We start from the raw sequence: 56,661 nt of genomic DNA, 5'->3' as shown, positions 1-56,661 counted from the left end.
ATCAACAACGAGTCCTGGGCCTTGTGGGCTTCGGCCAGCGCCCGCCGGATGGCCGCCTTGCCCGCGGGGGTATCGCTGAAACAAGCGAGGATTGCCATGGAATTCTCCTAGGTGGTAGTCGGATCAGAGCCACGAGGCCAGCAGGCCCTGGGGAAGATCGATGGGTAGCAGGGACGGGAGGGCCAGCATCAATGCGAAGAACACTGCGGTGTAGATGATGGTGGTCTTGAGCTTGGCGCGAGCCACGATCAGCAAGAAGGCCGGAAGGAAGATCGAGATCGCCGCGAGGTAGCCCAGCAGGGCGGTCAGGACGAGGAAGCCGCCCATCCAAGCGAAGGTCCGCAGCGCGAAGGCAGCCTCGCTGGTCCACTTCGGGCCCCACCCGGTGCCGCCGCTCGTGCCTGCGGCACCCGTCAACCCCTTGATCGGTCCACCGGAAGGAGCCGCTGGAGCCATGGACCGGCCGGTGGCCGTTGCTTGCTGGCCAGGGGAACCCGATCCGCCGTGGGTTACGGCGGCCTGTGCGGGGATCACCGCCTCGCCGGCCAGGTATGCGGTGGCATCAACGGATATCCGGTTTGAAGCAGCCACGGCCAGCTTCCGGGTGCGGATCTCGATGGCCAGCAAGGCCAGGGACATGATGACCCCGACCCAGCCGACCAGCTGCGGAACCAGCTTGGCATCGGGGGAGTAGCTGGAGGAGAGCACCAGGGAACCGGCGAAGACCACCAGCAGAACGGCGGCCGCGCCCAGCGACCAGACCGAGTTCTTCAGCGGTGCCTCGGCATCCGGGGCGCTGTCGGACTTCGGGTCGTCATCCGCGCCCAGCTTGCGGCGGGCACGCACCCACTTGAACACATTCCACAGGATCGGCAGCACCAGGATGGCGATGAACACCATGGTTCCCGGGCGCAGCATCCACTCGAAGCCTTCGTAGAGGCTGTCGGTCAGGAAGTAGTAGCGTTCCATCGGGATGGCCAGCACGAAGCCGATCAAGAAGGGCGCCCGCGGGAAACCGGTGGACTTCAAGACCCAGCCGCACACGCCCAGCAGCAGCATGACCCACAGGTCGCCGAGCTGTCCGCCATCCTGGAAGGAACCGAGCAGCATGATCACCACGAGGCCGGCAGCCAGGATGGAGAAGGGAACCTTGGTCAGCGAGGAGAGCGGGCGCACGGTCAGGAAGCAGAACAGCGCACCGAGCACCGAAGCGATGGCGAAGGCCCAGATGATCATGTACAGCAGGTCAAGGTGCTCATTGATGATGCTCGGGCCGGGCTGGATGCCGTAGGTCAGCAGCATGCCCAGCAGCATGGCCGAAGGCACGCCACCTGGAATGCCGAACAGGAAGGTGGGGATCAGGTCGCCGGCTTCCACCGAGTTGTTGGCGCTTTCCGGGCCGACGATCCCGCGCGGGTCGCCCTTGCCGAACTTGCGCTTGTCCTTGGCGGTGGCCACGGCCTGGCCGTAGGCCAGCCAGGTGCCTGCGGTGGCGCCCACACCGGGCAGCACGCCGGCCCAGATGCCGATTAGCCCGCCGCGCAAGACCTGCGACCAGTGGCCAAGCCATTCGCGGATGCCCGAGCCCCAGCCGCCGGTGACTTCCACCGACTGCTTGTCGCCGCGGCGCTGGCTGGCGCGCGAGGCGATTTCGGCCAGGCCGAAAATGCCCAGGGCCACGGCCACCAGGGACAACCCGTCACCGAGGAAGAGCGAACCGAAGGTGAAGCGCTCCTCGGCGGTGGTCGGCGCGGTGCCGATCATGCCCACCAGCAGGCCGGCCAATCCAGCGGTCAGCCCCTTGATCACATTGCCGCGCGAGAGCACCGCGGCCAGTGCGACGCCGAGCACCGTGAGCATGAACAGCTCCGGGCTGGCGAAGGAGAGCACCAGCGGGCGGGCCAGCGGGATGGCCAGGGTCAGGCCGATGGCGCCGATGATGCCGCCGGCCATCGAGGAGAGGAACGCCAGGGACAGGGCCCGTTTGGCCTGGCCCTTGCGGGCCATCGCGTAGCCGTCGAGCATGGTGACCGACGCGGAGGCCGAGCCCGGCGCGCCGAGCAGCACCGCCGAGACGGTGTCCGAAGTGTGGACCACGGCCAGTGCGCCGATCAACAGGGCCAGCGCGGAGGCCGGCTCCATGCCGAAGGTGACGGGCAGCAGGATCGCGACGGCTGCGGTGCCGCCCAGTCCCGGGATCAGGCCCATGACAAGGCCCGAGATCACTCCGATCAGCAGCATGAGCAGCATGCCCGGATCGGTCAGCGAGGCCAATGCGGCCAGTGCGGAATCAAGCATTGTTCTGCCTCCCTAGTCTAGTTCGATGCCGTAGGAGTCCTTGAGCAATGCGGTGACATAGCCCTTGGTCTCATCGGTCACGGTGTAGGCGTCCTTGACGCGCTGGGACAGGTTCTCGTCGGCCACGATGGGATATCCGCCGAGCACCTTCTCCGCCTTGTTGTTGAAGTCCGTGTCGCCCGAGAGCTCATGGGCGGAGTTGCGCAGCAGGTCCACGGCTTCTTCCGGGGCATCCTTCGGCGCCCACAAGCCCTTCTGGTAGGTGTAGGTCAACCCCAGCAGCGTCTTGTAGGCCTCGAATTTCGGCCCGCTCGGCGCCTTGCCGTACAGCTGCTCGTAGACTTCCACCACGGTGGGGGTGTCCTTGAAGTTCGGATCCCGCACGACCTTGCCGTGCTCATCGAGCTGGCCGAAGGACATCAGCACCGTGGCCGAGCCTTCCTTGGCGATGGGCTCGACCGCCGAATGGTAGGAGGAGGTGGTCGAGTAGTCGATGTCCACCTCGCCGCGCTGCAGGGCCAGGTTCACCGGCCCGCGTCCCTCGAAGCCGAAGGTTGCCGAGATGTCGGCTTCCAGCAGGTCGAAGGCGACCAGCGTGGTCAGATCCAGGCCGGTGGCCGTGATGCCGCCGAAGACCAGCGGCTTCTTGCGGCCGATCAGGTCCTTGGGGCTCTTGACCCCGGCGGCGGTGCGGGCATAGATCACCCCGCCGGTGCCGTTGACCAGCACCGGTTCAAGATCCTCGAAGGAGTACTTCACCACATGGCGGTCCAGCACCCAGGGGACCACGGTGGTTGCGGTGCTCACCAGCAGCTCGGTGCCGTCATCGGCCGCCGAGGAGGCGAAGCGGTTGCTTCCGGTGATGCCTTCGCCCCCGGCCTCGTTGACCGGTGCGAATCCCGGCTGCCCGGGGATATCCTGGACCAGCTCCTGGCCGACAAAGCGGGCCCAGGTGTCGGTGCCGCCTCCTTCGGCGAGCGGGATCACCATCTGAAGTGTTTCCCCGGCGTAATCGCCGTCGGCCGTGGTGGCCGGAGGATTCAACAGCCCGCCGCCCACGAGGGTGGCGCCGAGCCCGAACACCGCGAAAGCCGCCACGGAGGCGAAAACGGTGCGCCGGCGATGCGGTTCCGGGTCCGGCTCCAGCTGCTGCTCATCCAGCCCCGCGACCTGGGCCACGGTAACGGTGGGAGCGCCGGAGCGATCGCCGATTGGATCAAAGCCGAGGGTCGCGTCGGCCAGTTCGCGGGCGGTGCGGGTGGTGCCCACGGCCAGCTGCCCGTCGATCTGGCGCTGCCAGGTGGTGAGCAGCCCCGCCGGGGTCTGCAGGCGCAGCTCGCCGTCCGGGGCGCTGGCCAGCTTTTGGGCGATCAGCGTTCCGGGGTGGTGCGCGGCAATGCTCAGCCCGATGCTGCCGGTGATGGCCAGCGCCGGATGCGGTGCTCCCATAGAGAGCATCATGACCTTGATATCCGCATCTCCGCCTGGATCGGCGGCGGCGACAATGGCCAGCTTGGGGATGGCGCGCTGCGCTTCGGCTTCGGTTGCCGCCAGGCCCATGGCCACGGCGCCGGCACGGCGGATGCGCTCCAGCCGCGGCATTTCGGTGATCGACTCGGTGATCCAGTCGCCAAAGCCGATCGCGCCAAGTCCCGCGGCATCTGCATCGATGATGACCAGCGGGGCGCCGGCGTCGATCAGCGTGGCGGAAATTTCGCTTCGGGCATCCGCGTCTTCGTCGTGAACGCCCAGTGTTGTCAGCTGCTGGCCGTCGGGGAACAGCGCGCCGGTGGTGGCGCCGGCGGGATCGAGGAATCCGATGTCCACCACCTGGCCCGGGAACGGAACACCGGGGATCAGCACCGGGGCTCGGGAGCTGTCCAGATCCATGCGCTCGATCAGGATCTGTCCGGTGTTGGTATTGCGGATGCGCACGGTGAGAATGCCGTGATCGGGGTCCACCCAGCCGCGCTTGAGCGCGTAGGGCGCGATGACCGCGGAGCAGTTTCCGCAGTTGCTTCCCCAGTCGACGACCGCCTGGTCGATGCCGACCTGGGCAAAGGTGTACTCGACATCAATGCCGGGTTCGTCGCTGGGAGACAGGATCACTGCCTTGCTGGTCGTTGAGCTGCCGCCGCCGACTCCATCAATTTGGCGTGGGTCGGGGGAACCGAAAAGCCGTAGCAGGACTTCATCGGTGGTGAATCCCGGGACGTCGAGTTCGCTTCGCTCGAAGACCCAGCATTTGCTGGTACCCCCGCGCATCCAAGTCGCCTTAACTGTGTGTTTCATTGGGCTGAACCAATCTATCGAGAACCGCGAGCCGCCGATAGATGTGATCGTCGACACGTAACCTGCTATCGATGATCCGTGAAGAGTTACTTTATTAGTAGTTACAAGAAATGCATTATATTGAAGTAATGCTTAAATCATTGAAATTACGGGCAGGATTCTTGGTCCAGGCGACGCGGATAAGCGAAAAGATCCCCCGGGCCGCTCAACGTATTCAAGAGAATCCATGAAGTGTAAGCTTTCTGAAGTGTAGTTAAGTTCCACTGAAGGATGTCGCCGTGCTTGATATCAAAAGATTGCAAATCTTGCTCGCTGTGGTCGAGGGCGGATCGGTGACCGCCGCGGCCGACGAGCTTTTCTACACCCCATCGGGTGTTTCGCAGCAGCTGCGCAAGCTGGAAGAAGAAGTGGGCCAGCCGCTGCTGCAGCGTCGCGCCCGGGGCATGGTGCCCACCGATGCCGGGCATGTGCTCGCCGGCCATGCCCGCTCGATCTTGCGGCAGATGGACGCGGCCATTGCCGATCTGGACCAGCTGGCGGGCCTGAAAAGCGGCAGCCTGAGCCTGGGCACGTTTCCAACCCTCGGCAGCTCCTTCCTGCCGCTGGTGATCAGCAAATTCCGAAAGCTCTATCCCTCGATCAAGCTGGATGTGCGCAGTACCCGCTTGCAGGAGCTGATGGGACTGCTCTCGCGCGGAGAGATTTCGCTCGGCCTGCTCTGGGAATATGAATGGATGCCGTTGGACCGGGCCGACTTCGAGCTCACCACGCTCTTCACCGAGCCAACGGTGCTGGTGGTCGGCGCCGATCATCCGCTCGCGCAGTTCGAAGAGGTGGATATGGCTGCCACCGCGAGCGAGCAGTGGATCGTCAGGGCCAATATGCATCCTGTGGCAGAGCTCTTGGAGCGCTCCTGCAACGCCGCTGGATTCTCGCCGAAGATTTCCTTCCAGGCCAACGACTACCAGGAGGCCCAGGCCATGGTGTCGGTGGGCTTGGGCATCGCGCTGGCTCCGCAGTCGGCGGTCATGAATCCGCACCCGGGGGTCAAGATCCTTTCACTGGGCCCGGGCGCCGCTGCCAGAAGCGTCGTTCTGGCCCAGCGCCGGGATCGAGTCCGCGCCCCGGCAGAAAATGCGTTCCAGACGCTGCTGGTCGACATGGGCAAGACCTGGATTGACTAGCGCGAGCAGCTAGGCCCGGGGACCGGGTCTCCTCGTTGCATGGAGCGCGCCGAAAATTACCTGGTGCGACGGGCTGGCAGAAAAACCTTGACCCGCCCCTAGTGGTGTTCTAGGCTTCAATATAAACTGATATACCAAGTGGATACTAAGCGGAATGAACCGGCGAATTTTTCGCGCGTCCCACATGCTGGCAACCTGAAGCGCTGCGAAAACTGCCGAATTCCCTTGGTCTTGGACTGTCTTGCCGCGAATTCTGAGCGAGGAAAATTCCCATGATCACTACCGAAACTGTCAGCAGTTATCTTGAGCGCCTCGCTTCAAGAGCCCCAGCGCCCGGGGGAGGTGCCGCGGCCGCGCTGCACGCTGCGCAAGCTGCAGCGCTGGTGTCCATGGTTGCCGAATTCACCTCCGGCCCACGGTACGCCGAGGTCCAGGAACAGGCCCAGGTTATCGCCAAGGATGCCAAGCAGCTGATGCGCGACGCGCTGTTTGCGGCCCAGGAAGATGAGCGGCTTTTCGGTTTGCTCAGTGCCGCCTACGCCTTGCCCAAGGACACCGAGGAGCAGAAAGCCGAACGCCGCAAAGCCATCGGCCACGCCACCATCGAAGCCGCGGCCCCACTGGTTTCAACCGTTGACCTGGCGTCCGCGGCCGTCACGCTGGCCCAGGAACTGCTGCCGATTGGCAACCGCTCGGTCCGCAGCGACGTGGCTGCCGCGGCGGAGGCTGCCCGCGCTGCGCTAGGCACCGCGTTGGCCACCTTGGAAATGAACATCGCCGCCATCAAGGATGAAACCGAGCGCGAACGGCTGAGCCAAGCCACCCTCCGGGCAAGCGAAATGATCAACCACGCAGAAGAGCTCAGCGCCGCAGTTCGTTCGGCGGTGTCGGCATGACGGCTCGGCGCTTGAGCGGAAAACCGGTGGCCGACGAGATCCGCGCCAAAACCGCCCACGTGGTTGAAAATCTGAACCGCGACGGCTTCACGGCCAAGGTAGCGGTCCTGCTGGCCACGAAGAACGAGGCCACCGCGTGGTATGTGCGCTCCATCGAGAGGGCCGCGGCCCAGCAGGGCGTTGAATGCCAGGTGCTCCAGATGCCTGAAGCCAGCCAGGAGCAGCTAGCGGCGGCCATCACGGCCCTGAATGAGGACGAGTCCGTGCATGGGATCATTCTCCAGACCCCGTTGCCCGAAGGCGTGGATCCAGCGGTACTGGTGCAGCTGATCGATCCTGCCAAGGACATTGATGGAGCCAATCCACTGAGCCTCGGCCGGCTCAGCGTGGGCCAGCCAGCCTTTGCCCCGGCCACCGCGCGTTCGGTCATCGAGATCCTGGAGCATTACCGGGTTCCGCTCGCGGGCCAGCATGTGGCAGTGGTGGGACGTTCTGCCGTGGTGGGCAAGCCCCTGGCCCAGCTGCTGCTGCAGCGCGATGCCACGGTGAGCATCTGCCATTCCCGGACCGCGCAATTGGCCGATTTCACCAAGGCCGCAGCCGTCACCGTCATGGCCGTTGGCCGTGCCAACCTGCTCACCGCAGAAGAAGTTGCCGACTCCTCGGTGGTCATCGATGTGGGCACGAACGTGGACGAAGAAGGGCAGCTGGTCGGAGACGTGCACGCGGCTTCGGTCCAGCCCAAGGTGCGCGCGCTCAGCCCGGTACCCGGGGGAGTGGGCACGGTGACCACAGCGCTCCTCATCTGGCATGCCGTGCAGGCCGCTGCAAAAGTTTGCGAGTCGATCATGTGGAGAGGAGAGTCCATGAGCACACGCCGGTAGCAGTACGCCAGCGTTCGGGTTCGGTTCTGGCGGGCAAACCAGCCCGCCGGGCCGCGAAGTGTGCTGGAACGGCCGGTGCCAGGCGCAGCGATGAAAAGACTGGGCTTTTCCGATGACGTGGTGATATGGGATCTGTTGATCGGTTACTGCCCAAAGGGCCGCCGCATCATTGATTTGGAGATCAATGATGCGGCGGTTTCCGCTGTCATGACGCTGGCGATGGCCTGGAACCAGGCAGGCGGCGGATGAATCAGCTATCGGTACCCGGGGAGTCCGGACGATGCCGGGACTTCATGTGGTTATAGGATTCGAGGGCCGCTTGCCGTGATTCCTTCAGATCCACCACTGGCTCGGCCGCCAACGGAGCATAGCGGGCTACGTAGGTTCCCGACGGATCGAACTTCTTGGCTTGCAGTTGCGGATTGAAGACCCTGAAATAGGGTGCGGCGTCGGCTCCGCTGCCCGCGACCCATTGCCAGTTGGCCGTATTGCAGGCCAGATCCGCGTCGACCAGGGTATCCCAGAACCACTGTTCGCCAACTTTCCAATGCAGCCCGAGGTTCTTGACCAGCAAGCTCGCGGTCACCATGCGCACGCGATTGTGCATCCATCCCGTCTGCCATAGCTGGGCCATTCCGGCATCCACCAGGCCGAATCCCGTGCGTCCGCGTTGCCAGCATCGCGTGTAATGGGCCGCGCGAGGTGAATCATCGGGCCAGGCCCAATCGAAATCGTCAAATTCGGAACGCAAGTTCTCTATGGGCAGCTGCGGGTGGTGGTAGTACAGGTGCCAGCAGAAATCCCGCCACGCGACCTGGCGGCGCAAGGCCAAGGCGCCTTCAGCCGCAGGCGCAGTGCTGCTGGCGAGGGCGCTGAGCTCTTTCCACACTTGATGCGGACTCAGGTGGCCCCAGCGCAGTGCAGGGGAAAGCGCCGAGGTTCCATCGAGATCCGGGCGGTCATGGCGCTCGCCGTAGTGCTGCGCGATATCGCCGAGCACTTCGGCCAGGCGTTCTTGGGCGGCGGGTTCTCCCGGAGTCCAGGCATCCGCCAGCCCGGTGGACCAATCGGGCGAACTGGGCAGCAGTTCCCAGCTGGCCAGCGTATCGCTGCCGGGCAGTTCAACGTGTGGAGGGGATTGCGGCTGGGGCGCGGGATGGGGCTGGCGGATCTCGGTGCTGCGCAGCGCGTTGTGGAACGGGGTGAACACCTTGTAGCCGGTACCTGACTGGGTGAGCAGTTCCCAGGGCTCATGCAGCAGCGCGCCCGCGTGGCTTTGCGCGTGCAGTCCCGCCGCGCGCACGTGGTCCTTGATCAAGGTGTCCACCGCGCGTTCAGCCTGGCCATAGCGCCGGTTCCAGTGCACTGCGGCACAGGCACCGTGGCCCGTGATCTCCTCGATGATGTGCACGCTGTTTCCGCGGCGCAAGACCAGCGGGATGCCGAGCTCCTGAAGCGATGCGCGCAGGCTGACGAGTGCATGATGCAGCCACCAGCGTGCCGCGGCCCCCAGGGGCCTGATCCCGGGCGATTGCTCATCGAGGATATACAGCGCAACGACAGGTCCGGCTTCGCTGGCGGCCAGCAGGGCCGGATGGTCCACGGTCCGCAGATCATCGCGGAAAAGCACCAGCTGGTAGGGCTGTGTCGTATCAATGCTGCTCTTGTCCGTCATGACGCCAGCCTAAATGATGGACATCAAGGCAGAAGGATGGCAGTCAGGTCTTGCTCAGGAACTTGCGCGGGAGCGCTTGCTTAAACAGCTTGAGGACATCGACACCGATGTCCTCAAGCTGTTGCGTTCCATTGCGCTGTCCCGCGGGGACGGCGCCTAGTTCACCGGGGTGACCGGGTCCTCGCCACGCAGTACCGCCAGCGTGTTCTCGCTCGCCAGCACCGCCATCGCGGTGCGCGTTTCCACGGTCGAGGAACCCAGGTGCGGCACCAGGGCCACGTTCTCCAGCTCTAGCAGTTCCGGGTGGACCGCTGGTTCCTTCTCGAAGACATCCAGGCCGGCCCCGGCGATAACGCCTTCGCGCAGCGCTTGCGCCAGTGCGGCCTCGTCCACGATCGGGCCGCGGGCGGTGTTGACCAGATAGGCTTCCGGCTTCATTGCCGCAAGCTGCTCCGCCCCGATCAGATGATGGGTGTTCGGGCCATAGGGGCAGTGCAGCGAGACGACATCGGAGATCGCCAGCAGCTCGTCGAGCTCGACCCGCCGCGCACCGAGCTCGGCGGCGATCGCCGGATCGATTTCGCTGCGCGACTGGTAGACGACCTCCATGCCGAAGGCCTTGGCCCGGCGGGCTGTGGCCTGCCCGATGCCGCCCATGCCCACCACGCCCAGGGTCTTGCCCTGCAGGCTTGAGCCGAGCAGGAAGAACATGCCCCATTTCCACGGGGTTCCGGAGCGGATCAGGCGTTCGCCCTCGCCCAGGCGCCGGGTGGCCATGAGGATCAGGCCGAGGGCGATATCCGCGGTGGCCTCGGTCAGCACTCCCGGGGTGTTGGTGGCGCGCACGCCCCGGGCGGTGCAGTCGGCCACGACGATGTTGTCGTAGCCTACGGCGACATTGGAGACCACCTTCAGCTGCGGGCCAGCGGCTTCCAGCAGTTCCGCGTCAACGCGTTCGGTCAGCAAGGTGACCAGCGCGTCGGCCCCCGGCACCTTGGCCAGCAGTTCTTCGCGGGAGATCGACTGCTCGCCGTCCCACGCGTCAACCTCGTGCTCGGCGCGCAGCTTTTCCAGCGCGGCTTCCGGGATCCGCCCGGTGACGACTACCTTCGCCATTACGCCGCGATCCATTCGCGCAGCCGGCCCAGGCCCTCGCGGATGTCCTCGGTTTCAATGCCCGAGTAGGCCAGGCGGATGTACTGGCGCTCCTCGCCGGGCAGGCGGCGGCCGAAGTGCTCGCGGGTGCAGAAGGAAACGCCGGTGTTCTCCAGGGCCGCGGTGGCGAAGTCGCCGACGTCGGTGAATCCCTTGCGCTCCATGGCTTCGGTGACATCCGGGAACAAGTAGAAGGTGGACTGCGGAACGGCGACGCTGAATCCCGGGATCGAGTTCACGATCTCGCAGGCGACGTCGCGGCGTTCCTTGAGGGTGTCCAGCATTTCCTGGACCGGCTCCTGCGGCCCTGTCAGCGCGGCGATGCCCGCCCACTGCACATAGTGGGTGGTGCAGGATTCGTCATTGGTGTTCAGCTTGCTCATGACCTGGGCGATCTCAAGCGGCGCCACGGCGCAGCCCAGGCGGGAGCCGGTCATCGCGAACTTCTTGCTGAAGGTGTAGAGGATGACGGTGCGCTCGGCCATTCCCGGAAGCGCGGCGATGGAGTTCGAAGCCCCTTCGTAGCGGGTTTCGAAGTAGGCCTCGTCGGAGAGCACCCAGAGGTCGTGCTCGATGGCCAGCTGGGCCACGGCTTCGCGCTCGGCGGCCGTTGATTCGGCGGAAATCGGGTTCTGCAGGTCGTTGTAGATGATCGCCGTGGTGTTCTCGGTGATCGAGGCGCGCACCTGCTCCAGATCGATGGCGAACCCCGACTCGGTGGGCACGTAGTTATATGGAACCGCGGTGCCGCCGAGGTACTCGATCTGGGACTCGTAGATCGGGAAACCAGGGTTCGGGTACAGCACTTCCTGTCCCGGATCCATCACTGCCTGCAGGAACTTGGTGATTACCGGCTTGCCGCCGGTCATGACCACCACGTTGTCGGCGGTGAATTCCATGCCGCGCCGGGAGCCGATGTCATGGGCCAGGGCTTCGCGCAGCTGCGGGATGCCGGGGCCCGGGCAGTAGCCGGTGTAGCCCTCGGAAATGGCCTGGCTCATGGCGTCGACAATGTGCGGAGCGGTGGGGATGTTGATGTCGCCCAGGTGGAATGGGTAGACGCGGTTGCCCTGGGCCTTCCAGGCCGCGGCGGCCTGCGCCACGCTGAATGCCGTTTCGGTGCCTAGCCGCTCGAGGCGTTGTGCCAGTTGTTGCATAGTGTAGGTCTTTCGTTGGTTGGGAGTGGGCGCAGGGCTGCTGCGCGGATTCCATGGATGGCGGCGCGGACGGCGGATGTTTTCGCCGTCCGGGCCCCCACCTTCACAAGATGGTGTTACTCGGAAACCTTGGCCAGGTCCGGGTACAGCGGATGGGCTTCGGCCAGCTTCAGAACCCGGTCCTTCAGCTCCGGCAACACCGAGGTATCGCCCTCAGCACCAGCGATCAACGCCTGCGCGATGATCTCTGCAACCTCGGCAAAGGCTGCTTCCGAGAAGCCGCGGGTTGCCAGCGCCGGGGTACCGATGCGCAACCCCGAGGTCACCATCGGCGGACGAGGATCAAACGGCACCGCATTGCGATTCACGGTGATCTCCACCTGCGCCAGCAAATCCTCGGCCTGCTGGCCATCCAACTCGGAATTGCGCAGATCAACCAGAACCAGGTGCACATCAGTGCCGCCGGTCAGCACGCTGATGCCCTTGGCCGCCACATCTTCCTGGGCCAGGCGCTCAGCAAGGATCTTGGCGCCAGCCAAGGTGCGCTGCTGGCGCTCCTTGAACTCCTCGGACGCGGCGATCTTGAAGGCCACCGCCTTGCCGGCGATCACGTGCTCCAGCGGGCCGCCCTGCTGGCCAGGGAACACTGCAGAGTTCAGCTTCTTCGCGATCTCGGCATCATTCGACAAGATGATGCCGCCACGAGGACCAGCCAAAGTCTTGTGGGTGGTCGAGGTGACCACGTGCGCGTAAGGCACAGGAGACGGATGCAACCCAGCGGCGACCAGGCCGGCGAAGTGCGCCATGTCCACAAACAGGTACGCGCCGACCTTGTCAGCGATCTCGCGGAAGCGCTTGAAGTCCAGCTGGCGCGGGTACGCCGACCAGCCGGCCACGATCATCTTCGGCTGGTGCTCGATGGCAAGGCGCTCGACCTCGTCCATGTCCACCACGTTGGTCTCTTCATTCACGCCGTAAGGCACGATGTTGAACAAGCGGCCGGAGAAGTTCAGCTTCATGCCGTGGGTCAGGTGCCCGCCGTGGGCCAGGTTCAACCCCAGCACGGTGTCGCCCGGGCGGACCAGCGCGTGGTACACCGAGGCGTTGGCCTGGGCGCCGGAGTGCGGCTGGACGTTGGCGAAGTTCGCGCCGAACAGTTCCTTGATGCGCTCGATGGCCAGGGTCTCGATAACGTCGACTTCTTCGCAGCCGCCGTAGTAGCGGCGGCCCGGGTAGCCTTCGGCGTACTTGTTGGTCAGCACCGAGCCCTGGGCCTGCATGACGGCCTGGGCGGTGTGGTTTTCCGAGGCGATCATTTCCAGGCCGCGCTGCTGGCGGGCCAGTTCAGCGTCGATGCGCTGCGCTACCTCCGGGTCAAGGGTGGCGAGGTCTTCGGTCAATGAGCTGATGGTCAGATCCTGGGTACTGATCAACGATTTCTCCCTAATGTACGAATTACAGACAACTGATATATCAAGAGTTTATGACAAGGCTATGAGTCGAATCCTGATGAGTCAATAGGCAGGAATAACATTCCTGCCAAGTACACAGCTGGAAGCGGGCAGCGGCGGAAGGGCCGGAGAGGGATGCGCACATGTGGGTCGGAAGGTTCATGGCGAAATGCGCTTGCCGAGGCTGAAATGGAAATCATGACCCGCTGGTAGTCAGGGGCGGTTGTTCAAGACCCCGGCAATGCTCGCGCAGGCCCAGGTAGACATGGCGCGCTGCTGCCTGTCATCGCAAGGTCCGGATACGAGGGCAAAAAAACTTTTAAATAATCCAATCCGGAATATCCCTGGCCCCGAATGCCCTATGACAACCCAAACCAAGAGGTTTGGAAAACCAACTGGCCCAACGGGGGTCGCCAGGTAAGGAGTTCGACATGAAAACCATGCAGCGCAAAACAGTAGGACTGCTCTCGATTGCCGCGGTTGCCGCGTTCGGATTGAGCGCTTGCTCGATGGACAACAGCGCCGAGTCCACTCCAAGCAGCGAAAGCTCGGCATCGAGCATGGCACCGAGCAGCTCGGATTCTTCCATGGAATCGGGAATGGCCAGCGAATCGGCCATGGATCCGGCCGCCAACCTTGTTGGCTCAGGATGTGCAGCGTACGCAGAAGCAGTGCCCGAAGGTGACGGTTCCGTTGCTGGCATGGCCCAGGATCCGGTAGCCGTCGCAGCATCCAACAACCCGTTGCTGACCACCCTGACGAAGGCCGTGTCGGGGAAGCTCAACAAGGACGTCGACCTGGTGGACACGCTCAATGGCGATGAGTTCACCGTCTTCGCTCCGGTGGATGATGCCTTCAAGGCCATCCCAGAAAAGGACCTTAACGCTGTCGTGTCGGATGCCGACATGCTGACCAAGGTATTGACCTACCACGTGGTCCCCGGCCAGATAACCCCTGATGATCTGAAGGGTGATCTGGAAACCGTTGAAGGCGACAAGGTCAAGATCAGCGGCAGCGGCGATGACCTGATGGTCAACGATGCCAAGGTCATTTGCGGTGGCGTGCAGACTGCCAACGCCACGGTCTACCTCGTTGATTCGGTGCTGATGCCACCGGCAAAGAAGTAGCACTACAGCATCAAGCTGAAAAAGCCAGGGAACGGGCGATGCACGATTTGGGGGACGCCCGTTCCCTGGCTTTTTGCTTGTCTCGGGCCGGATCCTTCTAACTTGAGGGGCCCGTTTGCAGTGGCCTACCAATTGTCATGAAACCCTAGATTGGTTGGTCTCCTTGCATTGACGTGTTTCGTTCTCGCTAGTCAATTGCCGAGCGACCTGGCCACCACCATAGGGATACTTAAAAGCGAACCCGTCAGAAGATTCGCGAAACCGGTTAATACCCGTGGTTGCTCTAATTATTCAGCGGCCATCCATTCGGGAAAGGCTGGTTTGTGCGTGGTTTGTCCGTTGTGCCGACTTATTCGTTTCGCAATCCTCACCGGGACTGCAATGATTTTAACGGCAGGTTTACAATAGGGCGAATGACCGCCTGACGACGATTCTCTAGGCGAAATGTCACTACTGAACTGGACTCGTTGTCGGGCGTAATTAACTTAGAACTGACTTCCTTTGCGAGTTTTCGGAACCGATAAGCTACTTTTTGTAAAGTGAAGGTTGTTGTATTTTCAGATGATGCGAACCCGCGGTCCCCCTGTTGGTTCTCTGACGTGACTGAGCAATATAAAGCGGAAAAGCTATGTAAGCGACACCCGTTGCCATTAAATTGCACCCAATAGCGTGGCTAGGGACACCGCTGCAAAAGTTATTTTTGAACGGGTCCCGCCTTCATAGAGCCGATGTAAGCAGTAGGCGTGGTAATCGCGCAACTTCTTTTGGGGCTCGATTGCCTAAGCTTAGGGTGTCTCCGACATAGTTGATGATTAAGCCTGGGCGGCTAAGCAGAAATCGTCATTGATCTTCAGGGTCAATGCCATGAGCAACCTGAGCAGCTGGAAATAGGAATTCTTATGCGTACTTATATCTTCGGGGTCGGCATTAGTCCCATGCGCGTACTTATTTCGCAGGTCCGGGCCATCGCTGAACTCGCTCTTGTTCAAGAAATAGTTGAAGTAACTAGCTTCAGGTTTTGTCAACAGCGTTGAACTAAATTCGAGCCACCCCTTTTGCACCAGTAGGAGCGCCGCCGAAGCCTCATCCTCACCATAGTGACCGTAGGCTGCGGCTTCGCGGTTGTTGATGTCACTTAGCACTAGAATCTGCACTGGCTGAGCAAATTCCAGCAGATCAGAATCGACGACAACTAAACCCTCGTCGATCAACCAATCGATAGATTCCTTCTGATAAGGGCGGACCGAATCGTAAGAAACTTCGTTCTCTGTTATCAGCTCGACGAAGTTCGGGGCTTTGAGTTCACTGTTTATGTAGGTCATTCCAGACTGATCACTAAAAAGCAGATGCATAGCCCGATCGCAATTATGATTGCTCCCTCGGTGTAAATACTTGCGCTCCGTAAGGCTTGGGATCGCAGCCCACGGCCGAGGAGCGGAGGTCATTTGTAGAAGTTCAGGATCCAGGACACCTTCATTGCCGTATAAGCTGAACTGTCTTGCAATACTCTCCATCTCTGCGGAAATATGCCTACATCGCTCAAGGAACGAGCTACTAGGGCTGGACGCCGCGAAGTAGAAGTTAGCCACGCCGAACTTATCGACCAAATGCTCTCGGAAGAACCATGCCACGGAATCTTCCACTTCGATGCTGTACTGACGTAGGAAATCTGAGTAAAACTGAGTCCCGTTAAGGGTGAGCGCATCAACATAGTTGAACGCGCTCCCTCGGGGGTATGCGTCTTTTCCCGAGATTATCAGTGCGCGGAGCGCTCCCAGCTGACCTTTGAACGATGGCATTGTGAGCAGCCCTCGTTCAAGAATGCCCACCACCGAAGCGAAATTTAGAAGTATTCGCTCCGGATCCATGGAAGATAACAGATATTTTTCACTGAGCGATCGGACGTAGCTCACGTTGTTCTCGTCACGCTCAACGCGGTCGATCACTGGCTTTCGTTGTTCCGGATCTAGCCTAAGTCCGTGATACGTATTCGTTGTTGTGGTCCTCTTCTCGGCAAGGAGTTCCTCGATAAGGTCCTTATGACGCTTCCTCGCTTCCAACCGTATTTTCGGAGTTACGCCAAAACTATCGTTGTCGTTGCTCTCCGCAATCGCTTGAACATAATTGAGATGCGGAGAATCACTTGCTATGTAAGCGCTCAAAAGCTGCTGGAAGTCCTCTCCGCTCAGGCTTGCGGGAAGATGGCATGAAGGATTTGAATCTTTGACCAGCCTCATGCGGACCAGTAGCTCTCCGTTATGGGCATCTGAGAGCATCACCTCTCGAAGTCTTCGATCATGCCGGTTCACGAATTGACGATCTGAAAGCATGACCTCCAGAGGTAGTGCAGCATCCGACAGGACTTCGAACAGCATTTGGCCACCAACCCTTTTAGCGACTTCATGCCTTTCGAGGAGGAGGACTAGGTCTTTGGCATACTGAAAGTCCAACTCATTCAAATGCTCTTCAAGATTCGACACTTCAATATTTGAGAAGAAAGAGGCAACCAGTCGTCGCGACTCACGCGCCGACAGCGCTAACTCTGTGCGGTCTTGCGCAGTCAGGAAATTCGGGACGATGTTGTTCTTTTCAAATTCAAGCGCATTATGGAGTTCGAGAGCATCGTTAAGCGAAAGGAGCTTTCGCTCCGAGGAATAACTCTGGATTAGAGTGACTGCCTCCTCCGCAAGCCACCCATTGGCTAAATCCCGTATGCCATAGAACTTTAACCTCACGGGTGAATCCACATCTGCCATCCACTAATTGTACTCAATACGTGAGGAAAAAGTCTTTGTGGAAACCTCATTCCGACTGCGCCAGCAGATGATCGCTGGAAGATTAACATCACGATAAATGGCAAAAGATAAATGCGGATAAACAAAAATTCGCGTCTCACGATCGATCGTTTTCGGTCTACATGGCATTCGATCCAATGAGGTACCTACCATGTCCTTAAACACTGAAGCACCCCGTGATAACTGTGGGATGCTTCAGCAAGAAAAGACTGATTATTCAGTTGCGAACAAGATCAGACAATGCGGTAGCATCCTGGCGCAGCCGCAGTTGACACAATGAAAACCGCGCCACCTACGGCAGTGAGATAACTAGCGCGCCGGACTCACCACGTCGGCATAGACCGTGCGGCGAGCCACGTCTTTCAACTACCAGGCATGAAAAGCTGTTTGATGATTTCACTAGCCGCCGCTCCAGAGGCCGACGTCATCCCAGCCGTCAAAACACCCCGCAAAGTCGCTAGCGCCCCTTTAAGGCTCTTCTGGTCAGGCTCTTCCTTAATCACTTCTTGCAGAATGACCGATCCTGCATCTCGACCAATTTCCTGGTCATCCGGACCGAAATAATCCGAGGATTCCAGCAGATCCAATGCACCTTGGACCGCAGCAACCAGCTCGGTGTAGGCGGCAGGAACTTCCTCATGCTGCACCACACGCCCTCCATGGGTGGCAATCGCCACACGTGAGCCGGAAGCAACAATGGCATGATCTCCGTAGATCACTGTGCCCGAGTGCCCTCCTGGAGAGTCACTCTGAGGTGCTGAGGTGCTGAATGTCGCCTTGATATGGCTCATATCGGATCGTATGCGTCCACCGGCCCGGTTCACTTCCACGTCGGTGATATAAACGCGCTGCACTCCACCGCGCTGATCCGGAATCTCCAACCGGTCACCCTCATAGACAGGCGCATCAACATCAAAGAAGGCAGCCTTGGACTGCACCTGGGCTTCTAGTTCAGTGCGCCCTTCTGTGCCTTGTTCCGACTGATGAATCACCGTCACCATCTCGGTGCCGAAATTATTCCTGACCCAGGCGATGAATCCGTGCCCGCTTCCTGGAAGAGGTCCCATCTCACTCCTTGCTTGCGCTATGAAATCCGGTTGATTTCACTTTTGCTCAGCATGACACACCCCGCCGACACTTCGTATAAGGGTTCCGTCCCCGTCACAAGGCCACGCCCCACGATTCACCCGCGCTGTTGTGCTTGGCACCTGCCCGGCGGTTTCCACCGTGTGCTCAGCTAGTAGCAACGCTTCACGGGTCATAACATCGGATGATTATCAACCACCGTATAGAAACCCTTCGTCCTGCTCGGACGAGTCACCAATCTAAACATGCGCAATCTGGCCTGGTGCTAGCTGGTCTGGGACGTGAGATGCTGTCCCACCCACTGAAAATCGGCCACTCCAAGAACTGCGGCGGAAAACAAGGACCGAAGACACGTCTCAAAAACGTTCGTTTTTGACACCCTGAACAGGCGACTGTGGAGAAATTTCCGGCCGGTTTAAAATTCAACAGATTCTAAAGAGCACTTAGTCGCAAAACCGAATGCCACAAACTATATGCCGCAAGCGCATACGATTCACGAGTATTGATACATCCAGGACTATCTGACACCTCCGCGGATACGCCAGAGTTTCGGCCGGCTACCAAGACGAACACTCCAACTCGATGCGCTGACCGAAGCGGGGTACTATCGCATCTTCACCGATACAGTCTCCGGGGCACTCGCGTCTCGGCCCGAGCTCGACGAGTTGCTAGACCGGATCAGACCTGGCGACAGGTTAGTCGTCTGGCGGCTGGATCGCTTCGATCCAGCCGCCATCTAATCAACTAAAACGACGTGCTGTAGCAATAAGGCATCCAGTTCAAATGCATAGAGAAGAACATTGACACCAGTTTCTCCGGTGACCGGCTCATGTTCAATATATTTGCGTTTCTGGTGGAATTCAAAGATGACCCTATCCGCGAACGAGCCAATGCCATCTTAGCCGCAGTACCTGCGCACGGCAGCACAGGTGGCCACCCATCGTCCCTCTCCCTGACAAGCTTCGCACTGCAAAGCGACTTTACGGGCAGCATGACATGACCGCACGGCCATTGGTCGGTTACTCGACGATGAAGCAACAGATTATTGGAGACAAAGGTTAGGTCTATTCCGAAGAAAAATGACGTTATTTTGGGATTTCGTTCGTTTCTTTCAAGCCCCGATTTTCACCGAGTAAACGGGTGAGCTCTTCGCATGGCTTCACAAGGTCGGTCAATGACCACACGAACTGGGCGGGCGCCAACCTTAACCGGATATTTCTCGGGCGTAGTTACCATCCTCTCAAGGAAGTCAGAGGTATCGAGTTCCGGAATTTTCATCTTTCATTTGTTCGCTTCGAGGTACTGATCAAATTTCTCAACAAGATTTGTCACAGCTAGAAGACAATCTTCCAAATGAGCCCGTTCCATGGGGCGAAAATCAAAACGAGCAACGTCCCAGTCTGCTTCATGAGCAATTTGATTTCTACGGTCGTAGACAATCTCCAGATAACGGCGCAACCTATCAGGTCTGGAGCTCAAATTAAACGCAACCGCTAGCCATGCGTCCTCAGCGCTGTGCCCCAAAGCCATAAGAAATTTATCAATGTTTTTTGGTGCAACTAACGTTTTGAAGGAGAGTTGCAACCTGATATAACTCGATCCTAAATCACTTGAGACTTCTGAGACAGACTTACCTACGTAACTGGCAACCCTCTGTGCATCTTCGCCACCCTTCTTCGCACACTCCCCCAGAAGGCTTATAGCACGTTCGTGGAAGTAAGAATCTAGGGCAGCAACAGTTAGAAGGAAGGCGCTTCTACGAAGAATAGGTGCAATTCCAGGGGGACCTTCTACCTCAGCGCTCGAGGCAGCGGCCTCAAGTTCATATGTTTGCGCCACGAGACGGTTGAATATCTCCAGTGTTTTGGAAGCCATGATCTACCCCAGAAGACGTGATACACGGTCAGCGAGCTGATCAAATATGCGGTCCAGACTTCTAATCTGTGTTCGTGAGCCTTCCAAGACCACGCCCACTTGGTTTAATTGCTCATCCGTAAGGGCAAATACTGGAACCTTATACTCTTGAGACTTAGGAAGAAGGCTGTTAAATTCCTGAATCTGGACAAGGACTCTGTCGTCTTCAACGCCGATCTCAGCATACTTCTCATCATCGAAAGTTAATCCAGCGGCCTTTAGTGCAGGAACAAATTGATTCCTAGACGCCGTCTTGACTTTTTCTATCCACTGGCGGAAAGGTCCTGTTGGTGTACCGTATGGATCATCAATCGTCGGCTTCCTATATAGTCTGTACCGTTGAACTATGACCCCTCCAAGTTTAAGTCGAGGACTAGGATAGGGATACGAGGCATCCCTTAGAACTTCGTTTTCACTGGCTGCCTTCGCCCAACGCAGCCATCGAGGCAAAACTGCAGATAGTGACCGTAGAGCCATTATCGAGAAAAAGTCAGGCGAAGTGGGCACAATAAGAAGATCGCTTATGGTGACAAGGTTCTGGTTTAGCGATCCTAAACTTGGGCTCATATCAATGAGCACGTAGTCTGCGTTCAGCTCTTCAGCCGTTTGAGACAATAGATAATAAATGGAACCCGGAAGGTTGCGCAAAGACGCTATTGACCCGGCTAGCTCTTGGGCAATCCCAAGAGAAACCTCATATTCTCCAACCCGTAGATGCCCAGGTAACAGGTATAGTCCTTCGATACCGTCAATTTCTACACAGTCCACAGGTTCCAAGAGTTTAGGCTCTGAGTCAAAGGCAGGTTTTAACGCACCGAAAAATGTCTTGTGAAAATTTTCTTCCCAGAAATCTTCTGTTTTCTGTTGTGCGTTGTCAAAAGAATCGCTCTCTTTATCCCCGATGTTCTCAGCAGGATTTTCATCATCTTCTGTGTGTTCAATCGGATGAAGACCAAGTGCGACACCCGTGAGGTTGCACTGTGGATCCGCATCAACCATTATGACGCGTTTTCCCTGGCTGGCTAACTTCCACGCCAGGTTGAAGGTCGTCGTTGTTTTTGACACGCCGCCTTTGTGGTTGAACATCGAAATTATCTTGAAAGACATAGCGCTCCTGAATCTTTCGTTGGAAGGAAACTTCGTGCATCTCATAAGATCCACTTAAAAATAATTTTTACACATTGAGCATAAATTTCAGCTGTTTCATAGAATTCTTATGAAAATTTTTGTGGTCATATCACAAATTTACTCTATCGAGATATTATTGGTGACTGCCCAAATGTTTTGCCAGTCAGAAGACTGCGGGAAAGTCAGAATCGGGAACTCTTACAACCTAAGGGTTGCAGGACGTCTCGAAAAAGATATCTCCGCAATGAAAAACCCGCGGGAAATCAACAGCACCTGGTTCTTACAAGTATGTGTAATAACTGGTTTATCGGAATCATGGTGAAACTAATAGTTGTGGGTCAGTCCTAAATGGCCGAAAGCAACCTGACTGGATCTCCTGGCTCATCCACCAACTTACAGTCGGATGGTTGAGGGCTCCTTGATCTCAAAGTCACCGATCTCCGTCACGATGACCCTTTGACCGGCTACGGGCTTTACCAGGCACAGACAAAAATATCGGGCGCGCGCCGGCTATCCGGCCAGCAGCGGGCCACGCACCACCGGGGATGGCAATTACGAAAGTGTGGTTCCCGACCCAGTGGGCAATCTGGTCGAAATTACCATATAGCGGGACTTGCTGCGGAATCTAACAGGAGGCCCTAAGGATCGCCGAGCCAGGGTCCACGCCAGCGCAATCTGCACGAAGATCAGGCGCTCTGCCGGGGAGGGAAACTGCGTGCTGGAAAGCACGGCTCCAGCGGCCCGTCTTTCCGAAATCGAGGACGGCATAAATATCCGCGCCCGCGGTGATGATAACTAGTGCTGCCTTGAAGCCGTTTGCGTTCAATGGCGACCGAACGCCGGTAGCAGGGAATGATATGCGCCTTATGGCAGGCGTGCATTTGCTGGCATCTCGTCTGGCAGCATGGCCACACCGGATTTTCACTGGTAGACGCGAAACTGGCGAGCGGTACGGCCAATTGGTAGCGTGCCGACCGCAGTGGCGCCAATACCGTTTCCTGCATCGGGGTGATCGGCCCGGAAAATCAAGCCAAGAAATTCAATCCTTAAGAGCAGGTGCGGTGTTCGATGCCGATCAGGATAGGAAATCTGCCCAAGACCCGCGATCCGGGCTCAGGTAATCCCCTTCAAGTACCCGCCTTTCTTGGTGCTTTGCCCCGATAAGTGCGGGCTGCAGCTCGGTCTAGGAGCACACCTGCTACCTACAAGTGGTCTAGCGATTTGATCGTTCTGGAAAAAGTCATCGTTGGACAGATTCTGACTTTGGCGGATCAGGAACTGCCCAACGACGGTTTTCTGAAAAAGCTGATTGGCTATTCAGCGCCAGCGGATGCCAGAGCTTGCCGTGGGTCTGGCAACTGGTATCGCTTGCCCGCGAAGCTCGAGGCCTGCATGGCGTGGCAAGAAGGGACAACGTGGGCTACGGCAGTGTTTTGCCAGTACTTCACGCGGAATTCGGCAATTGTCACCGAGCTGAGACGGTCGAAGAATTCTCCGATGGTGACCGTGGCAGGGGAAGGGGCAACGACGCGCAGCGCCGATTGCGGTGTGGTGATGTGGAGCATGCGCAACTCGTCGCTGCGCGAATCGAGCATGGCGACCAGCACTGCTCGTCCGTGGATGGAGACCATCGCCATCACGTCATTAAGCGATTCGCTGGAGCGGGCCATCACGATGGGCATGCCTGGTGACCAGCCGTACGAAGTCAAATGGGACTTGCCCTCACGGGTGGCGAGAAAATCAGCGACCCTCATGGCGGTCTGGGTTCTAGCAATTCGGCCTGGCATTTTAGATACTTCCCCTTCTTGCATTCCTCAGTGAATATGGTTCATCCCAGGACCCGGTGCGATGCGCCTGCGCCTCATCGATCGTTCCTGTCTGCGTGGACCATCGAGTGATCCACAGTGGCCACGGTGGTGCACTAGGCCATGCTCAAATCTGCGTGCCTAGCTCCTCCCGTTGGCCGAAGGCCCTCGGTGGCCGTTAGGGCCGGGGTCGCGAAAGGATCGTCCAACCAGCCGTCGGCGTTGCCGGAATCCTGGAGGCGTTCTAGTTGCGGCAAGAGATTTTCTCGGCCGGCCACCGCGAACTGCAGGTTTCGCACTTCGAACTGGATGCCCAGAGCCTGCTCCATCTGCGGCAACAGGTGGTCATTGACGTACTGCATCAGCGCCGTGACGTGTTCTTCGCTCTTTGCTGTGCAGGCCAGGTTGACGACCAGCTTTTCCGGGGTCCCCTGGATAGTGCAGAACGCCGAATGAACTGTGCTTTTGATTTCGCATTGCTGTGTCCCGAAGAATGCTATGTCCTGCATCCTCGCCGCCCATGCGTTGTTGCCTGCGTTTTTCTTATCTGCGGAAACTGCTAACTGCTCTTTCATGTTGTGCTCCGGCACTGGTCAGTGTTTCGTAGTAGAATATATGTAGACTGGCTAACTATTAGATAGGCTACATTATTTTTTTCAGAAAAGGCAAGCGGGAATTTAACAGCGTGGAGCGAAAGGCCCTCAAGTTCATCGGGCATTGTGCTCGTATCCGACGAAAGGAGTTCTCATGAGCCACTATGAGTCAAGTGGATATTGGTATGGTGATGGCCAGTCGGCCCCGGAGGCCGTTGACTTGCTGAACCTCATGCGCCGCTATCGCGACGCAGAGCGGAACATGCGCGCCAATACCCGCGGATCCATGGGGATGAACGAGACCGACATGACAGCTTTGCGCTTCTTGCTCGGAGCGCACCGGAAGGGCGAAGTGCCTCGTCAGCGTGATTTCGCCGAAAAACTCGGCATTTCCAATGCCTCGGTCTCAGCCCTGATCGATCGGCTGTGCCGCGACGGGTATGCGCAACGGGTCATGCATCCGGCCGACCGCAGATCGGTAGGCATTATCCCGACGCAGTACAGCGACACCGAAGTGCGCGGAACTTTGCAGCAGATGCATGAGCGGATGATGGCTGCCGTGGATGGGCTCAACGTAGAAGAGCGAAAGGCAGCAGCAAAATTCTTGAATGCCCTCATTGCCAGCGTGGAGTGGAATGATCTTGATCTAGGCCATGCAGCGCAGCGCGATCACGAGCTTCGCGATGTACCGGGGAGCAACCTTACATCTTCCTAGGGCGACAGCCGGGAATCGGTGCTCAGCTCCGTGGGAGTGATATTCCTTCGTCAAGCGGGGTAGAGGGAGCATTCCGGCAGAGATGCCATTCAAGGCAGCGGCTTCGATCCTCTATCCAAAGTTTCCCGCCGATTCTGAAGAAAACCTTGAGGCGGATGCGCCAGCTGCGCTGGATGCGTAGGTTGAAGCCCAGCGGAGATAGGCGACCATAAAAGAGAGGGTGATTTGAATGCCACGCAGGCGCATTGAAGTCAGTGTCAGTCATGACGAGTTCGAAGATCTCAACAACGCGCTTGAAGACCACCGCAATGGCTTCACGGATATGGCAGCGGAAGCGTCCAACGGCCTTGGCCTGGAACCCGAGTACTGGGCGGGCCGGGCCAATGAAGTCCAAAGCCTGCTCGAAAAAGTCCACGAGCATAGCCGTGAGGAAACGGCAGCGGCCGACGGCTCGAATCGAACCCGGGGAAGCGGGCATCGGGCAGACCGCGAGGCACAACAGGACCCACGTGACTAAGCCGTACGATGGCCCAGAGAATTCTGGATCACTATCGACCGCGGGCGCGCCCTTCAAAGGGCGCGCCCGCGGTCGATGTCTTGATAACTAGGCGCGCTTGCGGGTCAACAAGCCCCAGATGACGAGGACAACGAGTGACCCGCCAATAGCCAGCAGCCAGGTCGAGAGCGACCAGAACTGGTTGATTCCCACATCGAAGACCGCGGAGCCGATCCATCCGCCAACGAGCGCGCCGACGATACCCAAGAGCAGCGTCGCGATCCATCCGCCGCCCTGCTGCCCGGGTTTAATGGCCTTGGCAATGGCCCCGGCGATCAGCCCCAAAACGATCCATCCTAGAATGCCCATGGAGATCTCTCCTTTGCTCAGTTTCACGGTGCGTCGGTAGTGCCTTCTGGCACCGCCTTCCAGATCAGCAAGGTACTAGAGGCAGCGGAAGCATCGATGCCAAGCTGAGTGCAACCTGAGAACCTGGCCATTGCGGTGCCCGGAAAATCGCCATGGCAATTAGCACATCCAAGAGGAGATGTGCAACGCATCGTGCCGGAACAGGTGGGCGCAACAAAGCGGTTTGCGAGAAAACCCGCCGCGGCGATCCGCGTCAGCCCGCTGCGATGCCCAGGATAAAGCCCGTTCGGTTTTGCAGTGCGAAGGATCCTGATTGCTTCGGCCCAGCAAGCAGGCATTCTGGCAGTACAAAGGCCGGGCAGCTGTTCATGGTGAACAGCTGCCCGGCCTTTTCTACTGCTAGCGCCTAGCTGGCGGAAGTGGCCAGCGAGAGTCCGCGCAGGCGATCCATCTGCGGATCGTACAGCGGGTCATCAACCACGGTGGCGGCAATCGGCCTGCCGAAGTACTCGATCTGGACCGAGTCGCCGGTTTCCACCGACAGCGGAAGCCATGCGTAGGCGATCGGCTTGCGGACCGTGTAGCCGTAGGCGGCGCTGGTGACGTAGCCGGCAGGCTTGCCGTTGACGTACACCGGCTCCTTGCCCAGGACCACCGACACGCCATCATCAACGGTGAGGCAGCGCAGGCGCTTGGTGGCCGCGGCGGCGCGCTCGGCCAGGGCCGACTTGCCGACGAAGTCCACGGTCTTGGCGGCCTTGACCGCAAAGCCCAGGCCAGCCTGTTCCGGCTCGTGCTCGCTGGTCATATCGGTGCCGAAGGAGCGGAAGCCCTTCTCCAATCGCATGGAGTTGAAGGCCTCGCGGCCGCCGGCAATGATGCCCTGCTCCTGGCCGGCCTCGAAGAGCACGTCCCAGAGCTTGGCGCTGACATCCGCCGAAGCGTAGAGCTCCCAGCCGAACTCGCCCACGTAGGACAGGCGCATGGCGGTGACCGGGATGCCGGCAATGGAGATCTGCTTGGTGCGGAAGTACTTCAGGCCCTCGTTGCTCATGTCATCGTCGGTGACCTTGTTCATCACGTCCAGGGCCAGCGGGCCCCATAGGCCGATGCACGAGGTGCCGGCGGTGATATCGCGCACGGCGGCCCACTTGCCCGGGTTGGCGGCGTTGAATTTCTTGGCCTCGCGGTTCAGGTAGGCGACATCGACATTCGAGTTGATGCCGGCCTGGTAGACCTCGTCGGACAGGCGTGCCACGGTGATGTCGCTGGTGATGCCGCCGGCGGCATCGAGCAGCAGGGTGTAGCTGACCATGCCCGGGGCACGCAGCATGTTGGCGGTGGTCAACCCCTGCAGCAGTTCACCGGCACCCGGGCCGGTGACCTCGACGCGCTTGAGCGGGGTCATGTCGAACATGGCCACCGCGGTGCGGGTCTTCCAGGCTTCCACCGCGGCGATCGGGGAGTGGAACTTGTCGGACCAGGCATCGCGTTCCGGAGCGGACCATTCCTCGGGCAGCGACTCCAGCAGCGCGGCGTTGGCCTCGTACCAGTGCGGGCGCTCCCAGCCGGTGCCTTCCAGGAAGAAGGCGCCGAGTTCCTGCTGGCGGGAGTAGAACGGGGAGGTGCGCACGGCGCGCGGCTTGGTGCGCGGCTCCAGCGGGTGGCGGACGTCGTAGATTTCCACGAAGTTCTGCTGCGAGGTCTCGCTGACATACTCCTTGGTGGTCTGCATGTCCTCGAAGCGGTTCAGGTCGCAGTCGCTCAAATCGGTGCTCGAGGTGCCGGTGGCGATCAATTCGGCCACGGCCTTGGCGATGCCCGGAGCGTGGGTGACCCAGACGGCCTCGGCCGCGTAGAAGCCCTCGACTTCCTTTGACTGGCCGACCAGCGAGCCGCCGTCCGGGGTAAAGGAGAAGATGCCGTTGAAGCCGCGCTGGATCTGCGTGTTGCGCAGATCCGGCAGCAGTTCCTGGGTGGCTTCCCACTCGGCGGCGAAGTCCTCGGGGGTGAAGTCCAGCGAGGAAGGCATGCGCTCGTGGGTGATCTCCTCGGGGCGGTAGGACTTGAGGGTATCGAGGTCCACCGGCATCGGGCGGTGGGCGTAGGAGCCGATGCCGATCCGGTCGCCCCATTCGCGGTAGTAGAGGTCGCGGTCCTGGTAGCGCAGGATCGGGCGGCTGGCGCCGTTGGGCAGCTCGTTGACGCCGGCCAGCGATGGAGCCGGGGTGGTCCAGACGAACTGGTGGCCCAGCGGCAGCAGCGGGATCGAGGTGCCAACCATCTCCCCGATCTTCGGGCCCCAGAAGCCGGCGCAGGAGACGACGATGTCTGCCTCGAAGCGGTCCTCGCCGCAGATCACCGCGGTGACCTTGCCGCCGGAGACCTCGATGTCGGTGACGATGGTGCGATCGCGGAATTCCACGCCTGCGGCCTTGGCGCGTTCCATGACCAGCGCGGTACCCTTGGCGGCCAGGGCCAGGCCGTCGCCCGGGGTGAACAGGCCGCCCAGCACCTTGCCTTCGGCCAGCATCGGGAACTTCTTCAGGCACTCGTCGGCGTCGATGACCTCGGCATCGACCCCGTAGGAGCGGTTCCAGCCGGCGCGGCGGTGCAGGTCGGCCAGGCGCTCTTCATTGGTCGCGATCTCCAGGCCGCCCACCGGGAGGAAGGAGCTGGTGCCGTCGGGGCCGATCAGGGAGCTGAGCTTCTTGATGGTGTACTGGGCGAACTCCGTCATGGACTTGGACGGGTTGGAGGAGTACACCAGCCCCGGAGCATGCGAGGTGGAGCCGCCGGGAATGCTCAGCGGACCCTGCTCGATGACCAGGGTGTTGGTGTGGCCCAGCAGGGCCAGCTCGTCGGCCAGGTTGGCGCCGACAATGCCGGCGCCGATGATGATGACCCGAGGGGAAACAGGGGACATGGTGACTCCTTTAAAACTGGTTGGCTAAGTGTGTGGCGGAACTGGCGACTAGGCGTCGATGACCAGATCCGAGGTAGCGGTGGAACAGCACGGGAGGAATTTGCCGGCGGAGATCTCCCGGGCACGGATGCCGCCCTGGTGGTTCATGGTCACCTCGCCGGAAAGCTTGACGACCTTGCACGAGCCGCACATGCCCTCCTGGCAGTTGGCGCCGATGCGCACCCCGGCGCGCTGGGCCGGGCCCAGGATCTTTTCCTCGGGGTTGATCTTGACGTTGATCCCCGAGCGCACGAAGCTCATGGTGATGGTGCCTTCGCCCACGGTCTCGAAGCCCGAGGTATCTGGCGGGAGCTGCTCATCGACCGGCTCGGCGGCCGGCACCGGGGCATCGGCTGCAACCGCGATCAGCTCCTGGCCGCTGGCCTCGATGGTGCCGGTTTCGTCGTAGTCGGGCTCGTACATGCCCAGCTCTGGCGGCTGGCTCTCGTAGAACTCCTCCACCGACTCGGCCACTTCCTCGGCGATGGACTCGGCCAGCACGATCTCCTTCTGGTATTCCAGCAGGGTCTTGCGGTCGCCCGAGAAGAACTCCATGAAGACCGAGGTGTCATCCACCCCGACCTCGCGCAGCAGCTGCGTGGCCGAGTTCAGGTAGCCTTCGGGTCCGCAGGCGAATACCTTGCGGCCGTTGGCATCCGGGGCGACCTCGTTGATCATCTTCGCCGAGAGCCGGCCGGAGAAGCCCTTCCAGCTCTTGGGCTTGTCGCGGTCGCCCAGGGAGTAGAACACCTTGATGCGGGTGTCGACCTTGGAAATGTATTCCAGCTCCTGCCAGAAGGCGAAGTCCCCGGGCACGGTGCCGTGGCAGAGCACGATCACATCGGCCTGGCCGGGCAGGGAGTGGATGGTGCGCACCATGGACATGATCGGGGTGATCCCGGCGCCGGCGGACAAGAACAGGTAGCGGGCCCGGCGGTCCGAGTCGCCCAGGTGGAAGGCCCCGACCGGTCCGAGCATATCCAGCACCATGCCCGGGCGCAGGTTCTCGTGCGCCCACGAGGAGACCAGGCCCTTGGGGTCGCGCTTGATGCTGACATTGAAGGTCCACGGAACGGTGGGCGCGCTGGAGATGGAGTAGCTGCGGTCCACCGTGTCTTCGCCGTCGCCATAAACAGGGAAGGCGATGTTCAGGTACTGGCCGGCGCGGAAGGCCAGCGGCGCGCCATCGAGGCGGCGGAAGACGAAGGTCATCAGCCCGCCGGCTTCCTCGATGTTCTGCACGCATTCAGCCAGGAACTCCTGCGGGTGCCAGGGGCCCAGCGCCTTGGCGGCGCTGGCTGCCTGGTCCTGGGTGCTGAGCACCCGGTTCCATGGCATTTCCAATCCGCGGATGCGCTGCGCGGTGGAGGTTCCCACTATGGTTGCGCCTTCGCTCATGCCAGGTGCTCCAGCACGCGCTGGGTGTACCAGTTGATGAAGGCCTCGACCTGGTATTCGCTCTTCATGTACGGGCCCTGCTGGTAGGCGGGGCTGCCCGCGCCGGTCTGGCACAGTTCCACGAAGGCCTTGTCCTGGATGTTGGTCTGCTTCCAGGTGTGGGTCAGCTTCTCCAGGTCGTAGTCGACGCCTTCCACGGCGTCATCGGCCACCAGCCAGGTGGTGCGCACCAGGGTCTGGTGCTCGTTGATCGGATAGGCGCCGAAGGTGATCACGTGGTCGGACTGGAAGTGGAACCAGGAGTTGGGCTGCAGGTGCATGGAGCAGCGGCCCAGGCGGAAGTCGCGCAGATCGCCCAGCAGCTTCTTGGACAGGCGGCGGCCGTCAGGGGAGAAGGACTCGCCCTCGCCATCCAGGGATTCGCGGGAGATGCGGATGCCGGCGATGCGGGTGTCGAGCTCCTCGACGACCTCATAGGGCAGCCCGTAGCGGCGGCAGCGTTCTTCCAGCGCCTCCTTGGCAGCCTTGTTGCGCTCCCAGACCTCTTCCAGGTGCGGCGGGACCAGTTCATCGGTCAGGCCCCAGGTCGGGAACAGCGAGCAGGCCAGTTCCGGGTGCCCATCGCAGTGGTAGCACTCGCGGTTGTTTTCCATCACCAGCTTCCAGTTGCCTTCTTCGATGATGTCCTGCTGGTAGGCGACCTTGGCGCTGCCCAGGTCGTGCGGTGCCAGGTAGGGCTCGAAGATCGCGGAGACCTCGTCGAAGTCGGTTGGCGGCTCGGCGGCGATGGAGACGAAGATCAGGCCCGCGTGGATGCGGCCGTGGGCGCGCTTGAGAGCGAAGCAGTTCTTGTCGAAGTCGATTTCGCCAGGGGAGGAGGCGTGGATCAGGTCGCCTTCGGGCGAGTAGGTCCAGGAGTGGTAGCCGCAGACCAGGTTGCCGGTGCTGCCGGCGGACTCGGTCAGGACCCGGGCGCCGCGGTGGCGGCAGACGTTGTGCAGGACGTTGACCCCGCCATCATCGGTGCGCAGCACGATCAGCGAATGCGGACCGTAGTCCAGGGTGACGTAGTCGCCTGGCTCTGGCACTTCGGCCACGCTGGCGGCAAAGAGCCAGTGGGTGCCGAAGATGGCTTCCATCTCGACCTTGAAGATCGCTGGGTCGGTGTAGAACGGGGCTTCAAGGGAAAAGCCCTTGCGCCGGTTCTGGAAGAGTTCGGTAATTTCGGCGAGCTGTTGAGTCTCCACAGTCGAAGCGAGCTTGCCACGCGTGCTGCGCGCGGCACTTACCGAAGCGGTCATCTGTTACTCCTAGAAACACAGCGCCTGAGCGCCTTTGGGGTGTGGTGGTGCGGTGAGCTGGATCACGGAAATGATCAACCGCATGAATCGAGACTAGGAATAATTAGTGTCCATGAAAAGCGCAAGATTTCGAATGAAATCATGCACAATTAGTGCATGATTGATCCACGCTTGAGCACCCTCCGGGTCTTCTCTTCCACCGGCAATGTGGCACGGACTGCGGAACTGACCGGATACTCGCCCTCGGCGGTCTCGGCGCAGCTGCGCGAGCTGCAGCGCGGCCTGGGGATCCAGCTGCTGATCAAGGACGGGCGGGGGGTGCGGCTGACCGCTGCCGGGCGGCACTTTGTGGCGGGCCTGGACTCGATTGTGACGCAGTGGGAGCTGCTGATGGCCTCCTCGCGCACCGCCTCGGGGCAGCTGCAGGCGAGCTTTGGCCTTGGCGGATTTTCCACCGCGGCTGCCGAGCTGCTCGCCCCGCTGGCAGCCAAGCTGCGCACCAGCCGGCCGGAGATGGAAGTGCGGCTGGTCGAGGCCCAGCCCCAGCGCTGCCTGGACCTGCTGCTCTCCGAGCGCATCGACCTGGCGGTGATCGTGGCCAGCCAGTCGCAGACCGGCACTCTGGTGCAGGCCCGGTTCGAGCAGACGGTCCTGCTTGATGACCCGCTGGATGTGGTGCTGCCTGCCGACCATCGGCTGGCAATGAACAAGTCGGTGTCCCTGGAGCAGCTGGCTGATGATCCGTGGATTACCGAAGCCGAGCACTCGGTGTACCGGGCGCTTTTTGTCGCCGCCTTCACCTCGCTGGGCGTCACCCCGCACATTGCCCACGAAGCGGTGGAGTGGGAAACCATGATCGCGTTCATCGGGGCCGGGCTGGGGGTCGGCTTGCTGCCGCGGCTGGCCACCTTGGGCAGCGTCGATAATGTGGTGCGCCGTCGCATTACCGGCGTGGCCAAGCCCTCGCGCCGCATTGTCGCGGTCACCCGCAAGGGATCCCTGGGTTCTCCGATGATCGAGGAATCCTTGAAAATTCTGCAGGACACGGCCAAGGAAATTATTTCCCAGCGGTCAGCCGAAGAACTGGACTGATTTGCCGGGCAGAAACGACGGCATCCGACGCTGATTGCTACGCAACGCTATTGACATGGATCACACACATGAGGAGACTTTCCTACATCCGATTAGTATCCAACTGATATTTCATGCGAAAGGTCTGGCATGGGCAACCTAGCAGTAAGTTATGCAGGAGCGGGCAAAGTCGAGCTGATCGACACCCCGTACCCGGAATTCGAATTGAAGGATGGCCCGGGAGTCCACCCGGCCAACATCGGGCGCCAAGTCCACCACGGCGTCATCCTCAAGACCATCGCCACCAACATTTGCGGCTCTGACCAGCACATGGTCCGCGGGCGTACCACCGCACCGGAAGGCCTGGTACTCGGCCACGAGATCACCGGCGAGGTTGTGGAAGTCGGCCGCGACGTCGAATTCCTCAAGGTCGGCGACGTGGTTTCGGTGCCCTTCAACATCTCCTGCGGACGCTGCCGGAACTGCAAGGCCGGGCAGACCGGCATCTGCCTGAACGTGAACCCGGATCGCCCGGGCTCCGCCTACGGCTACGTGGACATGGGCGGCTGGGTCGGCGGCCAGGCCGAGTACGTGCTGGTCCCCTACGCGGACTGGAACGCGCTGAAGTTCCCGGACCGCGACCAGGCCATGGAGAAGATCCTGGACCTGACCATGCTCTCGGACATCTTCCCTACCGGCTTCCATGGCGCAGTGGGCGCCGGCGTCACCGTCGGCTCCACCGTCTACGTGGCAGGTGCCGGTCCGGTGGGCATCGCCGCCGCCACCTCGGCGCAGCTGCTGGGCGCCGCAGTGGTCATCGTCGGCGACCTGAACGAGGACCGCTTGGCCCAGGCTCGCGCCATGGGCTGCGAAACCGTCAACGTTGCGCTGGGCGATCCTGCCGATCAGATCGAGCAGATCCTCGGCGTTCCAGAGGTCGACTGTGCCATTGACGCAGTGGGCTTCGAAGCCCGCGGCCACGGCCACGGCGCAGCCACCGAACAGCCTGCCACCGTGCTGAACTCCATCATGGAGATCACCCGCGCCGGCGGCAGCCTGGGCATCCCGGGCCTGTACGTCACCGGAGACCCGGGCGCAGTCGACGAGGCCGCCAAGGTCGGTTCGCTGTCCATGCGCTTCGGCCTGGGCTGGGCCAAGTCCCACACCTTCGTGACCGGCCAATGCCCTGTAATGAAGTACCACCGCGGCCTGATGAATGCGATCTTGAACGACAAGGTCTCGATCGCCAAGAACGTGAACGCCACGGCGATCTCGCTGAAGGACGCTCCGAAGGGCTACGCCGAGTTCGACAGCGGCGTAGCAAAGAAGTTCGTGCTGGACCCGCACGGTCTGATCGGCGCCTGATACACGCGCCCATCTGAACTCGTGGCAGCAACCGGGCTGGAGAGCTGGCGTGCCAGCCCGGTTGCCTGCCAGCGCCTGCCCGGCCCGGGCCGGCGCACCCCCTCTACACCCTCAGCATCATGAAGCCACTCGTGATCTGGACACAGGCCGGCCGCCGCGGACCACACCCAACAGGCGCCCCGCCTCTTCCCCCTCCCTGAAGGACATGCTATGAAGAGCACTGAGCAACCTGTCAAAGACCTCGTCAGCGAGCTGCATTCGGCGCGAAGACGAAGGCCCCGGCGCTATCTGAGCAGCGGCACCGACTATTGGGTATTCGGCATCGCAGGAATTCTCACCCTCGCGTTCATCGTGTGGGGCTTCGTCTCGCCCGCCGGCCTGGGCAGCGTCGCATCCACCGCCCTTGACTGGGTCATCACCAAAACCGGCTGGGTCTTTGTCATCGCGGCAACGGTCTTCACCATCTTTGTCCTGGTGGTCGCCGCAAGGAACTTCGGCCGCATCCCGCTGGGCAAGGACGATGAACGGCCGCAGTTCAGCACGGTCTCATGGATCTCCATGATGTTTGCCACCGGCATGGGCATCGGCCTGGTGTTCTATGGGGTCGGCGAGCCGCTGTACTTCTACATGGTTCCGCCACCAGAAACCGTGGGTGGCCAGACGTCGGCCGCCGTGGGCACCGCCATGGGCACCACCTTGTTCCACTGGACCCTGTTCCCCTGGGCGATGTACGCCATCGTCGGCTTGGGCATGGCCTATGGCAGCTTCCGCCTGGGCCGCCCGCAATTGTTCTCCTCGATGTTCTCTTCCATCTTTGGCGAGCGCGCGGTCAATGGCTGGGGCGGGAAAACCATCAACATCCTGGCCATCTTGGCCACGCTCTTCGGCTCGGCCTGTTCGCTGGGCCTGGGCGCACTGCAGATTGGCGGCGGCATCCAGTCCGCAGGCATCATGAACTCCGTGGGCTCGGGAATCCTGGTCTTGATCATCGCCATCCTGACCGCGCTGTTTGTCGCTTCGGCCGTCTCCGGCATCGAGCGCGGCATCCAGTGGCTGTCGAACATCAACATGGTCCTGGCCGTTGCGCTGGCGCTGGTGGTCTTCATCGGCGGACCGACGCTGTTCATCTTGAACGTCATCCCGAATGCCGTAGGCTCGTTCATCGCCGATCTGCCGCAGATGGCATCGCGCACCGCTTCCTCGGGCGACGGGGATATGGCCAGCTGGCTGTCCTCGTGGACCATTTTCTACTGGGCATGGTGGGTTTCATGGACCCCATTTGTGGGCCTGTTCATCGCGCGCATTTCCCGCGGACGCACCATCCGCCAGTTTGTCACCGGCGTGCTGCTGGTTCCATCGGCGGTCACCCTGCTGTGGTTTGCGATCTTCGGTGGCGGTGCCATCGGCATCCAGGAACGCGCAGAGCGCGGAGGAGACATGGCCCAGGCGCTGACCAGGATGGTGGATGGCGCACCGGATATCAACTTCGACTCGATCCTCTTCAGCCTGCTGGACAGCCTGAATCTTCCGGGATGGATTGCCACCGGCTTGATGGTTCTCACCGTCGTGCTGATTGCGATCTTCTTTGTCACCGGCGCGGACTCGGCTTCCATAGTGATGGGTGCCTTGAGCGAGCGCGGCGCCGAGGAGCCAACCAAGAAGTCGGTGATCTTCTGGGGCGTTTCGGTCGGTGCGGTGGCTGCCGTGATGCTGCTGGCCGGTGGAGATCATCCGGCGGCCGCCCTGAACGGCCTGAAGAACATCACCATCGTTTCGGCTCTGCCCTTTGTGCTCGTGATGCTGCTGCTGTGCGTGGCGCTGTGGAAGGACTTGAGCCGCGACCCGCTGGTGCTTCGCGAAAAGGTGGCCCAGGAAGTCCTGGAGCAGGCCGTGGATGAAGGCATTGACCGCCATGCCGGCGAGCACTTCAGCCTGATGACTTCGGAACAGCCGATAGTCAAGGTTTCTGGCGACGAGCCGGTAATTCTGCCGGCTCCCGATGTGGCGCCAGTGGCGGCAGGAGAAGAGCTGGATGATGAACAGGGCGGGGAGCGGGATACCGATCTGGAACCGGAAGGTGCCGGCAGGTAATTGAAATACCAGCGGCGCCCCTTGGCCTTTGGGCTAGGGGGCGCTGCGCAGCGCCTGCTCAAAGTGGGCGACATGCTCGGTGACCAGCTTTGCTGCCAAATCGGCGTCACCGTCCAGAATTGCCCGCAGCAGCGCCGAGTGCTCCTTGATGTGTTCGGCAATGGGCGGCATCTGGTCGATGACCAGGCACCAGATGCGCGTCACCAGGTTGTCCAGGCGCACGAGGGTTTCCTCAAGATGCTTATTGCCGGCGGCCTTGTAGATCAGCCGATGCATCTGGATATCCAGCAGCAGCAGGGAGCGCTGGTCGAGCGCGGGATCCAGCGAGTCGATGCGCGCCAGATAGCCGTTGAGCTGGGCGCGGATTTCTGGATCCCTGTTGGCGGCGGCATTGCGTGCGGCTACGGGCTCCAGCACCTGGCGCATTTCGGAGATGTAGTTCAGCTCATGGAAATCCACGGCCGTGGCAAAGGTTCCGCGGCGTGGATAGGAAACCACCAGGTGGTCCGTCTCCAGGCGCTTGAGCGCTTCGCGCATCGGGGTGCGTCCGATGCCCAGTTCCTCGGCCAGTTGCGGTTCGTGGATCGGGTGGGTCGGAGCGATTTCAAGCAGCATCAAGCGATCGCGAAGTGCCGCGTAGGCGCGGTCCGCCATTGAGCCTTGTTCCGTAATGGTGCTTGAGAATTCCGTGGGCATTGAAAATTCGCTCTCTTCGCTGTTCAAATCTCATTTGCAATAGTCACAGAGTATCGCTTGCGCGGGGATTCTTTGATTTTTCCCCGCGAATTCGGCACATTTTGGACCAGAATTGCGCTGAAATGCTACGTGTTCAAAGAACTTGGAAATCTCCGAAGAAATCTTGTTGACGCTGTGCTGGCTCACACATAGTATTGTGATCAGCTATTGATATATCAGACTCTTGATCAGGATTTCCGGCTCATCAAAGCCAGGGATCACAAGGGTGGCCGGGGCGGCAACCAGCAACGGAGCAAAGCCTCGCTCAAGGACGGTTTGCAGTCCCAGGACCACAACACGCCACCATTATTTCTCAATCACCACCACGAGCCATGGCGAAGCTAGCGCTATCTCGGCGAATGCAAGGAGCGGCACGATGACCGAACCGAATAACAAATACGTCCTGACCTTCACCTGTGCCGAGCGCGCGGGGATCGTGCATGCGGTCACCGGCCTGCTGCTGACTCATCATGGCAACATCCGCGAACTCAAGCAGCATGACGACCAGCGCTCCGGCACCTACTTCCTGCGTATTGAATTCGAGATTTCTTCCAGCGAAGGCAACGACCTGGACATCGCCGACCTCGAATCCAATCTCAAGGACCTGGCGGAAGAGCACGAGGCAAGCTGGGGCCTGCGCCCTGCGGGCCAGAAGAAGCGCGTGTTGATCATGGTCTCCAAGTTCGGCCACTGCCTGCATGACCTCCTGTTCCGTTCGCGGATCGGCGAACTGCCAGTGGAAATCGCCGCAGTGGTTTCCAACCACCCGGATCACCGCCAGCAGGTTGAGTGGAACGGCATCCCCTTCTTCCACGTACCAGTTACCGCTGCCACCAAGCCTGAAGCAGAAGACAAGCTGATGGAGCTGGTGGACCGCTTCGACGTGGATCTGGTCGTGCTGGCCCGCTACATGCAGATCCTCTCTGATGACTTGACCCGCAAGCTCAGCGGACGAGCCATCAACATTCACCACTCATTCCTGCCATCGTTCAAGGGCGCGAAGCCTTACCACCAGGCCTTCGAACGCGGCGTGAAAACCGTAGGTGCCACCGCGCACTACGTGAACAGCGAACTGGATGAGGGTCCAATCATCACCCAGAAGGTGCAGGAAGTGGACCACAGCTACGAGCCTGAGCACCTGGTCGCCGCTGGCCGCGACACCGAGTGCAAGGCACTGTCCGATGCAGTACGCTGGCACTGCGAGGACCGCGTCTTCCTGGACGGTTCGCGCACGGTCGTGCTGCGCTAGATCAGCCATAAACGCAGAAAGCCAATCACGGATGAAAGTTGCCGTGATTGGCTTTCTGCGTTAATCAGTATTCTGTTTTCCTTGAGGGGCCTTGTTCTTCGGCAAGTACAAGTTCCGGCTTCTGGTTCGACCGGTGTCGCGTCGATGCGTCGATGCGTCGATGCGCGCGCTGTCGGTGCCGGGCTGGAACTATTGCTAGGCAGGGACCGGTTTCCCGGATTGGGGTCATCAACTCTTTCATCACCTGCGGCTCAACGTCGTGATGGAGCCACCGGGCAAGGATCTGCACTGCTTGGTTCGCGGCATTTGCCTGACCGAGCCAGGGCTCCCACTTCATGTGGAGTTTTCGCCGGGGAGCTTCGCGCTTCCGTCCGCCCGGAGCGGTTTCGGCTAGCGTTTGCGCAGCGGAGCCACCCAGGGTTCACCGAAGATCAGCTGAGTCCGGCAGTGGGCAACTTGGGGCAGGGCAAGGAGCTTGTCGATGATCAGCGTCTGCAGTTCAGTGCTGTTGGCGACTGCGACATGGACCAGATAATCTTCGCTGCCGCTGACGTTGTACAGCGCGAGGGTTTCAGGCAGGGCAAGTGCTTTGTGCACGAAGTCATTGGCGGTGTCGCGGGCATGCGGGCGGATCTGGATGCCAAGGAATGCCTGCTCGCCTTTGCCCAGCAAACTGGGCAGCACATGGGCGCGGGTGGCGACAATGGTGCCGTTGCGGCGCATCCGCCTAACCCGCTCCAGGCAAGTGCTGGGAGCAATTCCCACTTTGGCTGCGATCTCCTTATTCGGCAGGGTCGCATCTACCTGAAGTAATTCCAAAATTGCCCAATCTACCGAATCCAATTCGGGAGATTTGCCTAATTTCATTTCTGAGTCGCTCACTCAATGATTCTAGCGAATCCGGCCCATAGTCTGAAGCTGGAATAAAGCTGGTGGACCGGAGGGATGCTATGGGAATTGAATCGTGGGCGGCCTTCGTCCTAGCGCTATTAGTGGCCTTGGCGGTGCCCGGCCCGGACTTGGCATTGGTGGTGCAATCTACCACTCGGTCGGTGCGGCAAGGAGTTTCCACAGCCGCGGGCGTGGTCACCGGGCTGATGATGCATGCGCTGCTGGCGGTGGCGGGAGTGACCACGCTGCTGATCTCGGCGCCAGGGGCCATGGCCGTTGCGCAGGCCCTGGGATCCATGGTCCTGTTGTGGATGGGGTTCAGCATGCTGCGCGCTGGACTGTCCCGGGCAGGCAACGCAGTGCCAGCCACGGTTGCTCGAAGCCGGAGCGGATACGCCCGCGGGCTGATCACCAACGCGAGCAATCCCAAGGCGCTGCTGTTCTTTGCGGCGATCCTTCCCCAGTTCATCGGCCAATCCGAGGGTGCCTGGTACCGGACCGTGCTGCTATGCGCGACCGTGGTCATCGGTGCCGCATTGTGGTGGTCAGGAGCTATCGCGGTAGTCCGGTTCTCCGGAGTGCATCAATCGCCAACCGCAGAGCGAGTCGTGACCGTGGCCGGCGGAGCGTCCTTGGTGGCAATTGCCATCGGGCTGCTGGCTGCGGCGGCGCTGGGACTGGTCCACGCGTGGGCCTGAGGGCTTAGAGGGATAAATAATTGATCAGGGCACCCATCCGGTGCCCACTGGAAAGGAAGAACAGATGACCCGCATACTGATTGCCGGCGCCGGTGCGACCGGCGGAGCTTTGGGAGCCCGTCTGCTGGCAGCCTCAAGGGAAGTCACATTCCTGGTGCGGGAACGCCGCCAGAGGCAGCTTGCCAAAGACGGACTGCGCTTCAGCGCTCCCGACACCCAAGGCACCTGGCCAGTGCGGGCTGTTACCACTCTTGCGGATGAAAAACCCTTCGACCTGGTGATCGTGGCGGTGAAGGCTCCGGCCATTGCCGGGCTGATCCCGGAACTATCCGGCGCCCTGGACAAGCACACGCGCATCCTGCCGCTGCTCAACGGTATGGCGCATATTGATGCCCTGGAGGAGGCCTTCGACGGGCAGGTGCTGGGCGGCATCGTGAAGATCGTCGCCACCTTGGACGAGCAGTCAGTGGTCCGCCAGCTGACCGGTTTATGCCAGCTGGGCCTGGGCGGATTGCACGGGCTGCCGGTCCCAGAGCCGTTGATTGCAGCACTGGACGTGGATGGCATTGAGATCCAAGTGCTGGAGCAGGTAATGGACAAGCTCTGGGAAAAGTGGGCCTTCATCGCCGCAGCCGGCGTGATTACCTGCCTGTTCCGCGGCAATATCGGCGACATCCTGGCCGCTGGGGGAGAGAACATGATCCTGGAAGCCATCGGCGAATGCGAGCGGATCGCGTCTGCGGCGGGCCACCCGGTCAGCAAGGAAGGCCATGAGCAGTCCCTCGGCCTGCTCACCGAGCGGGGCAGCGAATTCACTTCTTCGCTCTACCGCGATCTGGGCCACGGGGTCCCGGTCGAAGCCGAGCACATCATCGGGGATTTGGCCGCTCGCGCCAAGCAGCTGGGCATCGCCGCACCGCTGCTGCATGCCGCGCTTCTCCAGCTGCGCACCCACCAGCAGTCGCTGCTGCGCACCGGTGCGCCCGGCCGTTGATGCGCTGCGGCTGGCCAGAAAATTCGGGCCGAAGGATCTGGCGCGGGAATTTCCCGGAACAAATAGCGCCAAGGCCGCGATGGAAGGGCAATCTGGCTCTTCCATCGCGGCCTTGGTGCTACTTGGCTACGAGGGCAGTGAAGGTTGCCGCGGCCACCTCGGTGGCTGCGCGTTCCCAATCTCCCAGCAGGCCGAGCATATTCTGCCCGTCTTCCCGGCGCGGCTCCAGCTGCCCGGACAGGGTGGAAAGCACCGCAGTGCGCAGCTCGGTATTCAGGTTGACCTTGCCCACCCCGAAGGAGATGGAGCGCGAGAGGTCAGCCGCGGCGATGCCCGAAGCGCCATGCAGCACCAGCGGCACCGTGGATGCTGCATGGATGGCCTCCAGCACCTCCCAATGGATTTTCGGCTCTCCCTTGTAGCGCCCGTGGACATTGCCAATGGCCACCGCCAGCAGGTCCGCGCCGGTGGCTGCCAGGAATCCGGCCACCTGTGCGGGGTCGGTCAGCTGCGAGGGCGTCTGCTCGAAGGCCTGGTCCTCGTTGCCGGCAAGCGCGCCCAGCTCCGCTTCCACGACGATGTCCGGCCCGGCCAATGAACGCACCTGCTGCACGAAAGCGATATTTTCCTCCAGCGTGCCAGCCGAGCCATCGGCCAGCACCGCGGTGGCACCAGCCCGCACCGCGCGGACGATCAGCTGCGCGTCGCTGGCGTGGTCCAGCTGGACCGCCACCGGGGTGCTGGCCTGCTCGCCCAGGGCGCGCAGGGCCGAGATCAGCCTCAGGCCCGAGGCTGAGCCTGCGGTCTTCGGAGCGACGTTCAGGATGACTGCGCGCTGCTGCGCTTCGGCCTCGGCCACCACGGCCAGGGCTGTGGTGAACTCGTAGCAGGTGAACGCGGGAACAGCATGGCCTGCGGCGAGGGCCTCGGCGACCATCTGGTTCATTGGCTTGAGCATGGATCAGGCTCCTGCCGCGGTAACGATGGCGTAGACAAGGGCGGTGAGCGCGAATCCGGCCACGCCCAGGATGGTGGTCAGCACCGTCCAGGTGCGCAACCCATCAGCCACGGACAGGCCCAGGAAGCGGGTGACGATCCAGAATCCCGAGTCGTTCACGTGGCTCAAGCCGAAGGCGCCAAAGCCTACCGATGCCAGGATCAGTGCGGTCTGCACGGGGGAGTAGCCGCCTGCTTCCACCGCGGAAGCCAGCAGGCCCGTGGTGGTGATGATTGCGACCGTGGCTGAACCCTGCGAGGCACGCAGGATGGCAGCCAGGATGAAGGCCATGACAATGAGCGGCAGGCCCGCTGATGCCAGGGATTGCGCCAGCACGGTGCCGATGCCCGATTCGGTGAGCACCTTGCCGAATACGCCGCCAGCACCGGTCACCAGGATCACGATGGCCGCCGGGGCCAGGGCCGAGTCCATGACCTTGCCGGTCTTTTCGCTGCTCCAGCCGCTGCGCACGCCCAGCAGGTAGTAGGACACCAGCACGGTGGTCAGCAGGGCGATGGATGGCGAACCGACAAAGCCCAGGATATTGGCGGCGGTGGATTCCGCGGCAACCAAGGTGGTGCCTACGGTGCCGAACATGATCATCACAATGGGCAGCAGGATCATCGAGATGACCATGCCCGAGGTCGGGGCCTTCGTCTTGGCCAGGGTGCTTCCCTTGCCAGTGTCCGCGCTGGCGCCAAAGGAATCGTACTGCTCCTTGGTTTCGGGCAGCATCGGGATCTCGCGGCGGTTGATGCGCTTGGCCACGAAGAAGCCGAGCACGCCCAGCGGAGCGCAGAAGGCAAGGCCCAAGATGGTGGCCCAACCGATATCCGCACCGAGGATCTGGGCACCGCCAACCACGCCCGGATGCGGCGGAACCACCACATGGATGGCCAGCATGATCGCGCCCACGGGCAGGCCGATCTTCACTGGGGAAACGTTCAGCGCCTTGGCGAAGCCGTAGATGATCGGCACCAGCACGATGAATCCGACGTCGAAGAAGACCGGGATGGCCAGCAGGAATGCTGCGGTGGTCAGTGCCGCGATCACCCGGCGCGGGCCGAAGAGCGCGGTGAAACGGGTGGACAGCACCTGGGCACCGCCGGAGATCTCGATGACCTTGCCGAGCATGGCGCCCAGGCCCACCAGCACGGCCACGCTGCCCAGCGTGCCGCCCATGCCGGTGGTGACCAGGCCGGCCACATCCTGGATGGGGATGCCCGCGGCCAGCGCCACGAGGATGCTGACCAGCAACAGGGTTATGAATGCCGGCATCTTGAATTTGATGACGCCGACCAGCAGCAGGGCCACGGCGGCCACAGCAATCAGCAAGAGCATAATCGGGCTCATGACAGTTTCGTCTCCTTTGACGTTGCCAGCGGGGGTTCAGCCCGCGCGGTGATGAGGTTAGTTGCCGGTTTTCGGAGCGACGACCTTGATGAGCGCGGAATCGTCGGCCGCGGCCAGCCCGTGGGCTTCGCCCAGCAGGAAGAGCTGTTCCGCGGCGGAAGCCACCGGGGTAGCCAAATGCAGCGCGCGGGCCGCGGTGGTCACGATCCCCAGGTCCTTCACGAAGATATCCAGCCGGGAAAGCACCTCGGCGCCCTCTTCGGTGTAGGCCTCGAGCATGCGCGGGCCGCGGTTGCCGAGCATGAAGGAGCCAGCGGCGCCGGCCTGCAAGGCATCCAGGGTGGTGGCCTGGTCCAGGCCGAGCTGGTCAGCCAGGGCCAGCGCCTCGGCGGCGGCGGCGATATGCACGCCGCACAGCAGCTGGTTCACGGTCTTCAGCGCCTGTCCATCGCCGGGCTTGTCGCCCACGATGCTCAAGGTGGAGGCCAGCTGGTCCAGCACCGGGCGGACCTTGGCCAGCTGCCCAGGTTCGGCACCGACCACGATCAGCAGGTCGCCTTCGCCAGCGCGCACCGGGCCGCCGGAGAGCGGCGCGTCCACCAGGCCCACGCCCAGCTCGCCCAGCCGGGCGGCGGTGGCCGGTACGGCATCCAGCCCGACGGTGGAGGTCAGGATGACCACGGCGCCGGACTTCAGGTGCTGGGCCACGCCGTTTTCGCCGAAGAGCACGGCGTTCAGCTGCTCGCCGTTGCGCACGGCCAGGATCAGCGCGTCGGCGCCGGCCACGGCCTCGCGGGCGCTGCCAAAGGTGGCAATGCCGGCTTTGCTGGCCAGCTCCATGCGCTCGGTGCTGATGTCGAAGCCGTGGACGGAAAACTTGGCCGCCAGGCGGGTGGCCATTGGCAGGCCCATGGCGCCCAGGCCCAGGACGGCAACTGCGGTGGTGTTCATTGAATACTCCAAAAAGGTTCAGGTGGTGATTAGAAGGTGGCGCTCAGCTTGCGGGTGACAGCGGTGAGCGAGCTGTCATCGCCCACATTGCCGGCGAAGACGATGTACGGGATGCCGGCAGCCGGTCCATCCACGGATTCCCAGAGCGAGACGATGCCAGGAAGCATGGGGCCGCGCACGATCGCATGGCGCATTTCCAGGCCGAAGGCCGCGACGTCCGAAGAGGTGATCCCGCCCTTGGCGATCACGAAGCGCGGCGGATTGGCATGCAGGGTCCGGTTGACCACGGCGACCACTGCGGCGCTCACTCTCCGGGCGATATCCAGCGACTGGGCGGCGTCCTCGGTCTTCACCAGCGTGCGCGAGGTGTGCACGATGACATCGCCGGTGGCCAGGGCCTGGCCGATCTGCGCCACCTTGGAGGAGATATAGGCTTCGCTTTCCTCCGCGAGGATGGTGGGCACGTCCAGCTCGAAGACCGTGGCGTTCGAGTGCACCGCGGTGAGGTCTGCCAGCTGGCGGGTGGTCACTCCAACGTGGGATCCGACCACGATCAGCCCGCCCGCGGTGCGCTGCCCGGCGCCGTTGTCCGCAAAGATTTCCTCGGCGGTCAGCGGCTCGCGCTTCTCTTGGCCGATGCGCGCACGCATGAAGGGCGGGCCCACCCGGCACAGCACCCGCGTCCCGGCCGCTTCAGCCAGCTGCAGGCCCTCGGCCAGCGCCAGCAGGTCGTTTTCCGTGACGATATCGGCGGTGGCCACCTGTGCGTTGGATGCCTGGGCCAGCTTGCCGGCGATGGACGAAGCGCCAGCGCGGATGGTGTCCAGATCCAGGACCATCACGTCCTCGGCGGCTTTGCGCCCGCCGGTCTTCTCGGCGACGTAGTCCGGCAGGTAGCTGGTGCTGAATCCGAAGGTGGCGTCCTTGGCGAACTCGGTGTCGCTGACCTTGGCCAGCTCGCCCTTGCCGCTGCGCATGTAGTGCTCGCCGGCCACGGTGATCCGGCCGGCTTCGCCGAATGCGGGAACCATCAGGACCGCGTCCACTGCCTCGTTGGGATCCACGGCGGCCACGGTCGCGGCCAGGGTGTCGGTTTCCAATGGGAAATGCCCGCGGAGGGTGGAGTCGCTGCGGCTGACGAAGGATACCGGAATTCCCGCTTCGCTGGCAGCCTGCAGGGCGGCGCGGGCTACCTGCTCATTGCGGATGGCGGCATCGGCGGCATCCAGCGAGCGGGTGTTGGTCAGGACGTAGACGGCCAGCGGGCGCTCGCCGTCGAGTTCCAGGCCGAAGGCCCAGCGGAAATCATCGACTTCCCAGGCGGTGAGCACCGGCAGGTTGCTGACCGATTGCGTTCCGGTGGGGTCGTCATCGAGGACCACCAGCACCCGCCCGGTGGCACGTGCCGCCGCGGCGATCTGCGCGGGGGCGATGTCGCGCTCCGGAAGGTATCCGGCGAGCAAATCGGACTCAAGCATGAACAAGGACTCCTTCGTCATTGGGCAACCCATCAATTTCATAGGTAAGATGTCAGACATCTGTTGTGCAAATTAGTGTCGCATGGATCACTGTCCGCCGCAAGCCCTTTGGGGACATAGACTGGACAGGTCTCGAAGAGGATGGATCATCCCAAAGCTGGAGGAATCGTGGCGCGGAAATCACTGGTGGTACAGGTCGTCGATAGCGTGCTTGACCGCATCGTCAGCGGAGAACTATCGGTTGACCAGCCAATTCCGGGCGAATTGGAACTCTGCGACACCCTGGAAGTCAGCCGGATGACGGTGCGCGAAGCGATCAAGACCTTGGCCGCCCAGAACATCATTCGCATTGAGCGCGGGCGTGGAACCTACGTGAATCCGATCAACATGTGGAATTCACTGGAGGCCGTGGTTCGTGCCACCACCGCTGGGGTGGGGGCTGCCGCCGCCGCGGTCCAGCTCATTGAACTGCGCCGCATGCTGGAGACCGGAGCCTGCGAATTGGCTGCGGCGCGAATCACCGATGAGCAGCTTGAGCAAATGGGCGTGCTGCTCGAAACCATGCGCGAGGCCCATGCGGCCGGAGACCTGGACCGATTCGTGGATGCTGATCTGGGGTTCCACGACATCATCCTGCACGCCTCGGGCAATGTCTTCGTCTCCGCGCTCTTCGAGCCCTTGGGGCGAGTGCTCTCCTCGCGCCGGCGCGAAACCAGCGCCTTCCCGCAGATCCAGGAACACGCGATCCACGAGCACGAACAAATCCTCCAGGCCCTGTCGCAGCGCAACAGCTCCAGCGCGCGCGAGGCCATGGACCAGCACATGCAGCAGACCCTGGATGACCTGAACACCTTTGTGCTTAACCGCTAGCTGACCATGCCCGGCCGGTTGCTTGCCGAGCCGAGAGGATTCCTCGTTGGATACGCAACGCCATCATCAGTGGCAAGGTTGACGCGCTCAAGACCAAGTTCGGGATGGTCCCGAGCTCGCCGGGCTCGGTGGCGCATCCGAGTTCTCCACCCTGAGTGTGAGAGCCCGGGCCGAAGATCATTCTTCAATGCCATCACCGGATGGCGGCGGCGGTTCTAGAGTTGAACGTAGACAACTGCTGATCCGTCAACTTCGCAAAGGACCTTCATGACCCGCTTCGCCACGTCATCCCATTCCCGCACTGCCCCCCGCATCTCGATCAGCTCGGCCGTCCTGGCACTTGGGATCGCCCTGAGCGGATGCGGCGCCGTCGAATCCTGGGACAAAGCCACCGCTGACGCATGGTCCGTGACCTATGAAGTCACCGTTGCCGGAGGCTCGGGCGACAGCCTGCAGGACGTGTCCTACCTTGAAGCCGAAAAGCGCGGCGAAGACTCGACCGAAGTGACAGAAGATTCCGTGGCGACAACGGACGACGCAAAGAAGAAGGCGAGCAGTATCTGGTCGGTAGAGAGCATGGTGACAGCTCAAAAGGATGCCTCCATCGCGGCGACACCCGCTCAAGGCGGCACCGCAACCTGCCGAATTCTTCTGGACGGAGTCAAGGAAATCGCTGCAGAAACCGGTGCTCCGGGCGAGCGCGTGCAGTGCGAAGCCACCACTCCTGCCTTTGAGAAGTAGCTGAATCCCTGCGCCTCTTGGCGCTTCGGCTGAGGGACGGCTCCAAGCTGTTGTTCAGCGAACTCCAGCATTTTGGCGGGCTTTCTGAGATCTCCTGCACAGCCGGAACAGAGCTGCCGCGATAGAATGTCAGTTAGCCTTCTTGGGCAATACGCACGACGGAAATGGGACATGCAACTGTGAGCAGTGGAATGGATAGTGGTTCAACTGGCCCAGTCCATGCTGCTCGAATCCAGGCCCAACCCGGTCCAGGAGCTCCCAAGTTCACTGAAATCCCCTCCTTTCTGCATCGCATTTGGCGGTTGAGCCATGCACGGGTATTCCGCTATCTCCTGGTGATCAGCGTGATCCAGCTGGTGAACGGCCTGGGCGTCTTGCCTGCCATCAGGTACCTCTTTGGCCTGGCTTTGGAAGCCAGCCATTTGGAAAACGTCACCGATCGCACCTACACCGTGCTTTTGAGCCAGCCGATCTCGGTGCTGCTGCTTCTTGCCATAGCCGTCCTGGCCCTGGCCGCGGTCAGCTTGCAGTTCGTGGCACTGATCGTCATGGTCAACCGGCAGCAGTCCGGCCGCCCGCCCAATCTTGCCGAAATGTTCGCGGACACCGTGACCTGTCTTGGCAGGCTGCTGCGCTATCCATCGCCACTGCTGATGGTCTACTTCTTCCTGGCCTTGCCGCTAGGCGGCCTGGGTCTGTCCTCGGTGCTGATTCAGGGCGTGGGCATTCCTCCCTTCGTCACCCGTGAATATTTGAAGGTTCCGCTCAGCACGGCAATTTATGTGCTGCTGATCGGCTCAATCCTCTGGGTGAACCTCCGCCTGATTCTGACCTTGCCCCTGATGGTGATCGGCGAGAAGAAATCGCTGGCTGCCCTGGGTGGAAGCCTGCGCGCAACGCATAAGAACTTCTTCAGGTACCTGGCTCTGGTTGGACTGCCCCTAGGGGTGGCAGCGCTGGTCGCCTCCTTCCTGGTGGAATTCCTGGTCTGGGTTTCCGATCATGCTTCGAACCTTGCCAGCGGGCAAAGCTCTGCATTGGTTTCGAGCTTGTGCATCGGGCTGGGCCACACGCTGGGATTCATGATTATCGGCGCCGCGACCGTGGTCGCACTCCAAATCCTGGTCGCCCTGACCCGCGACCGGCTGGGGCTCGCCTCGGTATTTGAAGTGCACAGCAGCCAGCGCCAAACCGTGCAGGCACGTGCTGCACGGGCAACGGCGGGAACGGTCGCGTTTGGCCTGGCTGTAGCGGGGGGCTTCTATGCGACACCGGCATTGGGCCAGACTGTATCCAGTGCCGAAGACACCCTGATCCTTGCGCACCGCGGCTATTCGGCCGGTGGCGTGGAAAACACCCTTGGCGCGCTGGATGCGGCGGCTGAACATCATGCGGACTACGTTGAAGCAGATTTCCAGCAGACGAAGGACGGCCACTTTGTCGCCAGCCATGACACCAACTTGCTAATGGTTTCCGGGGTTAATAGGAATATCTATGAGATGACCCTGGCAGAAGTCCGGAAGGTGAGGGTACGCGAAGGCGGATTCTCCGACCATATTCCCACCATGCAGGAATACCTTGAGCATGCCGATGAACTCGGGATTCCGGTGCTGGTGGAGCTCAAGGTCACCGGGCACGAATCCAAGGGATATCTGCGCAGTTTCCTCGAAGACGTCGACGCAACGGGAACCACGACGAAGAACATCTATCATTCGTTGAGCCCAGCGGCGGTCAAGGGGATCAAGCGCGCCCGTCCGGAGCTGCGCGTCGGGCTGACCGTGGCCATGAGCGTGGGCAAGCTGCCACGGGTGAACTGCGATTTCTACACGCTGGAGCAAGCCTCGTTCCGTCCCGAGCTCTTGGACCAAGCCCATGAGCAGGGCCAAGACGTGTACGTCTGGACGGTTAATGACGAGTCCACGATTCGCGAATTATTGAGCCTGCCGGTGGACGGAATTGTCACCGACAGCGTCGAAATGGCGATCAATGACCGGCAGATGGTGGCCACGAACCCCGCCTCGGATTACCGTGTGGGCTATGCGCTGGCATACCTGGATCTCTTCCGCTAAGCCCTTGACGATCAATGTCCTGCGGGCAGCGCTCACCGGTTCAGATACGGTATCAGGCCGGCAGAGCGAAGAAGCCCAAGGGACGCTGATCATCGCCTTGGATGTCGCCCAGCTGCGCGACCTGGATGACTACACGGCACAGGTCGAAGAATTCATTGCCCATGTCAAGAGCTCCGAGCTGGAGCCCGGGGCACGTGCGATCCGTGCGCCGGGGGAGAGCGCTCCGTCGCCCGAAGCGATGGCCGAAGACACGGAAATCCGGCTCAATGCCGTCACCACCGGGCACTTGCATCGCATTGCCCAGCAGCTGGGCATCGAGCCGCCGGCCAGCAGATAGCGGCGGCCGGCCCCAAGGCTGCTAGCGGGCGGGTGTGGTGGTCTGGAACGGCGAATTCTTGCGCGACAGCACCATGGCCAACAGCGCTCCGAGCAGTGCGAAGCCCACGGTCAGGATCCAGGTGGTCTTCCACCCGCCGCTGACCGTGGCCAAGAAGGCCAGCAGCATCGGGCCGGTGAAATTGCCGATGTTGAAGATCTGCTGGCTCAGCCCCATGGCTGCCGGGGCCGAACCTCCGGCAGGAGCCAGATCCACGATGACTCGGGTCATGGTGGTGGGAATGCTCGCGCCGGCAAGCGAGAACAAGCCCACGCAGAGCATCTGGATCCACACCAGCTGTGCCGGGTATTCGAAAACGAAGGTCAGAATCGACGTCAGGGACATCAAGGCGAACCCGGCCAGGAGCAGGGTTCGCCCGTTGATCCCGCGGTGCAGCAGGCCGCCGCAGATGATGGCGCCGACCGCGTTCAGTCCACCCACCACGGCAGAAGCCAAACCACCGGCCACCGGTGATAGGCCAAAATCCTCATAGATTGTGGGCAGGAACCCCACGACGGCCATCCATTGCACCGTATAGCAGCCAAAAATCAATCCTGAGATCCACACGCGTCCGGAACGGGCGGTGATGGCGATGCGCCGGGCGGCCTCGCGCAGGGCTGCCGGCCTCGAGGGGCGGTCCGCGGCGACGAACTTCAGGATCAGCGGAATGGGCAGCAACGTGATGGCCGCGAGGATGGCCCACCACAGGTGCCACGGCATGTGCTGCAGGGCCAGCGCGGTGCAGAAGACACCGAGGAAAGTGGCCATGCCCATGTAGGCGGCCCACCAGCCCACGGCCATGTTCAAGTTCTTGGCGGGGGCATGAAGCCGGACCAGTCCCGGCCCCATGACGGTGGCCATGATGACGCCGGCGCCTTCCAGGGCGCGGGTGGCCAGCAGCAATTCGGCGCTGGGAGCGAAGGCCCCCAGCGCGCTGCCGGCAACCAGCAGGAGCAGGCCGAGAATCAGCGTACGGCGTTGCGAGATCACTTCGGCGAGCAGCGAGACCGCCAGGCCGCCGACCATGCCGGCAACTTGCACCACTCCGAGCAATACGCCGGAGAAGATCAGCGAGAAGCCCAGCTCGTCCTGGATCACGGTCAATGCAGGGGCGAGCTTCCAGATATGCAGCCCAGCCACGACACCGCAGGCCACGATGATGATCCAGGCTGTGTTGGTCCGCTGCTGGGCCTGCCCCATTTTCATTTGCACCGCCGCCGTTTCCTCCTTGCCCGGGACGCGCCAACTGGTGCCCGGCGCTACTATCCTCTTCGGATTGTGGCACGTGGGAAAGGAAGATCCTACGCATATGTCAATGAATGGGAATGGGCGCGGTTCCCTGGCTGCGCTGCAGTGAACTCTGGGGCAGGTGCCAGGCGTACTGCTACCAGCCAAGGATCAGCATCAGCAGGTGAACATTGTTCCTGTGGTTGGTGCGCGAGCCAGCCCCCTGGCCAACTAAAACTTGGGAACTTTCCAGCGGCCATTGGACTGGCGCGGACTTTTTGCTTTGCCAATCACATTTTGCCAGGCCAGGAGCCTAGAAACTGGTGATGCGATCTACCAGACCAGTTGTTCGCCATCGGTGCCGGGCTTGTTCACTCCCAAGTTCTCGCGCACATGATTCTGGGGGTTAGCCACCAGATCGGCAACGAGAGCGGCGACAGACTTTCGGGACACCGTGGTCCCCTTGAACGGCTCGTCTCGTGCGGTGGTCTCGTAGGACACCTCATCGGCATCCGAAAGCCAGGCCGGACGCAGAACGGTATAGTCCAGTGTTGAAGCTTCGACGATGTCCGAAGCGGTGGCATAGGTGTCCAGGGTCGCCGCCCCGATGGTGCTGCGGTTCCAGCGGCCGAACTCGCCAGGGACTTCCTGGTAGATCCCCAAGGCGGTGACGAAAATCAGGCGCTTGACGCCTTCGGCTTCCATCGCCTCAACCACGGCCTTGGCCTGATCGTCGATGTTACCGGCAAGGTTAGCGTAGACCACGTCTTGGCCCTGTACCGCCCGACGAAGTGCGGTGCTGTCATCTGCACTGCCTTCGATCACGATAGAGCCCGCTGGAATGTTGGCAATGCGGTTCTTATTGCGGGCGAACAGGGTCAGTTCAGCACCCTGCTGGGCGAGCATGTCGATGGCCCAGGATGCGATCTGTCCGGAGGCTCCGAGAATAAGGACTCTGGTCATGGAATTTTCCTTTTCGAAGTATTGACTGAGCTTGATGGCCTGCAGCCGTCGGGGTCAGAGGTTATTGGTGAAGAACGGGGTGAGCTTGGCCATCGCCTGGGCAACTGGCTCGTCCTTGTCGTAGAGGTCATAGTGCGACCAATCCTTGATGACGACCAGTTCCTTCTTTTCCGAGCGTGCGCGGCGGATGATTTCGTGGCCATCGCGGTAGGCCCCGAATCCGCCAGGGATGTCACCTACGATGACCATCAGCGGCTGGGTGAGCAGCTCCTCAGCCAGGTGGAAGGCATCCCATCCGTAGGCGACGCTCTGCCGGGAGCGCAGCGTGAGGTTCACGCCGTTAGGCTTGGCGCCGCGGTCAGTCTTGTAGTACTCGGTGGCGCCGAGGATATCCACGTCGGTGATGCCCCATTCTGCGGCCTCTTCCAACGAGGAAGGCAGACCTGGATCGACGAGGTAGTCTTCGCCACGTGCTTCCGCTGTGCGCTGGGCACCGATTTGTTCCAGCTTCGCGATGACCGCATGGACCGAGCCTTCGGCTTCGCGCAGGACGCGGCCATAGTTTGCGCCAGTAATGGTGGCGACGGCTTTATAGCGACGTTCGGTCATGACAGCGTTGATAGCGTAGCCGCCGCCACCGCACATGCCGATCAAACCGATGCGTTCTGCATCCACGTAGGGCAGGGTGACAAGGTAGTCGGCGACGTGGCGGAAGTCTTCGACGCGCAAAGTCGGGTCCTCAGTGGAGCGTGGTTCGCCTCCGGATTCGCCCTGGAAGGAGGCATCGAAGGCGAGCGTGACGAATCCCTGCTCGGCCAGCTGTGCCGAGTAGATTTCCCCGGAGGTCTGCTCCTTGCACGAGCCGATGGGATGGGCCACCACGATGGTTGGATACTTCTTTGAATCGTCGAAGTTTGGCGGGAAGTAGATGTCCGCTGCAATGTCCCAGTACATGCCACGGTGGCGGATCTTGACGTGTTCGATGTTCGACATGGTTTCTTCCTTGGTAGAGGATTCTGAAGGGGCCGCACCTGCTGATGTCCGCATGATTCGACCGTGTCGGCTGACTGAATGAACGCCAACAAGATCAACGTTATGCGTCGCCAAACCATTGAGGAATGTGCTGTCAGCCCACCCTTCGTGAGCGGTCCGCTAGCCTGAAGCCTCGTGATTGGAAGGATCATTGTTTGTCGCGATCTCATCGGTTCCGGTGTCAGGAGCTATGAGGCTGCCTAGCAATCGCAGAGCATCATCGGTTGATGATCCTGGTTCGGGAAGGAACGTGATCATTTGCAGGCCTGCAGCACCGGGAAGGGCGAGAGCTTCATATTTCAAGTCCAGTTCACCGACTGCCGGGTGATGGATGCGTTTCTTGCCGCGCAAGTGGGACGATACGTTATGCGTTGCCCACAAATTGCGAAACACGGAGCTTTGAACCGACAGCTGCCCGATGAGTTGCGCAAAGGATTTGTTCCTTGATTGCCGCGCTGAATGGGCCTGCAAGGTGGCAACAGCGTCCTCGGCCACTGCGTTCCAGTCTGGAAACATTGTCTGGCTGTGCTCGTCGAGGAACACATAGCTAGCCAAGTTGGGAACATCCGGCCCGTTATAGCGGTCGTAGATATTGGCATACAGTGCACGGCCTAGCGGATTGGCCGCAACAAGATCCAATCGGCCATTGTGTATCGATGCAGGAATACCTGGCATGGCGTCCATCATCTGTTGCACATTCGCATGGACTCGTACTGCCTGTTGCGGTCGGCGAACACGGGGCCCTGCCGCGTGGGAAAGGTCCAGCAAGTGCTGACGTTCAATATCATCCAAGCGCAGGGCTGTGGCGAGGGCGTGAAGAATCTCTTCTGAAGCTCGTCCGATGTCTCCGCGTTCAATCTGTGCGTAGTACTCGGTGCTGACCCCGGCCAGCACAGCGACCTCTTCACGACGAAGCCCTTTGACGCGCCGGTTCCCACTACCGGATGGCAATCCGGCGTCCTCGGGAGAGATCTTGGCTCGCCGGGTCATCAAGAATTCCCGGACCTGTTTAGAAACATCCATTCCACTAGATTAGGCAAATGAACCAGCATGAGACAGGGGCTAGCAGCCCACCCCAAACAGTGATGATCAGTGGCAGCCATCCGGTAGGATCGACAGCGCTCGTGTGTTCGATGGCTTTTCACTCGGACCGCCGACACCGCCAAGGCGCACTGTCCATGCACTGATGCGAGCATTGTAAAGTGGCGATTCACATCAAGCCCGCAAGGAAGAGCAGATCATGACGTCCATTTCCCGCTTCCGGCTCTCGCCCATGCTTCCGCGCGATCCTGGCGAGCAGGGCCGCACCGCGTCCACGCTGGAATTGTTCTTCGATCTTGTATTTGTTGTGGCGGTGAGCGTCGCGGCAGTGAACCTCCACCACGCATTGACCGAGGGGCACGTCCTAGATGGAATCGTGAACTACGCGCTCGTGTTCTTCGGGATCTGGTGGGCCTGGATGAACTTCACCTGGTTCGCCACCTCGTTCGACACCGACGATTGGCTTTATCGAGTCCTGACCATCGTGCAGATGGGTGGCGTACTCGTGCTTGCCTCCGGTATCGGACCAGTGTTCGAGGAACACGACTTTTCTGTGCTGATCCTTGCCTACATACTCATGAGACTGGCGTTGGTGGCGCAGTGGCTGCGTGCCTCGCGTTCCGCTGGGCAGGCACGTCAGGCGACCCTGATCTATGCCGGAGGCATCACCCTAGTTCAGGTCCTCTGGTTGGCTTCCTTGCTATTGACGGAATCGATGTTCTTCCTCGCGCTAGTGGTGCTCGTCGCCGCGGAGCTCGCGGTGCCGGTCATCGCCGAGCGGAGGGGCACGACGCCGTGGCATCCGCACCACATCACCGAACGATATGGTCTGTTTGCCCTGATCTTGCTGGGGGAGAGCCTGCTGGCATCAGCGAATGCGATCATCGAGGCTCTCCACGCATCCGATGACTTGGCACCGTTGATCTCACTCGCTGCCCTGACACTAATAGCGACCGCAGCACTGTGGTGGATCTATTTCTGGCCCCCGCACCACCACGCCATTCAAGGGTTCGGCCGCTCGCTGGCATACGGCTACGGGCACTACATCATCTTCGCCGCGGCCGGCGCGTTTTCGGCTGGCATCGAAGTGGAGATCGATGTACTGACCGGGCATAGCGACCTGCACCAACCGTGGGCCTCATTGGCCTTCACGGTTCCGCTGGCTGCCTTCGTGCTCGGGATCTGGGTGTTGGCCATTCGACCGCAAGCCGATCGGATTGTGAATACGGTTCTGCCATTGGCTGGCATCCTCGTCCTCATCGATCCATTAATTCCGGTGCCTTTCGCGCTTACCTCGATCATCTTGGTGGGGGCCGTCATCGTTCTCGTCTGGCGGAAACCAGCCGACGCCGAGAACTAGACAGTAGCAACACGACGAAAGCGCCCTTGTCACGAGGGCAAAGGTGGTTTATCTGAGCTTGTTGCCCGACGGAGCGGTAATAGGCGAAACCATAAAGTCTCGCGCGTGAATCACGATTTTGGCAACGCGATTCACGTCCTTGCTATCGATGCTTCTTGATCGTTTACGCAATGGTTGGCCTATCGGAACCGTTGTGTCATGGAAGCCATGGCTCCACGCGAAGCCGTTGCGGTCTCGGGCCCCAGCATTGAAGCTGCCTGGAAAATCTTAAAACCGCGCGCTGGCAACAGGTTAGCGAGGCTGGGCGCACCATCTTGATTGATGCCGAGTCGGCGTGCTGCGCTCAGCGTGAAGGAAAGGGCGCTCGCCGTTTCATGCGGAGGTCCCTCGTACGGTGATGGACCTCGCACCAGGAGCCCAGGCAATGCACCGTCTCGGATGTCAGCCCGGGCCCGACTTTTCTGCGGGCCAAGCCTTTCGGCCTAGTGCCCGCCGAGCTTTCCTCCCAGGCGCTCGCGCATCTTCAAGCTGGCCTGGTTCAGCCCTTCGATCTGGACATTTTTGCCGTACTTCTCGTATTTGCCGGTGATCGAATCCAGGGCCGCGATGGTCGAGGCGTCCCAGAGGTGCGAGTTGTACATGTCGATGACGATATTTTGCGGGTCTTCGGCGTAGTTGAACTGCGAGTACAGGTCATTGGAGGAGGCGAAGAACAGTTCGCCGTTGACCACGTACTTGGCGATCTTCTCTTCGAAGTGCTCCTCGATGCTGCGGGTGACTGTCACCAGATGGGCCACCCGGTTGGCGAAGAGTACCATGGCGGTGAGCACTCCGACCCCGACGCCGATAGCGAGATTGTGGGTGGCGACGGTGAAGATCACGGTAATGAGCATGACGGTGGTTTCGCTCTTGGGCATCATGCGCAGCGTCGAGGGCCGGATGCTGTGCCAGTCGAAGGTGGCGATGGAAACGAAAATCATCACCGCGACCAGCGCGGCCATCGGGATCAACGCCACCACGTCGCCGAGCACGACGACCAGGATGAGCAGGAAGGTGCCGGCCAGGAAGGTGGAGATCCGGGTCCGCGCCCCGGAAGCCTTCACGTTGATCATGGTTTGCCCGATCATCGCGCAGCCGCCCATGCCGCCGAAGAATCCGGTGATGATATTCGCCGCGCCCTGGCCCCAGGATTCCCGGGTCTTGTTCGAGTGGGTGTCGGTGACATCATCAACCAGCTTGGCGGTCATCAGGGATTCGAGCAGGCCCACGAAGGCCATGGCCAGCGCATAGGGGAAGAGCACCTGCAGGGTTTCGAAGGTCAGTGGCACATGGGGGATGAACACGCTTGGCAAGGACTCGGGAAGCTGGCCCTTGTCGCCCACGGTGGGCACGGCCACGGAGGCGAGGACGGTGATCCCGGTGAGCACCACAATGGCCACCAGCGGGGCTGGGATTGCGGTGGTCAGCTTGGGAAGGCCGAAAACAATCAGCAATCCAAGGCCCACCAGCGGGTAGACCAGCCATGGGACGCCGAGCAGCTCGGGGACCTGGGCCAGGAAGATCAGGATGGCCAGCGCGTTGACGAAACCGACCATCACCTGCCGCGGGATGAAGCGCATCAGCTTGGCCACGCCCAGCAGTGCCAGCAGCACCTGGAAGATCCCGGCCATGATGACCGCGGCGATGAAGTAGTCGGTGCCGTGGCTGGCGACCAGGGGCGCGATGACCAGCGCGATGGCTCCGGTGGCGGCCGAGATCATGGCGGGGCGGCCGCCGAAGAAGGAGATGGACACCGCCATGGTGAAGGAGGCGAACAGCCCGATGCGCGGATCCACGCCGGCAATGATGGAGAAGGCAATGGCCTCCGGAATCAGGGCCAGGGCCACCACCAGCCCGCCGAGCACCTCGGTCTTGAGCAGGCGCGGGGATTTCAGCGTGCGCAGCACGGATTGGCGTTCAAGCGGAGCCAGGGCTGACGCCTCCGAATTGGTGATTGGGCTCATTGAAGAGCTCCCTTCGATGCAGGGCGGGCGGGTAAAGGCGGAGGAACGCTGGGGTTGCGTAGAATTCTTGGGGTGCGCGTCATTGCGCCGCGGATGATTCGAAAGGCGCCAGGCTGGCATGAATCATCCCGCTTAACTCTAACCTAACGTAAGGGTAGGGTTTAAATTCAGGACTTGGAGGACGGCATGGACGAATCGGCAACGGGGCACGCAGGCGGCTCGATGCATATTGGGGACATGGTTGAGGCCACCGGGCTTTCGCACCGGACCATCCGCCACTACGACGAGGTGGGGCTGCTTCCGGCCAGCACCCGCAGCGAAGGCGGTTTCCGTATATACCGCGATTCGGACTTGCAGCGCATGCTGGTGATCCGCTCGATGAAGCCCCTGGGATTCAGCCTCGAAGAGATGGGTGAATTGCT

The 56,661-nt window shown here is 61.2% G+C and carries 50 protein-coding genes (2 of these 50 only partly in view); 22 read left to right on the top strand and 28 right to left on the bottom strand.

The genetic code is table 11. The annotated features are described in order from the left end of the window. The 3 genes in view from AOZ07_RS16570 to AOZ07_RS19130 are tightly spaced (at most 25 nt apart) and all read right to left on the bottom strand, a layout consistent with a single transcriptional unit that may run on beyond the window. Positions 1 to 98, bottom strand: partial view of a universal stress protein gene (locus AOZ07_RS16570; RefSeq protein ID WP_060702991.1) — the start only. It extends 280 nt beyond the left edge of the window; 98 of the gene's 378 nt are visible here — the first part of the coding sequence; its start codon is at positions 96 to 98; its stop codon lies off the left edge, out of view. Positions 99 to 123: 25 nt separating this feature from the next. After that, on the bottom strand, positions 124 to 2,298 hold the full coding sequence (locus tag AOZ07_RS16565; protein WP_060702990.1) for a tripartite tricarboxylate transporter permease: 2,175 nt from the start codon (positions 2,296 to 2,298) through the stop codon (positions 124 to 126). 12 nt (positions 2,299 to 2,310) lie between these two features. After that, positions 2,311 to 4,590: a PrpF domain-containing protein gene (locus tag AOZ07_RS19130; RefSeq protein WP_257720414.1), complete on the bottom strand. Its 2,280-nt coding sequence runs from the start codon at positions 4,588 to 4,590 to the stop codon at positions 2,311 to 2,313. Between the two features lie 278 nt (positions 4,591 to 4,868). Here AOZ07_RS19130 and AOZ07_RS16555 point away from each other — a divergent pair, with 278 nt between their 5' ends. The 4 genes from AOZ07_RS16555 (at position 4,869) to AOZ07_RS18900 (ending at position 7,803) form a co-directional block, all read left to right on the top strand. Then, positions 4,869 to 5,774: a LysR family transcriptional regulator gene (locus AOZ07_RS16555; RefSeq protein ID WP_060702989.1), complete on the top strand. Its 906-nt coding sequence runs from the start codon at positions 4,869 to 4,871 to the stop codon at positions 5,772 to 5,774. A 272-nt stretch (positions 5,775 to 6,046) separates the two neighbouring features. After that, a complete protein-coding gene (locus AOZ07_RS16550; protein ID WP_060702988.1) occupies positions 6,047 to 6,670 on the top strand; it encodes a cyclodeaminase/cyclohydrolase family protein in 624 nt (207 codons plus the stop codon). Continuing rightward, the gene (locus AOZ07_RS16545) at positions 6,667 to 7,554 is read left to right on the top strand and encodes a bifunctional 5,10-methylenetetrahydrofolate dehydrogenase/5,10-methenyltetrahydrofolate cyclohydrolase (protein ID WP_060702987.1); all 888 of its coding nucleotides are present in this window, start codon (positions 6,667 to 6,669) and stop codon (positions 7,552 to 7,554) included. Before AOZ07_RS16550 ends, AOZ07_RS16545 begins: the two co-directional genes overlap by 4 nt. A gap of 90 nt (positions 7,555 to 7,644) precedes the next feature. Continuing rightward, positions 7,645 to 7,803, top strand: coding sequence for a hypothetical protein (locus tag AOZ07_RS18900; RefSeq protein WP_171918457.1), 159 nt, complete (start codon positions 7,645 to 7,647; stop codon positions 7,801 to 7,803). Position 7,804: 1 nt separating this feature from the next. Here AOZ07_RS18900 and AOZ07_RS16540 read toward each other — a convergent pair whose 3' ends face one another. Then, positions 7,805 to 9,229: a cryptochrome/photolyase family protein gene (locus AOZ07_RS16540; RefSeq protein ID WP_060702986.1), complete on the bottom strand. Its 1,425-nt coding sequence runs from the start codon at positions 9,227 to 9,229 to the stop codon at positions 7,805 to 7,807. A 13-nt stretch (positions 9,230 to 9,242) separates the two neighbouring features. Here AOZ07_RS16540 and AOZ07_RS18895 point away from each other — a divergent pair, with 13 nt between their 5' ends. Then, positions 9,243 to 9,389, top strand: a complete 147-nt coding sequence (locus AOZ07_RS18895; RefSeq protein ID WP_194943710.1) for a hypothetical protein — start codon at positions 9,243 to 9,245, stop codon at positions 9,387 to 9,389. Here AOZ07_RS18895 and AOZ07_RS16535 read toward each other — a convergent pair. From AOZ07_RS16535 to glyA, 3 genes are all read right to left on the bottom strand, one after another. Next, positions 9,386 to 10,345, bottom strand: a complete 960-nt coding sequence (locus AOZ07_RS16535) for a 2-hydroxyacid dehydrogenase (protein ID WP_060702985.1) — start codon at positions 10,343 to 10,345, stop codon at positions 9,386 to 9,388. The genes AOZ07_RS18895 and AOZ07_RS16535 overlap by 4 nt on opposite strands. Next, positions 10,345 to 11,541, bottom strand: a complete 1,197-nt coding sequence (locus AOZ07_RS16530; protein WP_060702984.1) for a pyridoxal phosphate-dependent aminotransferase — start codon at positions 11,539 to 11,541, stop codon at positions 10,345 to 10,347. The genes AOZ07_RS16535 and AOZ07_RS16530 overlap by 1 nt, the downstream gene beginning before the upstream one ends. Positions 11,542 to 11,657: 116 nt before the next feature. Continuing rightward, positions 11,658 to 12,974, bottom strand: coding sequence for a serine hydroxymethyltransferase (gene glyA / locus AOZ07_RS16525; RefSeq protein ID WP_269465032.1), 1,317 nt, complete (start codon positions 12,972 to 12,974; stop codon positions 11,658 to 11,660). 449 nt (positions 12,975 to 13,423) lie between these two features. Here glyA and AOZ07_RS16520 point away from each other — a divergent pair, with 449 nt between their 5' ends. After that, on the top strand, positions 13,424 to 14,119 hold the full coding sequence (locus AOZ07_RS16520) for a fasciclin domain-containing protein (RefSeq protein WP_060702982.1): 696 nt from the start codon (positions 13,424 to 13,426) through the stop codon (positions 14,117 to 14,119). A gap of 812 nt (positions 14,120 to 14,931) precedes the next feature. On the opposite strand, the gene AOZ07_RS16515 is transcribed toward AOZ07_RS16520, so the two are convergent. After that, a complete protein-coding gene (locus AOZ07_RS16515) occupies positions 14,932 to 16,875 on the bottom strand; it encodes a hypothetical protein (protein WP_075972526.1) in 1,944 nt (647 codons plus the stop codon). Positions 16,876 to 17,276: 401 nt separating this feature from the next. Continuing rightward, positions 17,277 to 17,981 carry a hypothetical protein gene (locus AOZ07_RS16510; RefSeq protein ID WP_060702981.1) on the bottom strand — a complete coding sequence of 235 codons (705 nt, stop codon included), beginning with the start codon at positions 17,979 to 17,981 and terminating at the stop codon, positions 17,277 to 17,279. Between the two features lie 528 nt (positions 17,982 to 18,509). On the opposite strand from AOZ07_RS16510, the gene AOZ07_RS19265 reads away from it, so the two are divergent. Beyond that, entirely contained in the window at positions 18,510 to 18,740 is a 231-nt protein-coding gene (locus tag AOZ07_RS19265) for a recombinase family protein (RefSeq protein WP_207758486.1), read from the top strand. Between the two features lie 89 nt (positions 18,741 to 18,829). After that, positions 18,830 to 19,000 (top strand): hypothetical protein, encoded by a 171-nt coding sequence (locus AOZ07_RS19260; RefSeq protein WP_417935202.1) that lies wholly within the window; start codon positions 18,830 to 18,832, stop codon positions 18,998 to 19,000. 281 nt (positions 19,001 to 19,281) lie between these two features. Here AOZ07_RS19260 and AOZ07_RS16505 read toward each other — a convergent pair whose 3' ends face one another. The 4 genes from AOZ07_RS16505 to AOZ07_RS16490 all read right to left on the bottom strand — a co-directional run bounded on the left by AOZ07_RS16505 (position 19,282) and on the right by AOZ07_RS16490 (position 23,422). Beyond that, entirely contained in the window at positions 19,282 to 19,875 is a 594-nt protein-coding gene (locus AOZ07_RS16505) for a HEPN domain-containing protein (protein ID WP_194943709.1), read from the bottom strand. Between the two features lie 3 nt (positions 19,876 to 19,878). Further along, entirely contained in the window at positions 19,879 to 21,021 is a 1,143-nt protein-coding gene (locus AOZ07_RS16500; protein ID WP_060702979.1) for a ParA family protein, read from the bottom strand. A 1,334-nt stretch (positions 21,022 to 22,355) separates the two neighbouring features. Then, on the bottom strand, positions 22,356 to 22,829 hold the full coding sequence (locus tag AOZ07_RS16495) for a hypothetical protein (protein ID WP_060702978.1): 474 nt from the start codon (positions 22,827 to 22,829) through the stop codon (positions 22,356 to 22,358). Positions 22,830 to 22,963: 134 nt separating this feature from the next. Continuing rightward, positions 22,964 to 23,422, bottom strand: a complete 459-nt coding sequence (locus AOZ07_RS16490) for a hypothetical protein (RefSeq protein WP_060702977.1) — start codon at positions 23,420 to 23,422, stop codon at positions 22,964 to 22,966. Positions 23,423 to 23,594: 172 nt separating this feature from the next. Here AOZ07_RS16490 and AOZ07_RS16485 point away from each other — a divergent pair, with 172 nt between their 5' ends. Both AOZ07_RS16485 and AOZ07_RS16480 read left to right on the top strand, forming a co-directional pair. Further along, positions 23,595 to 24,155, top strand: coding sequence for a MarR family winged helix-turn-helix transcriptional regulator (locus AOZ07_RS16485; protein ID WP_060702976.1), 561 nt, complete (start codon positions 23,595 to 23,597; stop codon positions 24,153 to 24,155). Positions 24,156 to 24,384: 229 nt separating this feature from the next. Next, positions 24,385 to 24,672 carry a hypothetical protein gene (locus AOZ07_RS16480; protein ID WP_060702975.1) on the top strand — a complete coding sequence of 96 codons (288 nt, stop codon included), beginning with the start codon at positions 24,385 to 24,387 and terminating at the stop codon, positions 24,670 to 24,672. A gap of 87 nt (positions 24,673 to 24,759) precedes the next feature. Here the strand turns inward: AOZ07_RS16480 and AOZ07_RS16475 are convergent, their stop codons facing one another. The 4 genes from AOZ07_RS16475 to AOZ07_RS16460 all read right to left on the bottom strand — a co-directional run bounded on the left by AOZ07_RS16475 (position 24,760) and on the right by AOZ07_RS16460 (position 30,684). Beyond that, a complete protein-coding gene (locus AOZ07_RS16475; protein WP_060702974.1) occupies positions 24,760 to 25,020 on the bottom strand; it encodes a GlsB/YeaQ/YmgE family stress response membrane protein in 261 nt (86 codons plus the stop codon). A 406-nt stretch (positions 25,021 to 25,426) separates the two neighbouring features. Continuing rightward, a complete protein-coding gene (locus AOZ07_RS16470; RefSeq protein ID WP_060702973.1) occupies positions 25,427 to 27,946 on the bottom strand; it encodes a GcvT family protein in 2,520 nt (839 codons plus the stop codon). 48 nt (positions 27,947 to 27,994) lie between these two features. After that, on the bottom strand, positions 27,995 to 29,383 hold the full coding sequence (locus tag AOZ07_RS16465; protein WP_060702972.1) for a flavin reductase family protein: 1,389 nt from the start codon (positions 29,381 to 29,383) through the stop codon (positions 27,995 to 27,997). Further along, on the bottom strand, positions 29,380 to 30,684 hold the full coding sequence (locus AOZ07_RS16460; RefSeq protein WP_060702971.1) for an aromatic ring-hydroxylating oxygenase subunit alpha: 1,305 nt from the start codon (positions 30,682 to 30,684) through the stop codon (positions 29,380 to 29,382). Before AOZ07_RS16460 ends, AOZ07_RS16465 begins: the two co-directional genes overlap by 4 nt. Positions 30,685 to 30,840: 156 nt before the next feature. On the opposite strand from AOZ07_RS16460, the gene AOZ07_RS16455 reads away from it, so the two are divergent. From AOZ07_RS16455 to AOZ07_RS16445, 3 genes are all read left to right on the top strand, one after another. Continuing rightward, a complete protein-coding gene (locus tag AOZ07_RS16455) occupies positions 30,841 to 31,776 on the top strand; it encodes a LysR family transcriptional regulator (RefSeq protein WP_060702970.1) in 936 nt (311 codons plus the stop codon). 129 nt (positions 31,777 to 31,905) lie between these two features. Then, positions 31,906 to 33,120, top strand: coding sequence for a formaldehyde dehydrogenase, glutathione-independent (gene fdhA / locus AOZ07_RS16450; protein WP_060702969.1), 1,215 nt, complete (start codon positions 31,906 to 31,908; stop codon positions 33,118 to 33,120). A 210-nt stretch (positions 33,121 to 33,330) separates the two neighbouring features. Further along, on the top strand, positions 33,331 to 35,211 hold the full coding sequence (locus tag AOZ07_RS16445; protein WP_084793321.1) for a BCCT family transporter: 1,881 nt from the start codon (positions 33,331 to 33,333) through the stop codon (positions 35,209 to 35,211). Between the two features lie 33 nt (positions 35,212 to 35,244). Here the strand turns inward: AOZ07_RS16445 and AOZ07_RS16440 are convergent, their stop codons facing one another. Next, a complete protein-coding gene (locus tag AOZ07_RS16440) occupies positions 35,245 to 35,907 on the bottom strand; it encodes a GntR family transcriptional regulator (RefSeq protein WP_060703531.1) in 663 nt (220 codons plus the stop codon). 415 nt (positions 35,908 to 36,322) lie between these two features. On the opposite strand from AOZ07_RS16440, the gene purU reads away from it, so the two are divergent. Next, entirely contained in the window at positions 36,323 to 37,195 is an 873-nt protein-coding gene (gene purU, locus AOZ07_RS16435; protein WP_060702968.1) for a formyltetrahydrofolate deformylase, read from the top strand. Between the two features lie 390 nt (positions 37,196 to 37,585). Here the strand turns inward: purU and AOZ07_RS16430 are convergent, their stop codons facing one another. Beyond that, entirely contained in the window at positions 37,586 to 38,077 is a 492-nt protein-coding gene (locus tag AOZ07_RS16430) for an Lrp/AsnC family transcriptional regulator (protein WP_098945521.1), read from the bottom strand. Positions 38,078 to 38,145: 68 nt separating this feature from the next. Between AOZ07_RS16430 and AOZ07_RS16425 the strand changes: the two genes are divergently transcribed. Together AOZ07_RS16425 and AOZ07_RS16420 are read left to right on the top strand one after the other, a co-directional pair. Continuing rightward, the gene (locus tag AOZ07_RS16425) at positions 38,146 to 38,784 is read left to right on the top strand and encodes a LysE family translocator (protein WP_060702966.1); all 639 of its coding nucleotides are present in this window, start codon (positions 38,146 to 38,148) and stop codon (positions 38,782 to 38,784) included. Between the two features lie 64 nt (positions 38,785 to 38,848). Further along, positions 38,849 to 39,778 (top strand): 2-dehydropantoate 2-reductase, encoded by a 930-nt coding sequence (locus AOZ07_RS16420; protein WP_060702965.1) that lies wholly within the window; start codon positions 38,849 to 38,851, stop codon positions 39,776 to 39,778. A gap of 118 nt (positions 39,779 to 39,896) precedes the next feature. On the opposite strand, the gene AOZ07_RS16415 is transcribed toward AOZ07_RS16420, so the two are convergent. The 4 genes from AOZ07_RS16415 to AOZ07_RS16400 are packed head-to-tail and all read right to left on the bottom strand — an operon-like array spanning position 39,897 to position 44,557. Beyond that, positions 39,897 to 40,736, bottom strand: coding sequence for a class II fructose-bisphosphate aldolase (locus tag AOZ07_RS16415; RefSeq protein ID WP_060702964.1), 840 nt, complete (start codon positions 40,734 to 40,736; stop codon positions 39,897 to 39,899). 3 nt (positions 40,737 to 40,739) lie between these two features. Next, positions 40,740 to 42,128 (bottom strand): GntP family transporter, encoded by a 1,389-nt coding sequence (locus tag AOZ07_RS16410; protein WP_060702963.1) that lies wholly within the window; start codon positions 42,126 to 42,128, stop codon positions 40,740 to 40,742. A 57-nt stretch (positions 42,129 to 42,185) separates the two neighbouring features. Beyond that, positions 42,186 to 43,079, bottom strand: a complete 894-nt coding sequence (locus AOZ07_RS16405; protein WP_060702962.1) for an NAD(P)-dependent oxidoreductase — start codon at positions 43,077 to 43,079, stop codon at positions 42,186 to 42,188. A 29-nt stretch (positions 43,080 to 43,108) separates the two neighbouring features. Then, positions 43,109 to 44,557, bottom strand: coding sequence for a four-carbon acid sugar kinase family protein (locus AOZ07_RS16400; protein ID WP_060703530.1), 1,449 nt, complete (start codon positions 44,555 to 44,557; stop codon positions 43,109 to 43,111). 168 nt (positions 44,558 to 44,725) lie between these two features. Between AOZ07_RS16400 and AOZ07_RS16395 the strand changes: the two genes are divergently transcribed. The 4 genes from AOZ07_RS16395 to AOZ07_RS16375 all read left to right on the top strand — a co-directional run bounded on the left by AOZ07_RS16395 (position 44,726) and on the right by AOZ07_RS16375 (position 48,574). Beyond that, complete coding sequence (locus AOZ07_RS16395; protein ID WP_060702961.1) at positions 44,726 to 45,427, top strand: FadR/GntR family transcriptional regulator; 702 nt, start codon at positions 44,726 to 44,728, stop codon at positions 45,425 to 45,427. 267 nt (positions 45,428 to 45,694) lie between these two features. Next, on the top strand, positions 45,695 to 46,168 hold the full coding sequence (locus AOZ07_RS16385) for a hypothetical protein (protein WP_060702959.1): 474 nt from the start codon (positions 45,695 to 45,697) through the stop codon (positions 46,166 to 46,168). 302 nt (positions 46,169 to 46,470) lie between these two features. Next, on the top strand, positions 46,471 to 48,237 hold the full coding sequence (locus tag AOZ07_RS16380; protein WP_060702958.1) for a glycerophosphodiester phosphodiesterase: 1,767 nt from the start codon (positions 46,471 to 46,473) through the stop codon (positions 48,235 to 48,237). Then, positions 48,206 to 48,574, top strand: a complete 369-nt coding sequence (locus tag AOZ07_RS16375) for an Ldh family oxidoreductase (protein ID WP_194943708.1) — start codon at positions 48,206 to 48,208, stop codon at positions 48,572 to 48,574. Before AOZ07_RS16380 ends, AOZ07_RS16375 begins: the two co-directional genes overlap by 32 nt. A 21-nt stretch (positions 48,575 to 48,595) precedes the next feature. Here AOZ07_RS16375 and AOZ07_RS16370 read toward each other — a convergent pair whose 3' ends face one another. From AOZ07_RS16370 to AOZ07_RS16355, 4 genes are all read right to left on the bottom strand, one after another. Then, positions 48,596 to 49,819 carry an MFS transporter gene (locus AOZ07_RS16370; RefSeq protein ID WP_236995342.1) on the bottom strand — a complete coding sequence of 408 codons (1,224 nt, stop codon included), beginning with the start codon at positions 49,817 to 49,819 and terminating at the stop codon, positions 48,596 to 48,598. Positions 49,820 to 50,173: 354 nt separating this feature from the next. Then, positions 50,174 to 50,803, bottom strand: a complete 630-nt coding sequence (locus AOZ07_RS16365; protein WP_060702956.1) for an NAD(P)H-binding protein — start codon at positions 50,801 to 50,803, stop codon at positions 50,174 to 50,176. A gap of 54 nt (positions 50,804 to 50,857) precedes the next feature. Beyond that, positions 50,858 to 51,796: an alpha/beta hydrolase gene (locus tag AOZ07_RS16360; RefSeq protein WP_207758460.1), complete on the bottom strand. Its 939-nt coding sequence runs from the start codon at positions 51,794 to 51,796 to the stop codon at positions 50,858 to 50,860. Between the two features lie 159 nt (positions 51,797 to 51,955). Next, on the bottom strand, positions 51,956 to 52,858 hold the full coding sequence (locus tag AOZ07_RS16355; RefSeq protein WP_060702955.1) for a helix-turn-helix transcriptional regulator: 903 nt from the start codon (positions 52,856 to 52,858) through the stop codon (positions 51,956 to 51,958). A gap of 217 nt (positions 52,859 to 53,075) precedes the next feature. Here AOZ07_RS16355 and AOZ07_RS16350 point away from each other — a divergent pair, with 217 nt between their 5' ends. Beyond that, positions 53,076 to 54,236: a low temperature requirement protein A gene (locus AOZ07_RS16350; protein WP_194943707.1), complete on the top strand. Its 1,161-nt coding sequence runs from the start codon at positions 53,076 to 53,078 to the stop codon at positions 54,234 to 54,236. A gap of 482 nt (positions 54,237 to 54,718) precedes the next feature. Here AOZ07_RS16350 and AOZ07_RS16345 read toward each other — a convergent pair whose 3' ends face one another. Then, positions 54,719 to 56,239: a SulP family inorganic anion transporter gene (locus AOZ07_RS16345; RefSeq protein WP_060702954.1), complete on the bottom strand. Its 1,521-nt coding sequence runs from the start codon at positions 56,237 to 56,239 to the stop codon at positions 54,719 to 54,721. Positions 56,240 to 56,425: 186 nt separating this feature from the next. Here AOZ07_RS16345 and AOZ07_RS16340 point away from each other — a divergent pair, with 186 nt between their 5' ends. Next, positions 56,426 to 56,661, top strand: the 5' portion of a protein-coding gene (locus AOZ07_RS16340; protein ID WP_060702953.1) for a helix-turn-helix domain-containing protein. It continues 154 nt past the right edge of the window; only the first 236 of its 390 coding nucleotides appear in the window; it begins with the start codon at positions 56,426 to 56,428; the stop codon falls past the right edge of the window.

Origin of the sequence: Glutamicibacter halophytocola, assembly GCF_001302565.1 — a bacterium.
Classification (GTDB): domain Bacteria; phylum Actinomycetota; class Actinomycetes; order Actinomycetales; family Micrococcaceae; genus Glutamicibacter; species Glutamicibacter halophytocola.
Note: the sequence above shows the minus strand (reverse complement) of the source record. Positions and strands in the feature narration are given on the sequence as shown.

Bases quoted from the DNA above. Each gene is read 5' to 3' on its own strand.
- AOZ07_RS16565 (WP_060702990.1), bottom strand. From the start codon at position 2,298: ATGCTTGATTCCGCACTGGCCGCATTGGCCTCGCTGACCGATCCGGGC.
- AOZ07_RS19130 (WP_257720414.1), bottom strand. From the start codon at position 4,590: ATGAAACACACAGTTAAGGCGACTTGGATGCGCGGGGGTACCAGCAAA.
- AOZ07_RS16550 (WP_060702988.1), top strand. From the start codon at position 6,047: ATGATCACTACCGAAACTGTCAGCAGTTATCTTGAGCGCCTCGCTTCA.
- AOZ07_RS16545 (WP_060702987.1), top strand. From the start codon at position 6,667: ATGACGGCTCGGCGCTTGAGCGGAAAACCGGTGGCCGACGAGATCCGC.
- AOZ07_RS18900 (WP_171918457.1), top strand. From the start codon at position 7,645: ATGAAAAGACTGGGCTTTTCCGATGACGTGGTGATATGGGATCTGTTG.
- AOZ07_RS16540 (WP_060702986.1), bottom strand. From the start codon at position 9,229: ATGACGGACAAGAGCAGCATTGATACGACACAGCCCTACCAGCTGGTG.
- AOZ07_RS18895 (WP_194943710.1), top strand. From the start codon at position 9,243: ATGATGGACATCAAGGCAGAAGGATGGCAGTCAGGTCTTGCTCAGGAA.
- AOZ07_RS16535 (WP_060702985.1), bottom strand. From the start codon at position 10,345: ATGGCGAAGGTAGTCGTCACCGGGCGGATCCCGGAAGCCGCGCTGGAA.
- AOZ07_RS16530 (WP_060702984.1), bottom strand. From the start codon at position 11,541: ATGCAACAACTGGCACAACGCCTCGAGCGGCTAGGCACCGAAACGGCA.
- AOZ07_RS16520 (WP_060702982.1), top strand. From the start codon at position 13,424: ATGAAAACCATGCAGCGCAAAACAGTAGGACTGCTCTCGATTGCCGCG.
- AOZ07_RS16515 (WP_075972526.1), bottom strand. From the start codon at position 16,875: ATGGCAGATGTGGATTCACCCGTGAGGTTAAAGTTCTATGGCATACGG.
- AOZ07_RS16510 (WP_060702981.1), bottom strand. From the start codon at position 17,981: ATGGGACCTCTTCCAGGAAGCGGGCACGGATTCATCGCCTGGGTCAGG.
- AOZ07_RS19260 (WP_417935202.1), top strand. From the start codon at position 18,830: ATGTTCAATATATTTGCGTTTCTGGTGGAATTCAAAGATGACCCTATC.
- AOZ07_RS16505 (WP_194943709.1), bottom strand. From the start codon at position 19,875: ATGGCTTCCAAAACACTGGAGATATTCAACCGTCTCGTGGCGCAAACA.
- AOZ07_RS16500 (WP_060702979.1), bottom strand. From the start codon at position 21,021: ATGTCTTTCAAGATAATTTCGATGTTCAACCACAAAGGCGGCGTGTCA.
- AOZ07_RS16495 (WP_060702978.1), bottom strand. From the start codon at position 22,829: ATGCCAGGCCGAATTGCTAGAACCCAGACCGCCATGAGGGTCGCTGAT.
- AOZ07_RS16490 (WP_060702977.1), bottom strand. From the start codon at position 23,422: ATGAAAGAGCAGTTAGCAGTTTCCGCAGATAAGAAAAACGCAGGCAAC.
- AOZ07_RS16485 (WP_060702976.1), top strand. From the start codon at position 23,595: ATGAGCCACTATGAGTCAAGTGGATATTGGTATGGTGATGGCCAGTCG.
- AOZ07_RS16480 (WP_060702975.1), top strand. From the start codon at position 24,385: ATGCCACGCAGGCGCATTGAAGTCAGTGTCAGTCATGACGAGTTCGAA.
- AOZ07_RS16475 (WP_060702974.1), bottom strand. From the start codon at position 25,020: ATGGGCATTCTAGGATGGATCGTTTTGGGGCTGATCGCCGGGGCCATT.
- AOZ07_RS16470 (WP_060702973.1), bottom strand. From the start codon at position 27,946: ATGTCCCCTGTTTCCCCTCGGGTCATCATCATCGGCGCCGGCATTGTC.
- AOZ07_RS16465 (WP_060702972.1), bottom strand. From the start codon at position 29,383: ATGAGCGAAGGCGCAACCATAGTGGGAACCTCCACCGCGCAGCGCATC.
- AOZ07_RS16460 (WP_060702971.1), bottom strand. From the start codon at position 30,684: ATGACCGCTTCGGTAAGTGCCGCGCGCAGCACGCGTGGCAAGCTCGCT.
- AOZ07_RS16455 (WP_060702970.1), top strand. From the start codon at position 30,841: ATGATTGATCCACGCTTGAGCACCCTCCGGGTCTTCTCTTCCACCGGC.
- fdhA (WP_060702969.1), top strand. From the start codon at position 31,906: ATGGGCAACCTAGCAGTAAGTTATGCAGGAGCGGGCAAAGTCGAGCTG.
- AOZ07_RS16445 (WP_084793321.1), top strand. From the start codon at position 33,331: ATGAAGAGCACTGAGCAACCTGTCAAAGACCTCGTCAGCGAGCTGCAT.
- AOZ07_RS16440 (WP_060703531.1), bottom strand. From the start codon at position 35,907: ATGCCCACGGAATTCTCAAGCACCATTACGGAACAAGGCTCAATGGCG.
- purU (WP_060702968.1), top strand. From the start codon at position 36,323: ATGACCGAACCGAATAACAAATACGTCCTGACCTTCACCTGTGCCGAG.
- AOZ07_RS16425 (WP_060702966.1), top strand. From the start codon at position 38,146: ATGGGAATTGAATCGTGGGCGGCCTTCGTCCTAGCGCTATTAGTGGCC.
- AOZ07_RS16420 (WP_060702965.1), top strand. From the start codon at position 38,849: ATGACCCGCATACTGATTGCCGGCGCCGGTGCGACCGGCGGAGCTTTG.
- AOZ07_RS16415 (WP_060702964.1), bottom strand. From the start codon at position 40,736: ATGCTCAAGCCAATGAACCAGATGGTCGCCGAGGCCCTCGCCGCAGGC.
- AOZ07_RS16410 (WP_060702963.1), bottom strand. From the start codon at position 42,128: ATGAGCCCGATTATGCTCTTGCTGATTGCTGTGGCCGCCGTGGCCCTG.
- AOZ07_RS16405 (WP_060702962.1), bottom strand. From the start codon at position 43,079: ATGAACACCACCGCAGTTGCCGTCCTGGGCCTGGGCGCCATGGGCCTG.
- AOZ07_RS16400 (WP_060703530.1), bottom strand. From the start codon at position 44,557: ATGCTTGAGTCCGATTTGCTCGCCGGATACCTTCCGGAGCGCGACATC.
- AOZ07_RS16385 (WP_060702959.1), top strand. From the start codon at position 45,695: ATGACCCGCTTCGCCACGTCATCCCATTCCCGCACTGCCCCCCGCATC.
- AOZ07_RS16375 (WP_194943708.1), top strand. From the start codon at position 48,206: ATGCGCTGGCATACCTGGATCTCTTCCGCTAAGCCCTTGACGATCAAT.
- AOZ07_RS16370 (WP_236995342.1), bottom strand. From the start codon at position 49,819: ATGAAAATGGGGCAGGCCCAGCAGCGGACCAACACAGCCTGGATCATC.
- AOZ07_RS16365 (WP_060702956.1), bottom strand. From the start codon at position 50,803: ATGACCAGAGTCCTTATTCTCGGAGCCTCCGGACAGATCGCATCCTGG.
- AOZ07_RS16360 (WP_207758460.1), bottom strand. From the start codon at position 51,796: ATGTCGAACATCGAACACGTCAAGATCCGCCACCGTGGCATGTACTGG.
- AOZ07_RS16355 (WP_060702955.1), bottom strand. From the start codon at position 52,858: ATGGATGTTTCTAAACAGGTCCGGGAATTCTTGATGACCCGGCGAGCC.
- AOZ07_RS16350 (WP_194943707.1), top strand. From the start codon at position 53,076: ATGACGTCCATTTCCCGCTTCCGGCTCTCGCCCATGCTTCCGCGCGAT.
- AOZ07_RS16345 (WP_060702954.1), bottom strand. From the start codon at position 56,239: ATGAGCCCAATCACCAATTCGGAGGCGTCAGCCCTGGCTCCGCTTGAA.